Here is a 57671-nt window from a genome sequence, read left to right as displayed (position 1 = left end):
AAACACCCTTCCAGATTGCCGAACTGAATGCCCAGGCCCAACTGGCGAAAGCGCAATCTGATCTTGCCAGAGCCAATAATGAGGCCAACCGCCGCCGTCATCTCTCGCAAAATTTTATCTCTGCCGAAGAACTGGATACGGCAAACCTCAATGTTAAAGCGATGCAGGCCAGTGTCGATGCCGCACAAGCAACGCTGAAACAAGCACAATGGCAATTGGCACAAACGGAAATTCGCGCCCCGGTCAGCGGATGGGTCACCAACCTCACTACCCGCATCGGCGACTACGCTGACACAGGAAAACCGCTGTTTGCCCTCGTGGACAGTCACTCGTTTTACGTCATTGGTTATTTTGAAGAAACCAAATTGCGGCATATCCGCGACGGTGCGCCAGCACACATTACGCTCTATAGCGACAACAAAACGTTACAGGGTCACGTCTCCAGTATCGGTCGGGCAATTTATGATCAGAGTGTGGAAAACGATTCCAGCCTGATTCCAGACGTTAAACCTAACGTTCCCTGGGTTCGCCTCGCCCAGCGCGTCCCGGTTCGCTTTGCCCTTGATAATGTTCCCAGCGATGTCACGCTGGTATCCGGCACGACCTGTAGTATCGCAGTAGGTCAGTAATGAACGCCTGGTCATGGTCCCTGCGTAACCTGCCCTGGTTTAAGGCCACGCTGGCACAATGGCGCTATGCGTTGCGCAATACCCTTGCCATGTGTCTGGCTCTGACTGTTGCTTATTATTTAAATCTGGACGAGCCCTATTGGGCGATGACGTCAGCCGCGGTAGTGAGCTTTCCGACAGTTGGCGGTGTCATCAGCAAAAGCCTGGGGCGCATCGCTGGCAGTTTGCTGGGGGCTATCGCGGCGCTAATCCTTGCCGGGCATACTCTTAACGAACCGTGGTTCTTTCTGTTGAGCATGTCGGCATGGCTTGGTTTTTGTACCTGGGCCTGCGCGCATTTCACGAATAACGTGGCCTATGCGTTTCAACTGGCGGGTTACACAGCTGCGATTATCGCCTTCCCGATGGTCAATATCACTGAAGCAAGCCAGTTGTGGGACATCGCCCAGGCGCGCGTTTGCGAAGTGATCGTCGGTATTCTCTGCGGTGGGATGATGATGATGATTCTGCCGAGCACTTCCGATGCCACTGCCCTTTTAACCGCATTGAAAAACATGCACGCCCGTTTACTGGAACATGCCAGTTTACTCTGGCAGCCTGAAACAACCGATGCCATTCGTACCGCACATGAAGGGGTGATTGGGCAAATACTGACCATGAATTTGCTGCGTATCCAGGCTTTCTGGAGCCACTATCGCTTCCGCCAGCAAAACGCGCGCCTCAATGCGTTACTCCACCAGCAGTTACGCATGACCAGCGTCATTTCGAGCTTGCGGCGTATGTTGCTCAACTGGCCATCACCCCCTGGTGCTATACGGGAAATTCTTGAACAGTTGCTAACGGCCCTCGCCAGCGGGCAAACGGATTTTTACACCGTCGCACGCATTATTGCCCCGTTACGCCCGACGAACTCAGCTGACTACCGGCACGTCGCCTTCTGGCAGCGACTACGTTATTTTTGCCGCCTTTATCTGCAAAGTAGTCAGGAATTACATCGTCTGCAAAGCGGCGTAGATGATCAAACCAGACTCCCTCGCGCGTCCGGGCTGGCACGTCATACCGATAATGCAGAAGCCATGTGGAGCGGGCTGCGGACATTTTGTACGTTGATGTTGATTGGTGCGTGGAGTATTGCCTCGCAATGGGATGCCGGAGCCAATGCCTTAACCCTGGCTGCGATTAGCTGCGTCCTTTATTCCGCCGTTGCAACGCCGTTTAAGTCATTGACGCTACTGATGCGCACACTGGTATTGCTGTCGTTCTTTAGCTTTGTGGTTAAATTTGGCCTGATGGTCCAAATTAGCGAGCTGTGGCAATTTTTGCTGTTTCTTTTCCCCCTGCTGGCAACGATGCAGCTACTCAAAATACAATTGCCAAAACAAGCTGCATTATGGGGGCAACTGATTGTTTTTATGGGCTCGTTTATCGCCGTCACCAACCCGCCGGTGTATGATTTTGCCGATTTTCTCAATGATAATCTGGCGAAAATCGTTGGCGTGGCGTTGGCGTGGTTAGCGTTTGCCATTCTGCGACCTGGGTCGGATGCCCGCAAAAGCCGTCGCCATATTCGCGCCCTGCGCCGGGATTTTGTCGATCAACTCAGCCGTCGTCCGATACACAGCGAGAACGAATTTGAATCTCTCACTTATCATCACGTCAGTCAGTTGAGCAACAGCCAGGATGCGCTGGCGCGCCGCTGGTTATTACGTTGGGGGGTGGTGCTACTGAACTGTTCGCATGTTGTCTGGCAATTACGCGAGTGGGAGTCACGTTCTGATCCGTTATCACAAGTGCGGGATAACTGTATTTCGCTGTTGCGGGGAGTGATGAGTGAGCGTGGCGTTCAGCAAAAATCGCTGGCAGCCACACTTGAAGAATTACAGCGGATTTGTGACAGCCTTGCCCGGCATCATCAGCCTGCCGCCCGTGAGCTGGCAGCGATTGTCTGGCGACTATACTGCTCGCTTTCGCAACTTGAGCAAGCACCGCCGCAAGGTACGCTGGCCTCTTAACTACTTAATAACACCACAGGCATAGCGTTCACCGCCACCGCCCAGCGGTTTAGGTTGATCGGACATATTATCGCCGCCAACGTGGATCATCAGCGCCTTGTCTTTGATTTCATCGAGTGATTTCAGACGAGGCGCAATAACGGCATCGGTCGCCTTGCCGTCATTATTGACCACCAGCGCAGGCAGATCGCCTAAATGTCCCGCACCTTCCGGCCCTTCATGCTTGTTGGTTTTTTGTGGATCAAGATGCCCGCCTGCGGATTCTGCCGCAGCGGCTTTGCCATCTTTCGTTGCTGGTTGACAGCTTCCGTTGGCATGAATATGGAAGCCATGTTCACCGGGGGGTAATGCTTTCAGATCGGGTGAAAATTCCAGACCTTTATCGGTTTCAGTAATAGTTACGCTACCTATTGACTGCCCAACCCCTTGCGACGTAACGAGGTTCATCTCGACTTTTTCACTGGCGGCTTGTGCGCCGGTCGCAACAACCAGCGCCAGGATAGCCAGACTAAAACGCTTCATAGGACCTCCGTTCATTGTGCATACCCGTTAAGTGTAAACCAGTGACACATATTTGAACGGCGGCTAATCCTAAAAGTGCTTACGGTACGTCGTAACCTAATGCAGCTTTACGGATACGAAACCACTGCTGACGCGTCATTTTCAGGGCTTCTGCCTCTACAGCAGCCCGTACGCGCTCAATTTTACCAGAGCCAATGATCGGCAACGGTTGCGACGGCAGACGTAATATCCAGGCATAAACAACCTGCTCAATCGTGGCGGCGTTTAATTCCTGGGCTATCACAGCAAGTTCATCCCGCAGCGGCTGGAAATAATCATCATTGAACAGACGTCCACCACCAAGGCACGACCACGCCATTGGACGAATACGCAGTTGTTGTAGCTGATCGAGCGTACCATCCAGCAGCAACGGCTGATGCACCGGGGATATTTCCACCTGATTGGTCGCAAGAGTAAACGGCAGGCGTGATTGCAACAGGGCAAATTGCGCAGGCGTGAAGTTGGATACGCCAAAATGGCGCACTTTGCCGCTCTGATGCAGATGTTTAAACGCATCCGCCACTTCATCGGCATCCATCAACGGGTCGGGACGGTGGATTAACAGCAAATCCAGATGATCGGTCGCGAGATTAATCAGCGACTGTTCGGCGCTTTTAATAATATGGTCGCGGTCAGTGATGTAATGACCAATGACATTTTCTTCACGAGCAGTCGTCGCGATGCCACATTTACTGACGATTTCCATCCGTTCACGCAGATGCGGCGCCAGCTTCAGCGCCTCGCCAAACGCCGCTTCGCACTGATAGCCGCCATATATATCAGCATGGTCCACGGTGGTAATGCCGAGATCCAGATGCTCCTCAATAAAGCTAACCAACTGACGGGCAGACATATTCCAGTCCATTAGTCGCCAGTAGCCCATCACAAAACGGGAAAACTCCGGGCCTTGCGGCGCAATAGTAATACGCTGAACCATAATCGCTTCCTCTTATCAGATATGAGAGGAGTATACGCAAGATTATGCTCAAAAGAGTGATGGTTGCTCCGGTTCATCTGATGACGTTGGTTTATTCGCGCGTAATTTGCGCATCAGCCGCTGCCGACAAAGGCGCAGCACCTCTTGTTTTTCGCCATCGCTCATATTATTCCAGTTAAAACGTTCATCCCGGCTTCGAAAACAGCCGCGACAAAATCCGCGTTCGTCAGACTGGCAAATTCCCCGGCACGGGCTCTGGACGGGAAAGAACTCTAATTGCTCCGCCACGCTAGTCTCCTGTCATTTCACTTCTGTTCATTGAAGACGTTAATGATTCACATCGCAACCTTTGTCCCGAAACGGATCTCAGATAAAAAGCGATTGCATTAGACCGACTGGTCTATTAGATTAACTCGCCATGAGCAAACATACTGAACACAATACCCGCGAACATATTCTGGCAACCGGTGAGGCACTCTGCTTACAGCGCGGTTTTGTTGGGATGGGACTTAGCGAACTGTTAAAAACGGCGGAAGTTCCGAAAGGTTCCTTCTACCACTATTTTCGGTCCAAAGAAGCCTTTGGCGTTGCGATGCTTGAACGCTATTTTGCGAATCATCTTCAGCGTCTGGAACAACATTTTAGTGCTGCTGAGGGCAGTTGCCGCGACCATTTACTGGCTTATTACCAGCAAACTATTAACCAGTTTTCTTTGCAGGGTAAAATCAGTGATTGTTTGACTGTAAAGTTATCGGCTGAAGTGTGTGATTTATCGGAAGATATGCGTATCGCAATGGACAAAGGCACACGCCAGGTTGTCACACTGCTGGCGGACACACTGGAGAGCGGTCGCCGTCAGGGCTGTATGTCGTTTGAAGGTGACGCACAAACACTGGCGGAAGTTTTGCATTCTCTTTGGTTGGGTGCAAGGCTCCAGGCCAAGATTTCCCGAAGTTCATCACCGCTGGAAAGCGCGATGGCTCACGCAAAAATTATGATCACAACGCCCGGACAATAGGGCGTTATTTTTTACTCAAATGCTAGACGACCGGTCTACTCAGGAGTCACCATGTCGTATGACAAGCTGTATACCCCGCTTAAAGTGGGCGCAATCACGGTAGCAAACCGTATCTTTATGGCCCCACTGACGCGTTTGCGCAATATAGAACCGGGTGACATCCCTACTCCGTTGATGGCGGAATACTATCGCCAGCGCGCCAGTGCGGGTTTGATCATCAGTGAAGCAACGCAAATTTCCGCCCAGGCAAAAGGCTATGCGGGTGCGCCGGGGCTCTACAGTGCCGAACAAATTGCCGCATGGCAAAAAATCACCTCGGGTGTTCATGCACAAGGCGGTCATATGGCCGTGCAATTCTGGCATACCGGGCGTGTATCACACAGCAGTTTGCAGCCTGGTGGTCAGGCTCCGGTAGCTCCATCAGCCATTAGTGCAGGGACCCGGACATCACTGCGTGATGAAAATGGTCGAGCGATTCGTGTCGAAACCTCCATGCCTCGTGCGCTGACACTGGAAGAAATCCCTGGCATCGTTAACGATTTTCGTCAGGCCATCGCCAATGCCCGCGAAGCAGGTTTTGATCTGGTCGAACTGCATGGCGCACATGGTTATCTGCTACATCAGTTCCTCTCCCCCTCCTCTAACCATCGTACCGATCAGTATGGCGGCAGCGTGGAAAATCGCGCGCGATTGGTGCTGGAAGTGGTCGATGCCGGGATCAAAGAATGGGGAGCCGATCGCATTGGTATCCGTCTCTCACCGATCGGTACTTTTGCCAATCTCGACAATGGTCCAGATGAAGAAGCCGATGCGCTGTATCTGATTGAACAACTGGGTAAACGTGGTATTGCTTATCTGCATTTGTCCGAACCGGACTGGGCTGGCGGTGAACCGTATACCGATGCCTTCCGCGAAAAAGTGCGTTCCCGTTTCCACGGTCCGATTGTCGGTGCCGGGGCTTATTCAGCAGAAAAAGCAGAGATGCTCATCGAAAAAGGGTTAATTGACGCTGTGGCATTTGGTCGTAACTGGATTGCGAATCCAGACCTGGTCACTCGCTTGCAACGTAAAGCCGAACTTAATCCACCACGTCCTGAAAGTTTCTACGGTGGCGGCGCGGAAGGCTATACCGATTACCCTACGCTATAATCCAACATTGCGAGCGGCGTAAAGCCGCCGCTATACTAAAACAACATTTTGAATCTGTTAGCCATTTTGAGGATATAAAGATGCGTCTTCTTCATACCATGCTGCGCGTTGGCGATCTGCAACGCTCCATCGATTTTTATACCAAAGTGCTGGGCATGAAACTGCTGCGCACCAGCGAAAACCCGGAATACAAATACTCACTGGCGTTTGTTGGCTACGGCCCGGAAACCGAAGAAGCGGTAATTGAACTGACCTACAACTGGGGCGTGGATAAATACGAACTCGGCACTGCTTATGGTCATATCGCGCTTAGCGTTGATAACGCCGCTGAAGCGTGCGAAAAAATCCGTCAAAACGGGGGTAACGTGACCCGTGAAGCGGGTCCGGTAAAAGGCGGTACTACGGTTATCGCGTTTGTGGAAGATCCGGACGGTTACAAAATTGAATTAATCGAAGAGAAAGACGCCGGTCGCGGTCTGGGCAACTAATCTCCTGCCGGGCGCGAACTCATCGCGTCCGCATCTTTACTGCATCGACAAGTAATATTTGTCATAATGCGCGCTGCAATTTATCCGTATTAAGAGAATCAGATGTCCGATAACGCTCAACTTACCGGTCTGTGCGACCGTTTTCGTGGTTTTTATCCTGTTGTGATCGATGTTGAAACAGCCGGATTTAACGCCAAAACCGATGCGCTGCTTGAGATTGCCGCCATCACCCTGAAAATGGATGAACAAGGCTGGCTGATGCCGGACACCACATTACATTTCCACGTCGAACCATTTGTCGGCGCAAATTTGCAGCCAGAGGCCCTCGCCTTCAACGGCATTGACCCGAACGATCCCGATCGCGGCGCGGTCAGCGAATACGAGGCGCTGCACGAAATTTTTAAAGTTGTACGTAAAGGCATTAAAGCGAGCGGCTGTAACCGGGCCATTATGGTGGCGCACAACGCCAATTTTGATCACAGCTTTATGATGGCCGCCGCAGAACGCGCCTCACTGAAACGTAACCCATTCCACCCTTTCGCCACTTTTGACACCGCGGCACTGGCCGGGCTGGCACTCGGACAAACCGTATTATCAAAAGCCTGCCAGACCGCGGGTATGGACTTCGACAGCACCCAGGCGCACTCCGCGCTGTACGACACCGAACGCACTGCTGTGCTGTTTTGTGAAATCGTCAATCGCTGGAAACGTCTGGGAGGCTGGCCGCTGCCTGCCGCCGAAGAGGTGTAATCGAGTCGATGCCTGATGACATGCAATGATTCAGGCATCTATAGTGAGGCTATTCCACGCATCATGCATGATATTCACGGGGAATAGCGTTAATGGCAGATAATCCAAACTCTTCATCGCCCCTGCCGGACGTGTTTTCACCGGCGACCCGCGACTGGTTTCTTCGCGCCTTTAAACAGCCGACCGCTGTCCAGTCGCAAACCTGGCATGTGGCGGCACGAGGTGAACATGCGCTGGTGATTGCACCGACTGGCTCAGGGAAAACGCTGGCAGCATTTCTCTACGCACTGGATCAGCTCATCCGCGAAGGTGGCGAGCATGCCAGCGAGGCGCATAAACGCAAAACCTCACGCATCCTCTACATTTCACCAATTAAAGCCTTAGGCACCGACGTTCAGCGCAATTTGCAGATCCCGTTACAAGGCATTGCAGAGGAACGGCGGCGGCGCGGCGAAACGGAAGTCAATCTTCGCGTGGGGATCCGGACTGGCGATACGCCCGCGCAGGAACGCAGCAAACTGACCCGCAATCCGCCGGATATTCTGATAACCACGCCCGAATCACTCTATCTGATGCTGACCTCCCGCGCGCGCGAAACGCTACGCGGCGTCGAGACGGTAATTATTGATGAAGTCCACGCGGTAGCGGGCAGCAAACGCGGTGCGCATCTGGCGTTAAGCCTGGAACGGCTCGATGCGCTGCTACACACCTCAGCACAGAGAATTGGACTTTCCGCGACTGTACGCTCAGCCAGCGATGTGGCCGCATTTCTTGGTGGCGATCGTCCGGTTACTGTAGTCAACCCGCCCGCAATGCGCCATCCGCAGATACGGATTGTCGTACCGGTCGCCAATATGGATGATATCTCGTCGGTCGCCAGCAGCACCGGGGAAGACAGCCATGCGGGCAGAGAAGGCTCAATCTGGCCGTATATTGAAAGCGGCATTCTTGATGAAGTGTTGCGCCATCGCTCAACCATCGTCTTCACCAATTCTCGCGGCCTGGCGGAAAAACTGACGGCACGGCTGAATGAGCTTTACGCCGCACGATTACAGCGCTCCCCGGCCATCGCCATAGACGCCGCTCATTTCGAGTCTACCTCCGGCGCAACCTCTAACCGCGTACAAAGTAGCGACGTTTTCATTGCCCGCTCGCACCACGGTTCCGTCTCTAAAGAACAACGGGCGATAACCGAACAAGCACTGAAATCAGGCGAATTGCGCTGTGTGGTCGCGACTTCCAGTCTCGAACTGGGGATTGATATGGGCGCGGTGGATCTGGTGATTCAGGTGGCGACGCCGCTTTCTGTCGCCAGCGGACTACAGCGCATTGGTCGCGCCGGACATCAGGTTGGCGGTGTATCTAAAGGGCTGTTTTTCCCCCGTACCCGGCGTGATTTAGTCGATTCCGCCGTCATTGTCGAGTGTATGTTTGCAGGCAGGCTGGAAAACCTGACGCCACCGCATAATCCACTCGACGTCCTTGCGCAGCAAACCGTTGCCGCCGCGGCGATGGATGCATTACAGGTCGACGAATGGTACTCCCGCGTACGCCGTGCTGCACCGTGGAAAGATCTGCCAAGACGAGTTTTTGACGCCACGCTGGATATGCTTTCAGGGCGCTATCCTTCTGGTGATTTTTCCGCTTTCCGCCCAAAGCTGGTCTGGAATCGGGAAAGCGGAATATTAACTGCGCGCCCAGGTGCACAACTGTTAGCGGTCACCAGCGGCGGCACCATTCCGGATCGTGGCATGTACAGTGTGTTATTACCCGAAGGTGAAGAACAGTCCGGTTCGCGGCGGGTGGGCGAACTGGATGAAGAGATGGTGTATGAATCGCGAGTGAATGACATCATCACTCTCGGCGCTACCTCATGGCGGATCCAACAAATCACCCGCGATCAGGTCATTGTGACACCTGCACCAGGTCGCTCTGCCCGACTTCCCTTCTGGCGTGGTGAAGGTAATGGACGCCCCGCTGAATTGGGGGAAATGATCGGCGATTTTCTCCATTTGCTGGCGGATGGCGCGTTCTTTTCCGGAAATATCCCGCCGTGGCTGGCAGAAAAAAATACACTCGCCAATATTCAGGGGCTGATTGACGAACAGCGTAACGCTACGGGCGTTGTCCCTGGAAGCCGCCACCTGGTTCTCGAACGCTGCCGTGATGAAATTGGCGACTGGCGCATTATTTTACACTCTCCCTATGGAAGACGAGTGCATGAACCGTGGGCGCTGGCGATTGCCGGACGACTGCATGCGCTATGGGGCGCTGATGCCTCGGTAGTCGCCAGCGATGACGGTATTGTCGCCCGCATTCCAGATACCGACGGCAAATTGCCTGACGCCGCGATATTTTTGTTTGAACCGGAAAAGTTGCTGCAAATTGTCCGCGAGGCGGTGGGCAGCTCAGCGCTTTTCGCAGCCCGTTTTCGCGAATGCGCCGCGCGGGCATTATTAATGCCTGGCCGAACACCGGGCCATCGCACCCCGCTCTGGCAACAACGGCTGCGTGCCAGCCAGTTACTGGAAATCGCCCAGGGATATCCGGATTTTCCTGTCATTCTCGAAACTCTGCGTGAATGCCTGCAGGATGTGTATGACCTTCCCGCGCTGGAACGTTTGATGCGTCGCCTGAACGGTGGCGAAATTCAAATATCCGATGTAACGACCGCTACGCCCTCGCCTTTCGCCGCCAGTTTATTGTTCGGTTATGTGGCGGAATTTATGTATCAGAGCGACGCCCCGCTGGCAGAACGGCGAGCTTCAGTGCTGTCTCTGGACAGCGAATTGTTGCGCAATCTACTCGGTCAGGTTGATCCTGGTGAGTTACTCAACCCGCAGGTCATTCGTCAGGTGGAAGAAGAGTTACAGCGACTGGCCCCTGGCAGAAAAGCGAAAGGTGAAGAAGGTCTTTTCGACCTGTTGCGCGAACTGGGGCCAATGACCGTTGAGGATCTGGCGCAACGGCATACAGGCCGTCGAGAAGAGATTGAGACATATGTAGAAAATCTTCTGGCGGAAAAAAGAATCTTCCCGGTGATCATGGCAGCTCAGGAGCATCTGGCCTGTATGGACGATGCGGCCAAATTACGCGATGCTCTCGGAGTGCAACTGCCGGACTCGCTGCCTGATATTTACTTGCACCGTGTCAATTACCCGCTTCGCGATCTCTTTCTGCGCTATCTCCGGGCTCATGCTCTGGTCACGGCTGAACAACTGGCTCATGAGTTTAGCCTCGGTATTGCCATTGTCGAAGAGCAACTTCATCAATTGCGCGAACAGGGGCTGGTGATGAATTTGCAACAAGACATCTGGGTGAGCGATGAAGTTTTTCGTCGTTTGCGTTTACGTTCCCTGCAGGCTGCCAGAGAAGCTACGCGTCCGGTACCCGCCATTGCCTATGCACGATTGCTGCTGGAACATCAGGGCGTGCTCCCAGCCACCGATGGTAGCCCGGCGCTCTTTGCCTCAACATCGCCAGGCGTTTATGAAGGCGTGGATGGCGTCATGCGAGTTATCGAACAGCTTGCTGGTGTCGGTTTACCCGCCTCACTGTGGGAAAGCCAGATCCTGCCCGCCCGCGTACGCGATTACTCGCCAGAAATGCTCGATGAACTGCTGGCAACCGGTACGGTTATCTGGTCGGGGCAAAAAAAGCTCGGTGAGGATGACGGTCTGGTGGCACTGCATTTACGGGAATTTGCCGCCGAATCGTTCATTCCCGCAGAACAGGATCAGGCGAAACGTTCAGCGCTTCAGCTGGCAATTATCGCGGTTCTGACTGACGGGGGCGCATGGTTTGCGCAACAAATCAGCCAACGAACAGGCGAGATAATCGGCGAGCCCGTAGAGCCTTCAGCCCTGCAAGAGGCGCTTTGGGAACTGGCCTGGCAAGGCGTCATCACCTGTGATATTTGGGCACCGTTGCGCGCCCTCACCCGAAGCAGTCCAGTCACTCGCCGCAGTAGCCGGGATCGTCGTGGACGTCCGGTTTATGCACCGTCAGCTATGCCGTCGGTATCTTACAACACACCAAAGCTGGCTGGACGCTGGTCGTTATTGCAGGTGGAGCCACTAAACGATACCGAAAGGATGCTGGCGCTGGCGGAAAATATGCTCGACCGCTACGGAATCATCAGCCGTCAGGCGGTGATTGCTGAAAATATTCCTGGCGGATTTCCGTCGATGCAAACGCTTTGCCGCAGTATGGAAGATTCCGGGCGAATTATGCGGGGTCGATTTGTTGAAGGTTTGGGTGGTGCACAATTTGCTGATCGCCAGACCATTGACCGTCTGCGCGACCTGGCGCCCCATGCCACGCAGACGCGACAATATATGCCCGTGGCCCTTAGTGCCAACGATCCGGCCAATTTGTGGGGGAATCTACTACCCTGGCCTGCACATCCGGCGACGCTGGTTCCGACTCGTCGGGCAGGCGCGCTGGTGGTCATTTCTGGCGGCAAATTATTGATTTATCTGGCGCAAGGTGGCAAAAAAATGCTGGTCTGGCAGGAAAAAGATGAATTATTACCACCGGAGGTTTTCCTGGCGCTAACCACCGCGTTGCGGCGAGAACCACGGCTACGGTTTACGTTGACAGAAGTTAATGACCAACCGGTACGGCAAACGCCGATGTTTACGCTACTGCGTGAAGCGGGATTTTCAAGTTCGCCACAAGGGCTGGATTGGGGATAAAAAGCACTGACGGATGCCGGTTAGCATCCGTCAGTATTGCGAAACGGATTATTCAGCATCCGGCTCTTCAGACTTGAATTTAGCAGCAGTTTCTTTGATCAGCTGCTGCAGTTCGCCACGCTGATACATTTCAATCACGATATCACAACCGCCTACCAGCTCGCCGTCAACCCACAGTTGCGGGAAAGTCGGCCAGTTAGCATATTTCGGCAGTTCCGCACGAATGTCCGGATTTTGCAGGATATCAACGTAGGCAAAACGTTCGCCACAAGCGGCAAGCGCCTGGACTGCCTGAGCAGAAAAACCGCAGCTCGGCAGTTTCGGTGAACCTTTCATGTACAGCAGGATCGGGTTTTCAGCAATCTGGCGTTGGATTTTTTCGATAGTGGTGCTCATTGTCTTGCTTCCTCAAACTTCTTTACGGCAGTAATCTGACATTGTAGCGGGTCAGTGCGGCATCGGAAAATAACATTTTCATCATGCTTTTGCTATTTTACCCCTTTGCTCTATTTGTTGCATTTCAAATATTCGTTTCTACTCTGCCACGCTGCAAGCTGGCGTATTTGTGACCATTTTTAGCTTTCACTGCTGCTTTTTTTTGCGCTCGCCGACGAAACGTATTTTTTAACAATAAAAGCTATTAACTTTCCCTTCTTCTATGCATTAGAATCATCAAGTTTTGTAAATCAGACGCAGGCATGATAGACCTGCCTTAACAGAGGGACGCTCAGTGGCGCGGATAAACCGTATTTCGATCACGCTCTGTGCTTTACTTTTTACCACCCTGCCTTTAATGCCTATGGCCTATGCTTCCAAGCAAGCCAGGGAGAGTTCTGCTACCACTCATATCACCAAAAAAGCAGATAAAAAGAAAAGCACGGCAACCACCAAAAAGACCAATAATAAAGCCAGTCAGAAAACCGCCAAAAAAGTCGCCAGTAAAAGTACGACCAAAAGCAAAACCGCTTCTTCCGTTAAAAAATCCTCCATTACCGCTTCTAAAAGCGCTAAAACTCGAAGCAAAAATGTTGTCACTAAAACGGCGTCTGCCAGCTTTACGGAAAAGTGCACCAAACGTAAGGGCAATAAGTCACATTGCGTGAAAGTCAAAAATGCCGCCCCTGGCACTATTGCCGATGCGCACAAAGCCAAAGTTCAGAAAGCCACTAAAGTGGCGATGAATAAACTGATGCAGCAAATTGGCAAGCCATATCGTTGGGGCGGGAGTTCACCGCGTACCGGTTTTGATTGCAGTGGACTGGTTTATTACGCTTATAAAGACCTGGTTAAGATCCGTATTCCGCGCACGGCCAACGAAATGTATCACCTGCGCGATGCGGCACCTATCGATCGCAGTGAACTGAAAAACGGCGACCTGGTCTTCTTCCGCACGCAAGGGCGTGGGACTGCCGATCACGTAGGCGTGTACGTTGGCAATGGTAAATTTATTCAGTCACCACGCAGTGGTCAGGAAATTCAAATCACGTCGTTAAGTGAAGATTACTGGCAACGTCACTATGTTGGCGCTCGTCGGGTAATGACCCCAAAAACACTTCGCTAAAACTTTACCCTGTTGTTACGACAACAGGGTAAGTTCATCTTTTGTATCACCTTTTAATTTGCTACCCTATCCGTACTCACAATAAGGCTATTGTGCGTATACCAATGAATAATAAAGGAGAGTAGCAATGTCATTCGAATTACCTGCACTACCATATGCTAAAGACGCTCTGGTTCCGCACATTTCTGCGGAAACCATTGAGTATCACTACGGCAAACATCATCAGACTTATGTCACTAACCTGAACAACCTGATTAAAGGCACCGAGTTTGAAGGTAAATCACTGGAAGAGATTATTCGCAGCTCTGAAGGTGGCGTATTCAACAACGCAGCTCAGGTCTGGAACCACACTTTCTACTGGAACTGCCTGGCACCGAACGCCGGTGGCGAACCGACTGGCAAAGTCGCTGAAGCTATCGCCGCATCTTTCGGTAGCTTTGCCGATTTCAAAGCACAGTTTACTGACGCTGCGATCAAAAACTTTGGTTCTGGCTGGACCTGGCTGGTGAAAAACAGCGATGGCAAACTGGCTATCGTTTCTACCTCTAATGCTGGTACTCCGCTGACCACCGATGCGACCCCGCTGCTGACCGTTGATGTCTGGGAACACGCTTATTACATCGACTATCGCAATGCGCGTCCTGGCTATCTGGAGCACTTCTGGGCGCTGGTGAACTGGGAATTCGTAGCGAAAAATCTCGCTGCATAATAACTGATGGCAAATGCAACATTGCCTGATGCGCTACGCTTATCGGGTCTATCCGGATGAGGCGTTAACACCGCATCCGGCAAGATAAATCGCACTTTGCCTGCAAACTGTAACGCAGAAGGTATCCCCTTCTGCGTTTCGTTTATTAACTGTTGGCAACGCAAACTGCTTCAGGTTGTTTTCTGGCTGACATAAACACCAGCAACAATGCCAGTCCTGCGACAATTGCCCCCATCACCGGCACAAAACTGTACCCCAGACCACCCGAAATCACTGCGCCACCTGCCGCGGCACCCAGAGCATTGCCCAGGTTAAAGGCACCGATATTCACTGAGGAAGACAGCCCTGGCGCTTCGCTGGCAACTCGCATCACACGCATCTGTAACGGCGGTACCACCGCAAAGGTTGCTGCGCCCCACACCACCATGCTGATAGCCGCACCAAACTCATTACGCGCCAGGAACGGGATCGCCAGCATAATCACCATCAGCAGCAACAAAAAGCCTTTCAGCGTGCCGTTGACCGAACGATCTGCTAGTTTACCGCCTAAATAGTTACCGATAGAAAACCCAACGCCAATCAGCACCAGCATGGCTGTTACGAACACCGGCGTTGCGTGGGTGATACTTTGCAGTACTGGTGAAATATAGGTGTAGAGGGTAAACATTGCCCCTGCCCCCAGTACCGTCGTCAGCAAGGCTGATAACACCTGCGGACGCATCAATACCGCCAGCTCTTTTTTCACTTCCGGACGCGCACCTGCGCCGCCTTTCGGTAACGAGAAGAACAGGCTAACCATTGAAATCACGCCCAGCCCCGCCGTTGCCAGAAACGACATCCGCCAGCCAATAGTTTCGCCAAGCCAGGTCGCCGCAGGAACACCGCCAATATTTGCCAGAGTTAAGCCCATAAACATAGTGGCGACGGCGCTGGCCTGTTTGTGTTTAGGCACAACGCTTGCGGCCACGACTGAACCCAAACCAAAGAATGCCCCGTGATTCAGACTGGTCAAAATGCGTGAAAGCATCAGCGTCATATAATCCGGCGCGATGGCGGAAAGCACGTTGCCAAGAGTGAAAATGGCCATCAGGAAAATAAGCGCACTGCGCCTGGCGCGATGAGACAGCAGTAATGTCATCAGCGGCGCGCCAACCATCACGCCAACCGCATAGGCGCTGATTAACATGCCCGCAGCAGGAATCGAGACATCCACACCGCGCGCAATGACGGGTAACAGGCCCATTGGCGAGAACTCCGTTGTCCCGATACCAAACGCGCCAACTGCCAGCGCCAACAACGGATAGTTAATTTTCATGCCTAATCTCCACCTCTTCGCGTCATTACACGATATTCATCAAAGTGGCGAAAGCATGACAGCAATCACAAAAAATTGAAAATAACAAAAAGAGAAAACACTTTTGCCATTTTGCTAACAAAAGGGAAGAGAGTGCGAGGGAGGATGCGCTCCCTCGAAGGGAAATCAGTGCAGCGCGGCAGTCAAACCTACGGCCACGATCAAACCGAGGACAATAATGGTTGTTACCAGTGAAAATTTAAGGTCGGTACTCATCAAGTTTTCTCCTTTTTTATTACCCTACAAAAAGTGATATTACGCATTTTTACACACTGTGAAGAAAAAATCTCCCGCCATTTATAATGATAAGTGTTTTTACCACTTCCCCTTTTCATCAAGATCGGCCAAAATTCCACGCTTACACTATTTGCGTACTGGCCATTGACCCCTTCCTGACGCTCTGTGTCGTTTTTCCGGCGTACCGCAACACTTTTGTTGCGCGTAAGGTGTGTAAAGGCAAACGTTTACCTTGCGATTTTGCAGGAGCTGAAGTTAGGGTCTGGAGTGAAATGGAATGGCAACAATAAAAGATGTAGCGAAGCGAGCAAACGTTTCCACTACAACTGTGTCACACGTTATAAACAAAACTCGTTTCGTCGCTGAAGAAACGCGCAACGCCGTGTGGGCAGCGATTAAAGAATTACACTACTCCCCTAGCGCGGTAGCGCGTAGCCTGAAGGTTAACCATACCAAGTCTATCGGCTTGCTGGCGACCAGCAGCGAAGCAGCCTATTTCGCGGAGATCATCGAAGCGGTTGAAAAAAATTGCTTCCAGAAAGGTTACACGCTGATCCTCGGCAACGCGTGGAACAATCTGGAGAAACAGAGAGCCTATCTGTCGATGATGGCGCAAAAACGCGTCGATGGCCTGCTGGTCATGTGTTCTGAGTATCCGGAACCGTTGCTGGCGATGCTGGAAGAGTATCGCCATATCCCGATGGTGGTAATGGACTGGGGCGAAGCAAAAGCCGACTTTACCGATGCAGTCATCGATAACGCGTTTGAAGGCGGCTACATGGCCGGACGCTATCTGATTGAACGCGGTCACCGCGAAATCGGCGTTATCCCTGGTCCTCTGGAACGTAATACCGGCGCGGGTCGTCTGGCAGGGTTTATGAAGGCGATGGAAGAAGCGATGATCAAGGTGCCGGAAAACTGGATTGTGCAGGGTGACTTTGAACCTGAATCGGGTTATCGCGCCATGCAACAAATCCTGTCGCAGCCACACCGCCCTACTGCGGTCTTCTGTGGCGGCGATATCATGGCAATGGGTGCACTTTGCGCTGCTGATGAAATGGGTCTGCGCGTACCGCAGGATATTTCGCTGATCGGTTATGATAATGTGCGCAACGCCCGCTACTTTACCCCGGCGCTGACCACTATCCATCAGCCAAAAGATTCGCTGGGCGAAACGGCGTTCAACATGCTGTTGGACCGTATCGTCAACAAACGCGAAGAACCGCAGTCTATCGAAGTTCATCCGCGGCTTATTGAACGCCGCTCCGTGGCTGACGGTCCGTTCCGCGACTATCGTCGTTAATCATCCGTTGCGGGAGTCTCTTCCGGCTCCCGCAGCCACTCCTTATTCAGCGTCTCACTATCGCCGAGATACTCCAGCAACCAGGTTAACGCTGGCGACATATCATTCTGCTGCCAGGTCAGGCAACATGCCGAATCAGGGAATGGATTTTCCAGTTCTAACGCCACCCATTTTCCCTCATTAAGCCACGGTTTGGCGAAATGCGTAGGCACCATGCCAATGCATAAACCGGCCGAGATACAGGTTGCCGATGATTCCCAGTCAGGTACGACAAGCCTTTTTTGGTTATCCAGCAGCCAGGTAATTCGTTTGGGTAACGTCCGCGACGTGTCTTCGCGCACCAGCGACGGCCAGTTGCGCAACGTGTCATCGCTGAGCGGCCCATTCATCGACGCAAGCGGATGGTGGCGGGCAACAACACAACTCCAGCTCAACATCCCCATATCACGGAAGGCGTAACGGCCCCCAACCGGAATCGCTCGTGTCGCGCCAATCGCCAGTTCCACGCGCCCATCGGAAAGCGCATCCCAGACGCCGTTGAACACTTCCTGAAAAACCAGAAGTTCGACGTCATCAAAATGGCGATAGAAATCAACAATCATCTGCCGCGTGCGTTCTGGCCTGACAATATTATCTACCGCGATAGCTAATTGACCGCGCCAGCCGTTCGCTATCTGCTGACATTGTTGGCGAGTGATCTGCATTTTTTTGACAACAGAGCGCCCTTCTTTGAGAAACCACGCCCCGGCAGCGGTCAGTTCCACGTCACGATGACGCCGTTCAAAAAGCGGCACCGCCAGCCACTCTTCCAGCTGACGCACGGTATAGCTGACCGCAGAAGGAACGCGATGCAACTCCTGGGCTGCAGCGCTGAAGCTGCCATTTCGCGCCACTGCATCAACCACTTCGAGAGAATACTCAGACCACATAGTTTGCCTGCAAAATTTTTGAAACCAGTCATCAAATATTACCGTTTCACAACAGGAATTTCACTCCCTACACTTTGCGACGGTGTTTAATTGAGGAATTTAGAGAATATACATGCAACCTGGGAAAAGATTTTTAGTCTGGCTGGCGGGTTTGAGCGTACTCGGTTTTCTGGCAACCGATATGTATCTGCCCGCTTTCGCCGCCATTCAGGCCGACCTGCAAACGCCTGCGTCTGCTGTCAGTGCCAGCCTTAGTCTGTTCCTTGCCGGTTTTGCCGCTGCCCAGCTCCTGTGGGGGCCGCTCTCCGATCGTTATGGTCGTAAACCTGTGTTATTGATCGGCCTGACAATTTTTGCGCTGGGTAGTCTGGGAATGTTATGGGTGGAAAACGCTGCCACGCTGCTGGTATTGCGTTTTGTGCAAGCTGTTGGTGTCTGTGCCGCGGCCGTTATCTGGCAGGCATTGGTGACGGATTACTATCCTTCACAAAAAGTTAACCGTATTTTTGCGACCATTATGCCTTTAGTGGGGCTTTCTCCGGCGCTTGCTCCGCTGTTAGGTAGCTGGCTGCTGGTCCATTTTTCCTGGCAGGCGATTTTCGCCACTCTGTTTGCCATTGCCGTAGTGCTGATTCTGCCCATTTTCTGGCTTAAACCCACCACGAAAGCACGCAATAATAGTCAGGATGGACTGACCTTTACCGATCTGCTGCGTTCAAAAACCTATCGCGGGAATGTGCTGATTTATGCGGCCTGTTCAGCCAGTTTCTTTGCCTGGCTAACCGGTTCACCGTTTATCCTCAGCGAAATGGGCTACAGTCCGGCAGTAATCGGATTAAGTTATGTTCCGCAAACCATCGCGTTTCTTATTGGTGGCTACGGCTGTCGCGCCGCATTGCAGAAATGGCAGGGTAAGCAGTTGTTACCGTGGCTACTGGCGCTGTTTGCCGTCAGCGTGGTAGCAACCTGGGCTGCGGGCTTCATTAGCCATGTGTCGCTGGCCGAAATTCTGATCCCATTCTGTGTGATGGCCATTGCCAACGGAGCAATCTACCCGATTGTGGTCGCCCAGGCGCTACGCCCCTTCCCGCATGCGACTGGCCGCGCTGCTGCATTGCAGAATACCCTGCAATTGGGTCTGTGCTTCCTCGCAAGCCTGGGGGTTTCCTGGCTCATCAGCGTCAGCACGCCGCTGTTCACCACCACCAGCGTGATGTTATCGACCGTGGTGCTGGTTGCTATCGGCTATAAGATGCAACATCAACCTGAATCTCACTGCCAGAATCATGGCGAGACGGAAGTCGCACATAGTGAATCACATTGATCTATAGCGATATCGTTATACTTAGGCTGCTAACAAAATTTTGTTGTATGATTGAGATTAGCAGCCTATACTGAGTTCCAGTTGTTAATATTACGATAAATATTATGTTTTTACGGGGACAGGAGCGTTCCCGGGTCACTATGGATGGTCATTTCGGCAAGGGTTCCTCCTTTCCTCTGTTCTACGTCGGATTATAGACTCGCGGTTTTCCTGCGAGATTTCTCACAAAGCCCAAAAAGCGTCTACGCTGTTTTAAGGTTCTGATCACCGACCAGTGATGGAGAAACTATGAGTTCATCGTGTATAGAAGAAGTCAGCGTACCGGATGACAACTGGTACCGTATCGCCAACGAATTACTTAGCCGTGCAGGCATCGCCATTAATGGCTCTGCCCCGGCAGATATTCGAGTTAAAAACCCCGATTTTTTTAAACGCGTTCTACAGGAAGGATCGTTGGGGTTAGGCGAAAGTTATATGGATGGCTGGTGGGAATGTGACCGACTGGATATGTTTTTTAGCAAAGTCTTACGCGCTGGGCTTGAAAACCAACTCCCCCATCATTTCAAAGACACACTACGCATTGCTGGCGCACGGCTCTTCAATCTGCAAAGTAAAAAGCGTGCCTGGATAGTAGGTAAAGAGCATTACGACCTTGGTAATGACCTGTTCAGCCGTATGCTGGATCCCTTCATGCAGTATTCCTGCGCTTACTGGAAAGATGCCTATAATCTGGAATCTGCCCAACAAGCGAAGCTCAAAATGATTTGTGAAAAATTGCAGTTAAAACCGGGCATGCGGGTTCTGGATATCGGCTGCGGTTGGGGCGGGCTGGCGCATTACATGGCGTCTAATTATGACGTAAGTGTGGTTGGTGTCACGATTTCTGCCGAACAACAGAAAATGGCCCAGGAACGCTGCGCAGGTCTGGATGTCACCATTTTGCTACAGGATTACCGTGACCTGAACGACCAGTTTGACCGTATTGTTTCGGTTGGTATGTTCGAGCACGTCGGACCGAAAAATTACGATACCTATTTTGAGGTGGTGGATCGTAATCTGAAGCCAGAAGGGATTTTCCTGCTACATACTATCGGCTCGAAAAAAACCGATCTGAATGTTGACCCGTGGATTAACAAATATATTTTCCCGAATGGTTGCCTGCCTTCTGTACGCCAGATTGCGCAATCCAGTGAACCACACTTTGTGATGGAAGACTGGCATAACTTTGGCGCTGACTATGACACTACGTTGATGGCCTGGTATGAACGATTCCTCGCCGCCTGGCCGGAAATTGCCGATAACTACAGTGAACGCTTTAAACGGATGTTTACGTATTATCTGAATGCTTGCGCTGGTGCCTTCCGCGCCCGTGATATCCAGCTCTGGCAAGTGGTGTTCTCACGTGGGGTCGAAAGCGGCCTTCGCGTGGCGCGTTAAGTATTATTTCATCGCCCCCATTTTGGGGGCGATGTCATTTCAAACGCAGCTTTAATTCTTTTCCCGTGCCGCCAACACACGTTCAACAGTATCTACCACGGCCTGAGTTTGCGGATCGATTTCGATATTGACGCGTGCACCGAGTTTTTTCTTACCGAGAGTGGTACGTTCCAGCGTTTCCGGAATTAAATGCACACAAAAGCGGGTCGCTGTCACTTCACCAACCGTCAGACTGATGCCATCAATACCAATAAACCCTTTATACAGGATATATTTCATTAACTGCTCATCCTGTACTTTGAACCAGATCTGGTGGTTATTTTCTGATGTTATTATTTTCGATACTTCTGCGGTGGTCATAATATGACCTGACATTAAATGTCCGCCGATTTCATCGCTGAATTTCGCCGCGCGTTCTACGTTTACCCAATCCCCAACGTTTAAATCACCAAGGTTTGTTATTCGTAACGTTTCTTTCATCAGATCAAAACTGATACGGTTGCCGTTAATTTCCGTTACAGTCAGGCAGCAACCGTTATGCGCGACAGAAGCGCCTGTCTCCAGACCATCCAACATGTAATCAGGTAATTCCACTACATGGGTTCGAAAATTTGCTTTCTCGTCAATCGACACCAACTTCGCGGTGCCCTGCACTATCCCCGTAAACATACTTACAACTCCTGAAATCAGTTAGGACATTCTGTTCAGCACAATAGCAGGTGGGAAACGTCCTTACCAGTAAAGGGGGTTGAGTGGTTATTTTTTCACTGGAGAATTAATAAATCCTCGCTACAATAGACTGAATTTCCCCTGCTTCTTCTTTTTGCTGCCCATTCAGGCGGTTTTTTAGTCTCTCATATAACAACAATATAAAAGGTGTTCACGTGCAGAAATACATTAGTGAAGCGCGTCTGTTATTAGCATTAGCAATCCCGGTGATTCTCGCGCAAATCGCCCAAACAGCGATGGGTTTTGTCGATACCGTCATGGCGGGCGGCTATAGCGCCACCGACATGGCGGCAGTCGCCATTGGTACTTCTATCTGGCTCCCGGCGATTCTTTTCGGTCACGGACTGCTGCTGGCAATGACGCCAGTCATCGCGCAATTGAATGGTTCCGGTCGCCGTGAACGTATTGCGCATCAGGTGCGACAAGGTTTCTGGCTGGCCGGTTTCGTCTCCGTGCTTATTATGCTGGTGCTGTGGAATGCGGGGTATATCATCCGCTCCATGCAAAATATCGATCCGGCCCTCGCCGATAAAGCAGTGGGTTATCTGCGTGCACTATTGTGGGGGGCTCCGGGCTATCTGTTCTTCCAGGTCGCTCGTAACCAGTGTGAAGGTTTGGCAAAAACCAAGCCGGGCATGGTAATGGGCTTTATTGGCCTGCTGGTGAACATTCCTGTTAACTATATCTTCATTTACGGTCACTTCGGTATGCCTGAACTCGGTGGCGTCGGCTGTGGTGTGGCGACTGCGGCGGTGTACTGGGTAATGTTCCTTGCTATGGTTTCCTATATTAAGCATGCCCGTTCTATGCGCGATATCCGCAACGAAAAAGGCACCGCTAAACCAGATCCGGCGGTAATGAAAAGACTTGTGCAACTGGGTTTACCTATCGCGCTGGCCCTGTTCTTTGAAGTAACACTGTTTGCGGTGGTTGCGCTGTTGGTATCTCCGCTCGGTATTGTCGATGTGGCAGGCCACCAGATTGCCCTGAACTTTAGTTCGCTGATGTTCGTTCTTCCGATGTCGCTGGCAGCGGCTGTGACTATCCGTGTGGGTTATCGTCTGGGTCAGGGTTCCACGCAGGATGCGCAAACTGCTGCACGAACCGGGCTTATGGTTGGCGTCTGTATGGCAACGATGACGGCAATTTTTACAATCTCGCTGCGGGAGCAGATCGCTCTTCTGTATAACGATAATCCAGAAGTTGTGACACTGGCTGCACACCTGATGTTGCTGGCGGCGGTGTATCAGATTTCTGACTCGATACAGGTAATCGGTAGCGGGATTTTGCGTGGTTATAAAGATACGCGATCTATTTTTTACATTACCTTTATCGCGTATTGGGTGTTGGGCTTACCAAGTGGCTATATTCTGGCATTGACCAATCTGGTAGTTGAGCCGATGGGGCCGGCAGGTTTCTGGATAGGCTTTATTATCGGTCTGACTTCTGCTGCCATTATGATGATGCTACGTATGCGTTTCTTGCAACGTCTACCATCGGCTATCATTTTGCAACGTGCATCTCGATAAAAAAATGAGGCGCAATCCGCAAAGATTGCGCCTTAATTTTAGGCTGGCTGGAGCGTTGCGCCAATGCCATCTTCGTCCGGCTGCAATTTAAGTGCGCTGCAAATAGGCTGCCGACTGGCATCCGTTATCTCAACGTGAATATCACCGCTGACTTCCCCTTTCACACTGATGAATTCTGGAGAAATTTCTTTCGCACTGGTTTGCAGGCAAATCGTTCCTTCTCCTCGCAGACGTTTCACCTTCAACTGCACAGACGTTGCGGTTGACGTTATCAGCCACACTTTTCCACCATCGAGATTCAGGTTGCCAACATAGAAAGTGACATTGTCACCTTTAACCGTGCTGCCATCGAGGATCAACATGCCTTCCTGCTGGACCGTAATCGTTGATTGTTTCAGATCAGCGCCATAGCCAACAATCATAGAAGCGCCGTCCTGTAATGCAACGCTCCCCGTAAGTTCAACCGGAGCACAGTCTTCTTCTACGACGAATTTTTCATCCGCACTGGTGGGAGACATCACAATCACTGTCCCACTTTGTACCACTGCATTTTCCAGCGTACCGGCATGCACTTCAGCCCGCCCACCGGTTTTAACTGTCAGGTTTTTAGTCTTACCAGAACTGTAGAGTTGCAGACCGTCTGTCCCCAGGCGATAAACGGCGCCATTCTCAACGATGGTATGAATGTCTTCGCCGCCGAGATTATTCATGGTGCCACCCGCAATCAGCGTATCACTGGCTTTACCTGCCAGCATAAAAACGCCACCGTGGTTTATCTCACCATTGATGGCTTCTCCACCAGGGTAAACCAACAGTTCACCACCTTCATCGACAACAACTGCTGATGCTGTTCCGTTGACCAACAAACCACCATCCTGATCCAGAATGATTTTTTCCGCGCGATGGCCCTCCAGTACCCGCAGATTACCGCCATTCTCCAGCAATAAACCGCAGGCATAGCCCTGATCAACGCTAAATTCACCCTCGGGATGGCGGCCATTAACAGTCGCGAGCGTTGAGAGGCTAATCGCTCCACCATCTGACTGAACAATGTCAGTGGCTATTGCGCCGTCACCGACTGATAACGTGCCATTGTTGCTGTACTGTGTACATTTGGCGATTCCACCAGTTTCAACTTTCAGCCAGCCAGCGTCTGTGACCACGGTATTTTCTGCTCTTCCGCCTGCCTCAACAATCAACTCGCCATCAGTAAGTTGAGTCGCGCCGATAACGTCTCCAGCATGAACAATTTGCACTTTCCCGTCGCTAATCAAGTTTTTTGCATCAGATCCCATGACTTATTCCTATGCTGCATCTGTGTGCCTTTATCGCTACCTAAGTGTAAAGGCTACGAAGGATTTATCCACGATAGAATTGATATGGTGGCAAAGTCTCTGTTTTACATTGTGAGTCGAGGGATAATCGGCTGTATCAAATCTAAATATGATCTCTGGCCAAAAATCGCCCTTGCAAATCAACAAAATATCGCCAATTTGCTTAAAAGCTCTGCAAACGATAGAAATAGCGCAGAAAATTACGATTTGCCTCTTGCCACCTTCACGCTCTGCCGCTAATATTCGTCCCCGTTGTCACCTACAACGTTGCGTTCATAGCTCAGTTGGTTAGAGCACCACCTTGACATGGTGGGGGTCGTTGGTTCGAGTCCAATTGAACGCACCATCCTGCGTCCGTAGCTCAGTTGGTTAGAGCACCACCTTGACATGGTGGGGGTCGGTGGTTCGAGTCCACTCGGACGCACCAGATTCTCTTAATCTGGTCTTCTCTTCCCTTTTGTTTCTCCTGCTTCTTCTCTGTATCCAATACGTTAAAAGATTTACACTATCCTCGTATGCGTTATCAGAAGGAGAATAGCTATGGCAACTTTATTACAACTTCATTTTGCTTTTAATGGCCCCTTTGGCGACGAAATGGCTGAGCAACTTAAACCGCTTGCCGAGTCGATTAATCAGGAGCCCGGTTTTCTGTGGAAGGTGTGGACAGAAAGTGAAAAGAACCATGAAGCCGGTGGGATCTACCTTTTTACCGATGAAAAAAGCGCCCTGGCTTATCTGGACAAACATACTGCCCGCCTGAAAAATCTTGGTGTCGCAGAAGTTATTGCCAAAGTTTTCGATGTCAATGAGTCACTGAGTCAAATCAATCAGGCCAAACTGGCCTGACAGAAATTAATGAAGGGCGATACGCGCCCTTTTCGTCCCCGTCTGAAATTTCTCCTTTTCTAAATATTTCCACCACAATTATCTGGTAACACCAAATTCAAAAAATGCATACAGGTAAGTAACAATGAAAAAAATTGCCATTGTGGGTGCCGGACCAACAGGGATCTACACTTTCCTCTCGCTTTTGCAGCAACAAACGCCACTCTCCATTTCTCTCTTCGAGCAAGCCGACGAGGCGGGTGTCGGTATGCCGTACAATGATGAAGAAAACTCTAAAATGATGCTGGCAAATATTGCCAGCATTGAAATACCGCCGATTTATTGTACTTATCTGGAATGGTTGCAAGAGCAAGAGGCCAGCCATCTGCAACGTTATGGCGTTAAAAAGGAAAGCTTGCACGATCGCCAGTTTTTGCCGAGGATTTTGTTAGGAGAATATTTCCGTGATCGCTTTTTACGGTTGGTAGAACAAGCTCGGCAGCAGCAATTTGAAATCAACGTTTATGAATCTTGCCAGGTGACTGATCTGCAAGTCACAGACTCTGGCGTGCTTATCTTCACAGATCGGGATTTGCCAGTTGAGACGTTTGATTTAGCCGTAATAGCCACCGGTCACGTCTGGCCTGACGAAGAACTGGCAAGCCGAACATATTTCCCCAGCCCGTGGTCAGGGTTAATGGAAGCGAAAATTGAAGCCTGTCGCGTGGGCATTATGGGAACATCCTTGAGCGGACTGGATGCCGCAATGGCGGTTGCTATCCAGCATGGTTCCTTTATTGAAAAAGATAATCAACGCATTCTGTTTCAGCGCGATAGCGACAGTGAAAAACTCAGTATTACATTGATGTCACGCACAGGTATTTTGCCAGAAGCCGATTTCTATTGCCCAATTCCCTACGAACCTCTACGCATTGTCACTGAACATTCCCTGAACGCGGAAATTGAAAAAGGTACACAGGGTCTTCTGGACCGGGTATTTAAACTTATATTGAAAGAGATTACTGCGGCTGATCCTGACTGGAGCCAACATATTGCGATAGAGGACCTGAATGTCGATACCTTCGCGCTGGCCTGGTTTGCTGACCGTAAACAGCATGACCCATTTGCCTGGGCAGAAAAAAACTTAGCAGAAGTCGAGCGAAATAAACGTGAAAAACATACCGTTCCCTGGCGTTATGTCATTCTTCGCCTGCATGAAGCCGTACAGGAAATTGTTCCGCATCTGAATGAGCACGACCATAAACGGTTCAGTAAAGGCCTTGCCAGAGTATTTATCGACAATTATGCAGCTATTCCTTCTGAATCTATAAAGCGCTTACTGGCTTTGCGCGAGGCGGGAATTATCCATATTCTCGCTCTCGGTGAGGAATACGATATGGAAATCGACAAAACGCACACAATGCTGAAAACAGCGGACAACAGCTACTCGTTTGACGTTTTTATTGATGCTCGTGGGCAGCGCCCGCTCAAAGTGAAAGACATTCCTTTCCCTGGACTACGTGCACAGCTACAGAAAACAGGCGATGAAATCCCTGATATCGGTGAAGATTATACGCTACAGCAACCGGAAGAAGTTCGTGGTCGCGTGGCGTTCGGCGCGTTGCCCTGGCTAATGCACGATCGGCCTTTCGTTCAGGGGCTTACGGCTTGTGCTGAAATTGGCGAGGCTATGGCGCAGGCCGTCGTTAAGCCAGCATCCCGCGCACGCCGACGTCTGTCGTTTGATTAAGGTAAAAGAGTCAGCATTCCACAAATTGATGCTGCTCATTCAGACGATAGCGAACTCCAGCGCGAATATTACTTTCACCTTCAACGGCTACGGCAAAGCGCACTCTTTCGCCGTCATGATACGCCAGCGCGGCGCTGCCTCCTGGCCCGAGAATAATTGAATCCACCACTCCCGCACTCACTACCGTTGAATTTTCACCGCTGGCGATGATATGAACGTTATCGCCGCTGTTGGCAATCCTGGCGTTTGCGCCAAAGCTGGCGATTTGCACCAGATCGCCATTACTGGCGACATGACACCGTTCACCCAATGTACAAACGCGTACTCGCATTCCGGTATTCGCAATACGACTGCTGTCTCCGGCGCTGCTTATCCGCGAGGAATTACCGGTTACAGCAACACGAGCACGTTCACCTGAGCTACCGATATGGCTGTTAAAGCCGACACTGCCAATCCGCACGTTATAACCCATGCTGGCAATTTGCGCAGCATACCCCACGGTGGCGATTCTGGCGTTATCCTTACAACAGCCGACGCGTGCGTGATCGTCGGCCCGGGCGAACTGACTGCAAAAGGGTATCTCTACGGGGCCTTTGGCCAGTTTTTGCATTGAGGAAACTTCCTGACGGGCGAAATTTTCGTCTGCCAGCCATTTTTTCCAGGCGTACTCAACCAGACTTTCCGCCCAGTCGGTAAACCCTTCGCCAATCAGGGCGTGGTGTATATCGGCATAAATTCCACCTTGCGGAAAACGGCGCAGAAACCAGCGGTACATAACCGCGCCTACACGCCACTCTCGCAGATCAGCTCGTGTAATGATCATTCGTTAATGCCGGTGATAGCCATCGACCATACATTTAAAAGTTTCGTGCGGAGTACGCCCCGTGGTGCAAAGATAGAGATGGCCGAAGATAAAAAAGAGGCTTATAACTGCCAGAGCAAAATGCGCCTGCAATAACCAGTATCTTACGCCAGGGAACACGTCCCCCACGGTTTGCGGGTAAAGGCATAGCAGCCCCGTCAACAATAACAGCGGCAGCAATCCATACATCACACCAACATAGGCGGCCTGCTGCAATGGATTGAATTTAGACTGTGTTGTTGCAGGAAATGGATGATCTTCCCCTTGCATAATTCCAAGCAGATAAAACCGCGTTTGTTTAGCCGCTCGCCCCAGCCAGCCCTGACGACGGATAATGTAGTGATGACCATTACCCCCAACGGCATTAATGAGAACAAAGCCAAGCCAGCATGCCAGTAGCAGGAATCCACAAACCTCATGTACGGCAACCAGACTTTTGACTGCAGCAACGCCCACCAGCGCAAAGTGATTGATTAGCCCACTAGCCAGCAACAAAACAAAGAGTAACGCATTCGACCAGTGCCATAATCTCACCGCCTTGCTGTAGAGATAAACCTTCTCGCCATGACCAGTGGTGGATTTCTTTATACCACGAGCGCGAAGCAAGGCGTGAAGCCCCAACACTAACCACATCCCGACCAGCAACAGCCCGGCAATGACCAACCACACAGGCCAAAATTCGGGAGAAAACTGCGGTACATAGTTCGCCAACTGGTTATGAAATTGTTCAGCATTTTGCGACGGGTTCATACATTTTCCTTTTTAATCAAATGTTGACCGAACCGGCGATACAGATGCGGTTTCCCGGCACCAGGCAGCTGATATTGATAGTATTTATTTTCCTGTAACCATGCCTGAATTTCTGGGCTATCTTCGCGACCAAAGATCAACGCATGTTCCGGACAGGCGCTAACGCAGATGGGCGGAAAACCTTTTGCCAGCCGTGACTCAGCACAGAAATCACATTTATCCGCCACTTTGGTCAGTGGATTAAGGTAACGAACCTGATACGGGCATGCGCCGATGCAGTAGCTACAGCCAATGCATTGTGATTTTTCTACCCGCACGATCCCCTGTTCATCACGCCACGATGCCCCTGTGGGGCAAACGTCGATGCAAGGAGCATCTTCACAGTGCTGGCATGACTGGCGAAAAAAGTGATACAGCGTTTCGTTATTGTTATCGGTGACCGGGATATGCGCGATAGACAAACGACTTCCCTGTGCCGGTACATGGTTAGTTTTACGGCATGCTCTGGCGCAAATATTACAGCCATTGCACCGTGATTCATCGTGAATCATGGCATATCGAACTTCCTTTCCTTGTCTGGTGTTCGCTAACAAAGAAGGTGCTGAACCGGTAAAAAAGAGTACCGTTCCCATCCCCAGAACAAATTTGCGTCGAGTGAAGGACATCTTATTATCCTCTAATGCTGTGGCTGCGACTGTCCACCCTATCCATGATATCTCCCTGAAACTTCAGGGATTCTGAAACTGCTCAACCTCGAACCATTCACATAAGCCATAAGCTTTGCCATAGCTCATAAAACGCTCGCTAAACAGGTACAACACAGCCGTCGATGACGTCACCTGGCGTATATCGGCATACTCAGGAGCGATATCCATCGCGGCGAGCGCGGCTTCAATCTGCGCTTCCTGGTAGTAATATGGCGCTTGCGTCAGCATGGCGACCTTATAAGGCCGGGGATACGTCTGGCATTCGAAGCGAACGGCATGTGCAATGGCCCGACAGATGTCCTGCTCAACAACCTGCAAAGACATAGCGGCATAGTTTTCGCTCATGGTTTGCGTTGAGTAGTAATAATCATCTTTACTGCCCGTCATACAGGCGATATCTGCGAAGTCTGAACTCTGCCGTATGCTTTCCAGCAATGCAGAAAGATCCTCTTCAGCAACCGTATATGGCGGCGACAGGAACACGGCGCGTGCAACCAGTTGACCCGCCGTCGAATGCTGGCGGATAAACTCCGCCAGAATTTCAGCCGGTTCAGGCCCTGTAACCGCATCGTTCGCAGTGTCATCGGGCTGACGCATACTGTGCAACCAGTGACGCTTAGTCACGTCAATATCAGGCGCTTCCAGTTGTGTCATTTCCTCCTGCTGGCTCATTACGCCGGTTCCTTATGCTGGTAGCAGGTTATGTGTCGCCAGATCGGCGGCAATATCTTCCAGCCCGAGTCGATGAAGCGTTTCTCGCGTTGGACAACCAAGCTGTGGGTCCCAGCCCATTTCCTTGTAGAAAAGCGTGAGTGACTGGTGCATATCATCGCGATCCATTTTGTCAGTACCTTCACTGAAGACCGGAATCTGCGGATCTTTATCAAATACCCAAGAGCAGATCAGGTCATGCTCATTGCGCATATCTTTGGTTTGCATCAGTTTTACCGTGTAGGCACGATGTAACGTAAAGATACGCTCAGCAGCTAAATCTAATTTTTCCTGCGTCATATCTTCGCCAGTGATTGCTTTAAAGAATTTGGCTTCTAGCGCAAGGTCGCCACGATAATTGCGGCTTTTCAGTGGCGAAACGGTCATTGGCCAGACCCAGTTGCACAGGGTGACGGCGTTATGCAAACAAACCCGCAACAGCGACCATTTGGCATATTTAATTTTTGCGTCATTGATCGGCGTGTAGTTTTTGGTTTCATCGTAAGCATCTTCAGAGCCAAAAAGCTCTTTTGCCACTTCACGCTGCAGTTTCAACGGCAAACCGGAGCCGATAAAGTTGATGTGCGTATGCGTCATACAGTCACGGTTGAACATGCAGTTAACGATAGAGCCGACCTGTGCCGATGCTTCATTGGCATGGTGAACCGGATAACCAAACGGCGACCAGAGTTTATTTTTTGCGTAGCCCCAGTACTCTTCACCCAAATTCCAGCGTTCAGCAATGGCATACGAGCCATCAGCCAGGTGACTCAACTCACCCACGCGGTGCGCCAGACGATAGTAAAAATCTTTAATGAAATTAACGTCACCAGCTTCCAGTTGATCCCAGCGAATTTCCGCATACTCTTCAGCAGGCAGAACGCGCTTAAACACGCCTTTGCTGTAACAATAGGTAAAGTCGCGATGCAACTGCCCGTAGTTACACCACAGCCCGTAGTCATCGAACAGATTCAGACCGACCAGATTACCAATTACCCGGCCATCATCTTTATCTTCAAAATCTTTCGGCCCGTTCGGGAAGATAGTGGTATGGACAAAGTTAGCGACACAGGTGTTACCACCTGTACTGGGTACACCAAACTCTTTAACCCGAGGAATGTTCATCTGGGTCATACAACGAATTGGACATGAGTGGCAGCCACTCATTTTGACGGTGTATTTCTCTGCTGCCGGACCTAAATCAAAGACAGATTTATAGGTGCGGAAACCGACCGTGTTTTGATTGCCAGGCGGGATTTCTCCTGTTTCAATCGGGCCGCCTTCCGCTGCGCCCCAAAACAGCCCTTTACGAGCTGTCCAGCGCGACTTGGGATCAGAGTACTCTGCCCACGATTGCGGCGTACTTGGCACGACATGATTGTTATTAGCGCCAATAAGTTCGGTCATCATATAGTCATTGAGTCGTTTCATCTCCTGGCGATCGGCAATGTTGACTCCTTTTGTCCCTTCAACCGCAATCGCTTTCAGGTTTTTGGAGCCCATTATTGCGCCAGTTCCCGCGCCGCCACTGTGGTTACGACTATTCAGCATGCCAGAGAGAGGCACAAGATTTTCACCCGCCTGACCAATAGCCGCTACACAGGTTTCAGGGCTGGTTAAACGGCAAATTTCTTCCGTGGTTGCACGCGTCCCTTTTCCCCACAAGAAATCGGCTTTCTCCAGGCTAACTTTGTCATCTTTTATATTTAGCCAGACCGGTGATTTCGCTTTACCCTCGATAATAATGACGTCGTATCCGGCGAATTTCATTTGTGCAGCAAAAAAACCGCCCATATGGGCGTCGACGACTAAATTTCCTTTGGTAAATGTGGAAAGTGATGTGATATTTACGCGAGAACTACAGGGTGCACCAGACCCTGTCAACGGCCCCGTAGCAAAAACTAATTTATTTGCTTCATCGAAAGGTTTGGTGCCTGGAGGTACTTCGTCATACATAATTTTGTAGCCAAAGCCCATACCGCCGACAAAATCTTTAAACTTACTGGAATCTTCGAGGGTAATATTTCCTGTCGTAAGATTGACTCTTAATATATTACCAGTCCAACCGTTAGCCATGATTTTTTCCTTTGCAAGATTCACACAGTAATATCTTTCCACTCGATAATTTTTAACGCCCCTGTCGGGCAGGCGTTTGCGCATTCACCACACAACACACATTTCGAGGATTTTTTAGTTTCAGTATTTACGGTGGCCATCATCCACGGACACGCAGTGGTACAGGCGCTACAACCAATGCAACGTTTATGATCGACGGTTATACATCCCTCTTCCTGCTGCCAGGTAATCGCGCCAATCGGGCAGACCTTCAGGCATTGAGGATCTTTACACTGGCGGCAGGTGTCGGCGGTATAATTCAGATCGCCGTATAAGCCGCCACCGGAACCTACGCCCTTGTCGCCAAAGAAATAATTACGATGGATTTTGATGCGGGAAAAAAAAGTACCAACGGCGCCATCGTTATAGTTGGTACAGGAGATTTCACAGCGGTGGCAGCCGGTGCAACGCGCACGCTGGGTAACTAACACTCCTTTGGGCGTGTTTATTAGCCCCACCGTGCCGCTATCGACATCTTCCTGTTTACAGCCCAAAAGTGACAATAACGCAGGGGCTATTGTTAAACCAGCAAGACCTTTTCCTGATATACGCAAGAACTCTAATCGCGTTAAGCCAATATCTAATAGTGGACGTTCAACCGGGTTCATTTATTTCGCATCCTCTTCGCAAACACAGTGCTGACAATTCAGTAGCCTTCTATTAAGCATTCAACTAATACGCTGCTGACTATGCCTCCAACACCAGATATTTTTGTCCTAACCCGATAGCGTATGAGACATGATTTAACGCAAGCAAACTAATCCTTTATGGTTAGGAGAAAAAATAATGTGATTATTCCTAGCCCTTAACATTGATCGTTATCAATTAAAAATGGAAAGCAGAAGATTAAAAGCGGAGTGATATTTGTTATCATTTGAAATGAATTTCATTTACTCTACAATAATTTGTGATATACATTCCAGAATATAGAAATAGTTAATTCGCTATAAAATTAAATACATATCGCAATTAAGATGATTGCCTTACATCAATTTATAAAAATAAACTTACATGTGACAATATAATAAAACAGAGGGGATAAGGCGTTACGCGCTATCCCCGAACAATTATTTCACCAGTGCATTAATGACTGTTTCCATCGCCTGCTTTTCTAATTCGCTGCGTTGGATACGTTTATTTGCTAATGCTGTACGCAGCACACCAGCGATGACGATGTGTTTTGGCTCCTGGCCCAGGTCACGCATCTCCAACACCACTTTCCCTACCACTCTGCACATTTCGCGGTACAGCTCATCATCTTTTGTCCGGTTGCCCATTATTCACACCCATTTATCATGCCAGTTATCAGCATATATCAATCTCATTACTTAAACAAAAAACAAACAAAATCAAACAAATAACTCGATAAATTATTATAATTGCATCTGTTGTGTAACGAAGGTATGCACTCTGTCTTTACTCCAGTCATCCTCCGCCTTCCAGCCATCGCCTTCCCGTTGCGCAAGCAGCGATGATTTTGCGTAATCTGCTATCGAGGACGTTAAATCTTTGATAACAGTTTATTGTGTATATGCATGAATGTTTTTGAAACGCTGTTTTTGTTTTCCTTTTTGATTAAATTCAGCGTATAATCCGCGCCAATTGACTCTTGAATGGTTTCAGCACTTTGGACTGTAGAACTCAACGACTCAAAAACAGGCACTCACGTTGGGCTGAGACACAAGCACACATTCCTCTGCACGCTTTTTCGATGTCACCTATCCTTAGAGCGAGGCACCATCACTTTCGTAATACCGGATTCGCTTTCCGGCAGTGCGCCCAGAAAGCAAGTTTCTCCTATCCTTCTCAACTTAAAGACTAAGACTGTCATGAAAAAGACCAAAATTGTTTGCACCATCGGCCCAAAAACCGAATCTGAAGAGATGTTAGCTAAAATGCTGGACGCGGGCATGAACGTCATGCGTCTGAACTTCTCTCATGGTGACTATGCAGAACACGGTCAGCGCATTCAGAACCTGCGCAACGTGATGAGCAAAACCGGTAAAACTGCCGCTATCCTGCTCGATACCAAAGGTCCGGAAATCCGCACCATGAAACTGGAAGGCGGTAACGACGTTTCTCTGAAAGCAGGCCAGACCTTTACTTTCACCACTGACAAATCTGTTATCGGCAACAGCGAAATGGTTGCGGTAACTTATGAAGGTTTCACTACCGACCTGTCCGTCGGCAACACCGTACTGGTTGACGATGGTCTGATCGGTATGGAAGTTACCGCTATCGAAGGTAACAAAGTTATCTGTAAAGTACTGAACAACGGTGACCTGGGCGAGAACAAAGGTGTGAACCTGCCAGGCGTTTCCATCGCCCTGCCGGCACTGGCAGAAAAAGACAAACAGGACCTGATCTTCGGTTGCGAACAAGGTGTAGACTTTGTTGCTGCTTCCTTTATCCGTAAACGTTCTGACGTTGTCGAAATCCGTGAGCACCTGAAAGCGCACGGCGGCGAAAACATCCAAATCATCTCCAAAATCGAAAACCAGGAAGGCCTCAATAACTTCGACGAAATCCTCGAAGCATCTGACGGCATCATGGTTGCACGTGGCGACCTGGGTGTAGAAATTCCGGTTGAAGAAGTTATCTTCGCCCAGAAGATGATGATCGAAAAATGTATCCGTGCACGTAAAGTCGTTATCACTGCGACCCAGATGCTGGATTCTATGATCAAAAACCCACGTCCGACTCGCGCAGAAGCTGGTGACGTAGCCAACGCCATCCTCGACGGCACCGACGCAGTAATGCTGTCTGGTGAATCCGCAAAAGGTAAATATCCGCTGGAAGCTGTTTCTATCATGGCGACCATCTGTGAACGTACCGACCGCGTGATGAACAGCCGTCTCGAGTTCAACAACGACAACCGTAAACTGCGTATCACCGAAGCGGTTTGCCGTGGCGCAGTTGAAACTGCTGAAAAACTGGATGCTCCGCTGATCGTCGTAGCGACCCAGGGCGGTAAATCTGCTCGTGCAGTACGTAAATACTTCCCGGATGCAACCATTCTGGCGCTGACCACCAACGAAAAAACAGCTCATCAGCTGGTACTGAGCAAAGGCGTTGTACCGCAGCTGGTTAAAGAAATTACCTCTACTGATGATTTCTATCGTCTGGGTAAAGAACTGGCGCTGCAGAGCGGTCTGGCGCACAAAGGCGACGTCGTAGTCATGGTTTCTGGCGCGCTGGTACCGAGCGGCACGACTAACACCGCATCTGTTCACGTCCTGTAATATTGCTTTTGTGAATTAATTCGTATATCGAAGCGCCCTGATGGGCGCTTTTTTTATTTAATCGATAACCAGAAGCAATAAAAAATCAAATCGGATTTCACTATATAATCTCACTTTATCTAAGATGAATCCGATGGAACCATCCTGTTTTCTCTCATTTTTTTTATCTAAAACCAAGCGTTCGATGTTTCTTTGAGCGAACGATCAAAAATAAGTGCCTTCCCATCAAAAAAATATTCTCAACATAAAAAACTTTGTGTAATACTTGTAACGCTACATGGAGATTAACTCAATCTAGAGGGTATTAATAATGAAAGCTACTAAACTGGTACTGGGCGCGGTAATCCTGGGTTCTACTCTGCTGGCAGGTTGCTCCAGCAACGCTAAAATCGATCAGCTGTCTTCTGACGTTCAGACTCTGAACGCTAAAGTTGACCAGCTGAGCAACGACGTGAACGCAATGCGTTCCGACGTTCAGGCTGCTAAAGATGACGCAGCTCGTGCTAACCAGCGTCTGGACAACATGGCTACTAAATACCGCAAGTAATAGTACCTGTGAAGTGAAAAATGGCGCACATTGTGCGCCATTTTTTTTGCCTGCTCATTACGCCTATTGCGTCGCGCGTAACATATTTCCTTGCTCTGGTTCACCATTCTGCGCTGACTCTACTGCAGACGCATTGCTGGCTACTGGAGTTGCTCCACTGCTTACCGCAACCGGATACCCTGCCCGACGATACAATGCTTTATCGACTAACTTCTGATCTACAGCCTTATTGTCTTTAAATTGCGTGAAGCCTGCAGGCAGTGCGTACGGCATTGTCTGAACGTTCTGCTGTTCTTCTGCCGATAGCGGTCGATGCACTTCAACATAACGCATCCCGTTCGGTTCTACAGAGTATTTTACCGGTTCGTTGATCACTCTTACCGGCGTTCCCGTTCTCACACTGGAGAACAGTGCTTTAATGTCCGCCGCGTTCATACGCATACAGCCTGAACTGACGCGCAAACCGACGCTGTCCGGCGCACTGGTGCCATGAATGAGGTATTCGCCGTTGCCGTGCGCCAGGCGCAGTGCGTAGCGTCCCAGAGGGTTATTCGGCCCGGCTGGAACAACTGGCGGTAATTTGATGCCTCGCTCCAGTGAACGCTGACGAATACCCGCCGTGGGCGTCCAGGTAGGATTGGGGATTTTCTGCCCTACCCGTGTTTCCATCACTGGCGTTTCCAGCCCCTGCAAGCCAATACCTATCGGGTAGACCTGCACGATATTTTCTCCCGGCGGATAATAATAAAGACGCAGTTCCGCAAGGTTCACAATTATCCCCTGGCGCGGTGCATCAGGTAATAACAGTTGCGAAGGAATGGTTATTGTCGTGCCTGGTTTTGGCACCGGAGCAATTGTGTTATTGGCTTCAAGGATCAACATTGCCGCAGTATCAAAACGACGGGCAATAGCCTGAAGGTTTTTATCCCCCTCTTGCACCGTATAGGTTTGATTTTGCCCAACCAGTCGGCTTCCGGTTGGTGGGAGCGGGTAATCTACCGCCCAGGCTGCCTGAATGGCGCTGAAAGCGCCGATAAGAGTCAGTGTTAGTAAAGACGCGCGTTTCATTGTAAACCTCCTGTATTTGCCGGTGGCTCACGCTGAAACGACGGATGGCGCTTATGTTTACCTGAAGCCGAAACACTCCTGTGCAGGCCAGTGTAAACATCGACCACCCGGCAAAGTGAGCCTACCGGATGAAAGCTGTTCCTTTAGTTTAGCTAAGTGCAGCGGCTTTGGCGCGAATTGCGCGAATCATCGCTTCCAGACCTTGTGAACGAGATGGGGTGAGATGTTGGGTGAGCGCCATTTTTTCAAACCACGGACGTACATCGAAATTGACAATATCCTGCGGCGTCATTTGATCGTAGAGAATAAAAACGACCGCAATAAGCCCTTTCACAATGGCCGCATCGCTGTCGCCCTGCAATTCAATAATTCCCTGCGCATTCTGACGCATCACAATCCACACCTGACTCTGACAGCCCTGAATGCTATTTTGCGGACTTCTTTCTTCATCGCCTAATTCCGGCAGACGCTGTCCCAGTTCAATAATGTAGAGATATTTCTCTTCCCAGTTGGTACAGCGTAAAAAGTTACGCAGCAATTTTTCTTTATCCGGCAATACAGCCATAGAGCCTCCCTTTTACCCCAATAGACGATGAATACGTTGCAATCCAGTTACCAGACGATCCACTTCTTCATGGGTGTTGTACATTGCCAGCGACGCCCGACACATCGCGGGGACGTTGTAATAGGCCATTAATGGCATTGCGCAGTGATGTCCGGTACGCACAGCAATACCGTAGTTATCAAGAAAACTGCCGACGTCATAGGCATGGTGTTTACCGAGATTAAAGGCAATAACGCCAAGTCTGTCCGGCGGACCATAGAGCGTAAGATCCGGCACCGCTGCCAACTGCGACAATGCGTAATGCATCAGATTTTGTTCATACTCGGCAATGTTGTTAAGCCCAAGCGCCGAAACATACTCCAGCGCCGCGCCAAGGCCAATAATACCGCCCGTATTGGGCGTACCGGCTTCAAACCGCCACGGCGCTTTGGTCCAGGTAGTGCCTTCACTCAGGCTGACGGTGGCGATCATTGAACCGCCGCCTTCCCACGGCGGCATCTCCTGCAACAAGGCTTCTTTGACATAAAGCACGCCAATGCCGGTGGGACCATACAGTTTATGCCCGGAGAAAACGTAGAAATCGCAATCCAGTGCCTGAACATCCACCGGATGATGCATCACCGCCTGAGCGCCATCCACCAGCACTTTTGCGCCATGCTGGTGCGCAAGCGTGATCATCTCCGCCAGCGGATTTTCCGTCCCCAGCACGTTGGAGACATGGGTAATTGCCAGCAGGCGAGTTTTCTCGTCGAACAGATTGGGCAGTGTATCCAGTTGCAGTGTGCCGTCCGGGTTAAGCGGGATCACACGCAACTCTGCGCCAACACGCGCGCAAAGCATTTGCCAGGGAACAATATTGGCATGATGTTCCATTTGACTAATGATGATATTGTCGCCTGATCTCACGTTGCTGTTGCCCCAGCTATTGGCGACCAGATTGATCCCTTCCGTCGTGCCGCGGACGAACACCAGCTCTTCCGCCGAACGGGCATTAATAAACAGCGACGCCCGCTTGCGCACGTTCTCCATTTTCTCGGTCGCCTGGGCGCTTAAGGTATGAATACCGCGATGCACCGCGGCGTAGCCGTGACGATAAAACTCAGCCTCGGCGTCAATCACCTGGCTCGGTTTCTGCGCACTGGCGGCGCTGTCGAGATAAGCCAGTGGCAGACCGTTCACTTCACGCGAAAGCACCGGAAAATCGGCCCGCACTTTGTCGACGGAAAAAGTCATCTTGCACCTCCCGGCAGTCGTTGACCGATTCGGGCCAGCACCTGCTGTTTAAGCCCTTCATCACGCAGTGCTTCCGTCAGTTCGGCGGCAAAGGCGTAAATGATCATCTGCTGGGCATCCTGTTGATTGATCCCGCGCGAGCGCAGATAGAACATCTGTTCGTTATCAATACGCCCCACTGTCGCGCCGTGGCTGCATTTCACATCATCAGCATAGATTTCCAGCTGTGGTTTGGTATCCACTTCCGCCAGTTTACCCATCAGCAGATTATTATTGGTCATCTGGCCGTCAGTCTTGATGGCGTGCTGCGCGACGTTGATCAAACCGTTAAACACCGCGCGACCTTTGTCGCTGACGATAGTTTTGTGCAACTGGCGGCTATTACAAAAACCTTTATTGTGTTCCAGCCAGGTGCGGGTATCACACACTTCGTTTTTCACCGGCATCGCCAGGCTATTGATGCGCAGCGTGCTGTTTTCGCCATTGAGTTGCGTACTGGTGTTGTGCCGTAACACAGCGCCACCCAGCAGGAAACTGTGGCTAAATGCGGTGGCATCGTCAGCCAGCAACAAATCGTTATGGGCAAAGTGGTGACTGACCGGGTTTTCAAACGCCAGCTTGATATGCTGCAAGTGGGCGTTCGCTGCGACGTTGATGGTGAACCGCGCGCCGGTGAAATGACGAGCATCATTAAGACTGACAAAATGTTCAATCACCGTTGCTTCGGCACCTTCCGCCAGATCCAGATGATGCCGGTAATGGACGGTGTTCACCTCTTCACCTGCCACGCCCTGGGTAATATGCATTAGCAGCAATGGCTTTGCAGGCCGTTGACCGCGCTTGACGGCAATATGCGTAACGCTTTGCGCCAGACTTTCCGTCAAATGCAAAAAGACTTCTGCCTGAATGGCATCGGGCAATCCCTGACGGTCGTCGTTAATGCTCACTTCATACCCGCTGCCTTCAGTTGCATCGCTAAGCGCTGGCATGTAACGTCCATCGACAAACACCAACCGCACGGCGTCTAACGTTAACGCTAAGGCATCGCGTTGTTGCGGGGATATCTCACCCGCAATGCTGACAAACTGGCTATTGGTCAGCCCTTCCAGCGGCGTATATTTCCAGTGCTCATGTTTACGTGTCGGCAGGCCGGTACGCAGCAATTGTTGTAAATGCTGCTGTGCTTCTGGAGAACGTTTCGCCCCTTCAGCTTCAAACAAGTGATGCCACTGTTGCAGCGCGTTACTGCTGTTCGGTAAGCCAGCCATAACCCTGCTCCTCCAGTTGTTTGACCAACGTGAAATCACCGGATTTCACAATTCGCCCCTGATACAGAACATGGACGTAATCAGGCTTGATGTAGTCAAGAATGCGTTGGTAGTGCGTAACAATGATGAATGAACGCTTGCCGTCACGCAGCGAGTTCACGCCATCGGCAACCACTTTTAATGCGTCAATATCCAGCCCGGAGTCCGACTCATCAAGAATACATAACTCCGGTTCCAGCACCGCCATTTGCAAAATATCGTTGCGCTTTTTCTCGCCGCCGGAAAAGCCAACGTTTACCGAACGGGTTAATAAATCTTCCGGCATCTTCAGGAGAGCGATTTTCTCTTCCATCAAATCCTGAAAATCAAAGCGGTCGAGCGTTTCCTGGCCGCGATAGCTGCGCACCGCATTAAGTGCCGTTTGCAGGAAAAACTGGTTACTGACGCCGGGAATTTCCACCGGATACTGGAAGGCCATAAAGATACCTTCACCTGCACGATCCTCCGGCGACAGCGCAAGCAAATCTTTGCCTTTGAACTCAACCGTGCCGCCCGTCACTTCATAATCTTCTCGCCCGGCAAGCGTTGCCGATAAGGTACTTTTGCCCGAACCGTTTGGCCCCATAATGGCGTGAACTTCGCCGGGACGAACGTCGAGGCTTAATCCACGCAGGATAGCTTTATCTTCCACGCTGACGTGTAAATCTTTAATACTTAACATGTTTATTCCTTATCCGACGCTGTGTTCAAGACTGATGGCGAGGAGTTTTTGTGCTTCAACGGCAAATTCCAGCGGCAGTTCTGAGAACACGTCTTTGCAGAAACCGTTAACAATCATCGAGATGGCATCTTCTTCGCTGATCCCGCGTTGCAGGCAGTAAAACAGTTGATCTTCACCAATACGTGATGTCGTTGCCTCGTGCTCCAGTTGTGCACTGTTATTGCGACATTCGACATACGGGAAGGTATGCGCCCCACAATTAGCGCCAATCAGCATTGAGTCGCACTGAGTGAAATTGCGCGCATTGGTTGCCGTCGGCATGATTTTCACTAAGCCGCGATAACTGTTCTGACTATGTCCGGCAGAGATCCCTTTCGAGATAATGGTTGATTTGGTGTTTTTACCGATGTGGATCATCTTCGTGCCGGTATCCGCTTGCTGATGACCGCTGGTCAGTGCCACTGAGTAAAACTCACCAATGGAGTTATCGCCGCGCAGAATGCAGCTGGGATATTTCCACGTAATGGCTGAACCGGTTTCTGATTGCGTCCATGACATTTTGCTGTTTTCGCCTTCGCACAAAGCACGCTTGGTGACGAAATTGAGAATACCGCCGGTGTTGTTATCGCCAGGGAACCAGTTTTGTACCGTGGAATATTTCACCTCGGCGTTCTTATGGATGATGACTTCCACCACCGCAGCGTGTAGCTGATAGCTGTCACGCACCGGAGCGGAACAGCCTTCAATGTAGCTGACGTAGCTGTCTTCATCAGCCACCAGAATGGTGCGCTCAAACTGCCCGGTTTTTTCCGCGTTAATGCGGAAATAGGTGGAGAGTTCCATCGGGCAACGCACGCCTTTAGGCACATAAATAAATGTACCGTCAGAGGCCACTGCCGCATTAAGCGCGGCAAAGAAGTTGTCATTCCCCGGCACCACGGTGCCGAGATATTTACGCACCAGTTCCGGGTGATCGTGAATCGCCTCGCCAAAGGAACAGAAGATAATTCCCTGCTCCGCCAGCTTTTCGCGATAAGTGGTGGCAACCGAAACAGAGTCGAAAATGGCATCCACCGCCACCTCTTTGCCTTCCCGCACGGGAACGCCCAACTGCTCAAACGCCGCCTCCACCTCTTTACTTAAAAAGGCGTTCGCGCCAGTTTGCTGCACCGCGCCGGGTTCAGACGCACAGGTATCGTCACAATTACCGCACGACGGTGCCGAATAATAGCTGTAATCCTGATAATTCAGCTTGTCGTAGTGCGCTTTCAGCCAGTGTGGTTCTTCCATCTCCAGCCATGCGCGATAGGCGTTAAGACGAAACTCCAGCATCCACTCCGGCTCATTACGCTTCGCCGAAATTGCGCGCACCACCTCTTCGTTTATCCCCTTTGCCAGCTCATCGGTGGCTAACTGGGTGAAGAATCCTTCTTTATAATTCAGCGGGCCGCCGGTCCATGTTTTGACATCGTCAGTTGCTTCAGTATTACGAGACATAGTACCGCCTATACCCCAAAGCTTTCGCCACAGCCACATTCATTCTGGGCTTTCGGGTTGTGAAATTTGAATATCTGATTGAGTCCTTCGCGAACGAAATCGACTTCCGTGCCATCAATAAACGGCATCGCTTGCAGCGGGACGAACAGCTTCGCGCCGTCGAGTTCAAACTGCAGATCATCTCTCTCTGGCTCGCTGACGCTGTCGAGCACATAGCCAAAGCCCGCGCAGCCTGTTTGTTTGACGCCTAAACGCACGCCAACCATGCCCGACTGCTTCGCGACTAACTCACGTATATGCGCCGCGGCTGCGGGTGTTAACGTTAAGCCTTGCCAGGCGAAATCCTGTGGATTAAACGTTCCTGAATGCATGTCCATCGATTTACCTCACTTCATCGCTTTCAGCGGATAACAGCATGTTAGTGATAATGATTATCAGTTCAACCCAGCAAACGCAGGGGCTTTAGCGTAAAACATGCTTTTTGCCTGTATTTAATAAGCATAGACCCTGATGAGAGGGTTAACAGGCATGCTAAGAATTAGGTATCTCATTGTTAGATAATGATTATTATCGAGTGGGTGTTAAGGCTGTGATGGAAAAGAAAAAGTTGTATCGAAAATGACTATTTAAGAGATAGGTAAAAAAGTGGCGAGTTCTGAAATAAGAAAACCCTTAAGTCTGTGCATCACAGGCTTAAGGGTTTCTACCCCATCCGGCGCTTATCTCCGGCACTCAAAGTGGCTTAGCTCTTGAAGGGGCGATAAGAATAATCTCATAAGACTGCATCGCCGTTTTAACACAAACTGCGATTTGTATTATTTTTGAGCAAAATCAGGCAGGTAACAACAGGAGGACGGTCAGAAAATAATCGCCAGACCTGGACAGATGTTAATCCAGGTCGATGGGCGTTCAGACTATGTTCAGTAGAGATTAATGCACGCCCAGACGCCAGGCGAAGTAGATTTCTTCTTTCAGCTCCGTAGAAGAGAGGGTAAGCAGGTCAGCAAATTCAAGTTCGAGTTGTTTCAGACGCTTGAGATATTGAGCGGGTGAAAGATTGCTTTGGTCACGGCGTAAAAATTCGATGGCCAGCTGGGTGGGATTAAGTTGAGTAGACATAGCATCCTCGCTTTAGACAAGACCTGCACAGTATACCACCGTTTACTGTGCAGATAATAACCAAAAGCAATATGCATCACACTTTTCTGGTGACAACGTCACAAAATGGCGGTCGTCAATCGTGATGAACAACACAAACGCCCTTTCTCATCGAAGATTTCGATCTGCCAGACCTGATGCCGTGAACCGAGATGCAGCGGTTTACAAACGCCGCGTACCCGCCCTTCTCGTGCTGAGCGAACATGGTTAGCATTGACTTCCAGGCCAACCACTTTTTGCTCGCCTTCGGTACATAAATAACCGGCAACGGAGCCGATACTCTCGGCCAATACTACGGACGCCCCGCCATGTAGCAGCCCAAAAGGCTGCTTTGTCCGCGAGTCTACCGGCATTGTTGCTTCCAGCGTTTCATCACCAATATGTTCAAAACGAATATCCAGCAGCCCCACCATGTTTCCTTCACCCATGGCATTCAGTGCTTCAAGGGTGATTTTACGTTTCCATATCATTTAATAATCTCCAGTAATGCCTGCACGGGATGGCGTACCCCCGTCCCTTCAACCCGTTTAACCTGGCTGCGGCAAGAATACCCGGTCGCCAGACAGCGATTACGCGGCAGACGCTGCATTGCCTGATGCCAGGATAACTCATAGATCCCGAGCGAGTGTTTATGGTTTTTCGCCTCATGTCCGTAAGTTCCTGCCATGCCGCAGCAACCCACGCTGACATTTTCCAGTTTCGCGCCAAAACGGGCAAATATCGCGGCCCATTGTGCTGGCGCGCCCGGCAGAGCAGTGACCTCAGTACAGTGACCAAAGAAATACCATGATTCACCGCTGACTGCTGTCACTGGCTGTGACTGAAGCGCGCTTGCCAGCCATTCATTCGCCAGTAAGACGTTAAACTCGCCACGCGCCTCGCCCAGAACCAGTTTATATTCATCGCGATAACAAAGTACCAGCGCCGGATCGACACCCACCATTGGCATCCCCAGTTTCGCCATGCGGTTAAGGAAATCCGCCGTTTTTTTCGCCGTCTTCGCAAACCGATTAAGAAAGCCTTTGATATGCTGCGCTTTACCATTCGGTGAGAATGGCAACAGCACCGGCTGGAAACCTAATTTTTCGACCAGACGAACAAAATCCGCCACCACGTGCGCATCGTAATAACTGGTGAAAGGATCCTGCACTACCAGAACCGTGCGTGCTTTCTGCTCTGAACTGAGCGCTTCAAGCTGTTCCAGCGTCATGTTTGCCGAGCGATGCCCCACCATTTGTTGTTGCAGCGACGGCACTGAAAGCAGCGGCAAATCGACCATACCGATGTGTTTTTCCGAGAGTTTTCGCACCAGCGGCTGGTTAATGAAGAAGTTAAAAGTCTTTGGCGCACGCGCCATCAGCGGTGCGTAACTTTCGACCGTTGCCACCAGATGATCGCGCAATGGGCGTAGATAACGCGTGTGATAGAGTTGCAAGAAACGAGAGCGAAACTCCGGTACGTCAATTTTGATCGGACACTGAGTCGAACACGCTTTACAGGCCAGGCAGCCCGACATTGCCTCTTTGACTTCGTGCGAGAAGTCATATTCGCCTTTATTTGCATGCCAGCTATTGCGCATACGGGCAATTAACGTGCGCAAGCTGACGCCAGACTCTGGCAGCTCTTGCTCCAGTTTTAGAGGATCAACGCCGCGATCCGCCAGCAAACGTAACCATTCACGCACCAGCGTTGCACGCCCTTTCGGTGAATGAATCCGGTTCTGAGTAATCTTCATTGACGGACACATCGGGCTGCGGGCATCAAAGTTGAAGCACAAACCGTTGCCATTACATTCCACAGCGCCGCGCCACTGCTGGCGTACCGCGATGGGGATTTGTCGGTCATACGTGCCACGCTTTACCGCGTCCACTTTCATCATTGGCGCGTCAATACCTTCTGGCGGGCAGATTTTCCCAGGGTTTAGTCGGTTATGCGGATCAAACGCCGCTTTAACCTTGCGTAGCTCTGCGAAAAGCTCTTCACCGAAAAACGCCGGACTGTATTCGGCACGAAAACCTTTACCGTGCTCGCCCCACAACAAGCCACCGTATTTTGCAGTCAGCGCCACCACGTCATCAGAGATTTGCTTCATCAAGATCTCTTGTTGCGGATCGCACATATCCAGTGCCGGACGGACGTGCAAAACACCAGCGTCGACGTGGCCAAACATGCCATAACTTAAACCGTGGCTGTCGAGCAGTGCGCGAAATTCAGCAATATAATCTGCCAGATGTTCCGGCGGCACGCAGGTATCTTCGGCAAATGGAATCGGTTTAGCTGCACCTTTGGCATTGCCGAGCAGGCCGACGGCTTTTTTGCGCATTGCATAAATACGTTCAACACCTGCCAGCTCACTGCACACCTGCCAGCCGATCACCCCTGCCTGCTGGCTGGCAATCAGTTCATCTAGCCGCGCACAGAGTGAATTTACCCGCTCGTCAATCAGCGCCTCATCATCTCCGGCAAATTCAACAATGTTCAGCCCAAGCATCTCTTTGTCAGGCACATTGGTAATCAGTTCGCTGACGGAATGCCAGACAATATCTTCCCGCGCCAGATTCAGCACTTTTGAGTCTACCGTCTCTACCGAAAGCGCACGCGCCTCAACCATAAACGGCGCATTACGCAGCGCGGAGTCAAAAGAGTCATATTTGACATTCACCAGACGGCGCACTTTAGGCAAGCACGTAATATCCAGCCGCGCTTCGGTAATAAAGGCCAGCGTCCCTTCTGATCCGGTCAGAATGCGCGTCAGGTCGAACTCGGTCATTTCATCGTTAAAGACATGGCGCAGATCGTAACCGGTAAGAAAACGGTTAAGTTTGGGGAATTTGTCGATGATTAATTGGCGTTGCTGGCGGCAACGTTGATAGACAGTGTTGTAGATCCGCCCGATAGCGGTATTGGTTTTACCCAACGTTTCAGCAAGTTCGACGGGTAAAGGTTGGGTATCGAGAATATCGCCCCCCAACAACACCGCCCGCACGCCCAACACGTGATCTGACGTTTTCCCATAGACCAGCGATCCCTGGCCGGAAGCATCAGTATTAATCATCCCGCCGAGCGTTGCCCGGTTACTGGTCGAAAGTTCTGGCGCAAAAAAGTAGCCAAATGGTTTCAGGTACTGATTCAGTTGATCTTTAATCACCCCAGCTTCAACGCGCACCCAGCCCTCTTCAGGGTTAATTTCGATGATGCGGTTCATATGGCGGGACATATCAACAATAATCCCCTGATTGAGCGCCTGACCGTTAGTGCCAGTACCGCCGCCGCGGGGGGTAAAGATCAGCGATGAATAGCGTTCCTGCGCGGCCAGACGGGCAATTAACGCCACATCTGCGGTTGAACGCGGAAATACCACCGCATCGGGGAGAAGTTGGTAAATACTGTTGTCGGTCGACATTGTCAGACGATCGGCATAACTTGTCGCCGTATCGCCAGTAAAACCCTGTTGCTCCAGCTCTTGCAAAAAATTAAGCACCAGTTGAACGACGCCGGGTGCCTGGGAAATCTGTGGAATCATTATATTGACCCTTTCCTGCGGTCTGTGATGTAGGTCGATACACTGTTCTTTCAGGCTGCTGCAATAGCGCACTGAAAGGTGATGTTTGTTTACTCTATGGATTTCGAGTTGCAGGAAGGCGGCAAGCGAGTGAACTCCAGGAGCTTACAAAAGTAAGTGACTGGGGTGAACGAACGTAGCCGCAGCACATGCAACTTGAAATACGACGAGTAAATCGTTTGCGTGTTGCCTGAGTTGTTGTACCACATTTTTTTCTAACACGCCCATTAGAATTAAGGGCAGAATCGGCCTGTTAAAAACCGCTGAAATTGCTCATCATTATGCAGGTGAGTTTCGCGTGTTCACGTCGCGTCGACGATTTGACGCACAAAAAAGGTGAAAAGTAGTTATGGTAAATGTTCGTCAGCCCAGGGATGTCGCACAAATTCTGCTTTCGGTGCTGTTTTTAGCCATCATGATTGTGGCATGTCTGTGGATCGTTCAACCCTTTATTCTCGGCTTCGCATGGGCCGGTACGGTGGTTATCGCCACCTGGCCGGTATTGTTACGTTTGCAAAAGATCATGTTTGGCCGCCGCTCTCTCGCCGTTCTGGTAATGACGTTGCTCCTGGTGATGGTGTTTATCATCCCTATTGCTTTGCTGGTTAACAGTATCGTCGACGGCAGTGGCCCGTTAATTAAGGCCATCTCCAGTGGCGATATGACATTACCGGATTTAGCGTGGCTTAATACCATTCCAGTGATTGGCGCGAAGCTGTACGCAGGCTGGCACAATTTGCTGGATATGGGCGGCACGGCAATTATGGCGAAAGTCCGTCCTTATATTGGCACCACTACCACCTGGTTCGTCGGGCAAGCCGCGCATATCGGGCGCTTTATGGTGCATTGTGCCTTGATGCTGCTCTTCAGTGCCCTGTTGTACTGGCGCGGTGAACAGGTGGCGCAAGGCATCCGCCATTTTGCGACCCGTCTGGCGGGCGTTCGCGGTGATGCTGCTGTACTGCTGGCGGCACAAGCTATCCGCGCAGTGGCGCTGGGCGTTGTGGTGACTGCGTTAGTGCAGGCAGTGCTTGGCGGTATCGGTCTGGCCGTTTCTGGTGTGCCTTACGCAACGCTGCTAACGGTATTAATGATCCTCTCCTGCCTTGTTCAGCTAGGCCCGCTGCCAGTGTTGATTCCGGCGATTATCTGGCTCTACTGGACCGGCGATACCACCTGGGGAACGGTATTGTTAGTGTGGAGTGGTGTGGTTGGCACTCTGGATAACGTCATCCGCCCAATGCTAATTCGCATGGGCGCAGATTTACCGCTGATTCTGATCCTCTCCGGGGTTATTGGTGGTTTGATTGCTTTCGGTATGATCGGTCTGTTTATTGGTCCGGTACTACTGGCTGTTTCCTGGCGTCTGTTTGCCGCGTGGGTTGAAGAAGTCCCGCCGCCGACTGACCAGCCGGAGGAAATTCTCGAAGAGCTTGGCGAAATCGAGAAACCGAATAAGTAAATCACTTATCAGGCGGCTTTGCCGCCTGATTGTTAATCACAGCTAATTGATATTTCATTCCTCCAGTCCGTATTTTCCTGCTTACCGCCATTCAGCTGGTAGTTCCTGTCGCAAATCCTTTACAGTTTTTAAACTAATGAGACGAATCTGATCGACGCAAAAAGTCCGTATGCCTACTATTAGCACACGGTTATAAATCAACATATTGATTTATAAGCATGGAAATCCCCTGAGTGAAACAACGAATTGCTGTGTGTAGTCTTTGCCCATCTCCCACGATGGGCTTTTTTTTAACATTTTTTGCTTCATTACCCCGCCTCTCGTTCTTTCCAATAATGTTGCACAAGATACTGTGACTCTCTTCAAGCCGTAAGCAGGCTGATAATGTTATTTATATTTTATTCTTTTTTTCATGCAGCCATTACACGATGAACGCTTATGAACTCCAGGCACTACGCCATATTTTTGCTATGACCATTGATGAATGCGCGACCTGGATTGCCCTGACGGGCGACAGTGAAAGCTGGCAACAATGGGAGAAAGGCAAAACGGATATTCCTGACGAGATAGTTGAAAAACTTCTGGCAATGCGCCAGCAAAGAAAAAGGCATCTTCACGCCATCATAGAAAAAATAAACAACCGCATCGGCAACAACACCATGCGTTTTTTCCCCAATTTAATCGCATTTCAACATATCTACCCTGAAGGTAATTTTATTGACTGGAAGATTTACCAGTCTGTCGCAGCTGAATTATATGCGCACGATCTGGAACGCCTGTGTTGATATTTTAACGGGATACAACGGACGTCATGACAAAAATAATAAACGGATGCTGACATAACAAAAGCAACTTTTTAAGCAATATTGCTAAGTAGATCTTATGAAAAATCCCTACCTCCCTACCGCGCTTGGGTTGTATCTCAATTACTTGGTGCATGGTATGGGTGTCATTTTGATGACTTTAAATATGGCCTCGCTGGAGACGCTCTGGCAGACCAATGCTGCGGGCGTCTCAATTGTCATCTCATCATTAGGCATTGGTCGATTAAGTGTCTTATTTTTTGCAGGATTACTATCCGATCGTTTTGGCCGACGTCCTTTTATCATCATGGGGATATGCTGCTATCTGATGTTCTTTTTCGGCATTCTGCATGCAAATAACATTATCATCGCGTATGTATTTGGTTTTCTCGCCGGTATGGCAAATAGTTTTCTTGATGCAGGCACCTACCCCAGCCTGATGGAAGCTTTTCCTCGCTCGCCTGGCACAGCCAATATTTTAATTAAAGCCTTTGTCTCCAGCGGACAATTTTTATTGCCGCTAATTATCAGCCTGTTAGTGTGGGCTGAACTGTGGTTCGGTTGGTCTTTTATGATTGCCGCAGCAATTATGATCGTTAACGGTCTGTTTTTATATCGCTGTACCTTTCCACCACATCCGGGACGTCGCTTACCTGAAGTAAAGAAACCCACCACCGCCGCGAAGCATCGTTGCTCAATTATCGATTTAGCCAGCTATACCTTATATGGCTATATCTCAATGGCAACCTTTTATCTGGTAAGTCAGTGGCTGGCACAATACGGACAATTTGTCGCCGGTATGTCTTACACCATGTCGATCAAATTACTCAGTATCTATACCGTAGGGTCGCTACTTTGTGTATTTATTACCGCGCCACTCATTAGCAAAGCGGTTCGTTCAACAACATTGTTGATGCTGTACACTTTTATCTCATTTATCGCCCTGCTCACCATCTGCCTGCATCCCACATTTTATGTGGTGATAATATTTGCTTTTGTCATCGGTTTTACCTCCGCAGGTGGTGTTGTACAAATTGGCCTGACGTTAATGGCGGAACGTTTTCCCCATGCCAAAGGAAAAGCAACGGGGATCTATTACAGTGCGGGCAGCATTGCAACATTTACCATTCCGTTGATTACGGCTCATCTTTCGCAAAGAAGTATTGCCGATATTATGTGGTTCGATACCGCCATCGCTGCTATCGGCTTTTTACTGGCGCTGTTTATTGGCGTACGCAGTCGAAAAGAAGCACAACATCCATCATTAACGGAAAATGTCGCTACTGGTGCGTAATGCAATATTCTTATAAGGTCATGCAAGATATTACGGATAAATTATTCTTCCTGCGCTAATTAAGGAAAATCGCGATCAAAAACAAACTATCACATGCAACATTCCTGGAAACATAAACTTTATGCCATGTACCCAGAGAAAATCATCTTCAGTATAGTGATTATGAAAACCGTCGAAATACAACACGGACGGTAACAAAATTATCTTTCAGCAAGGAGCTGTGAAAATGTCTCAAAATAAGGCTTTCAGCACGCCATTTATCCTGGCTGTCCTTTGTGTATACTTCAGCTATTTCCTACATGGCATTAGTGTTATTACGCTTGCACAAAACATGTCATCTCTGGCAGAAAAGTTTTCTACCGATAACGCCGGTATCGCCTATTTAATTTCTGGTATCGGTCTGGGCCGTCTGATAAGTATTTTATTCTTCGGTGTAATCTCCGATAAATTTGGTCGACGAGCAGTAATATTCATGGCCGTTGCCATGTATATGCTGTTTTTCTTTGGTATTCCGGCCTGCCCAAGTTTAGCTCTCGCTTACGGTCTGGCAGTGTGCGTTGGTATCGCCAACTCAGCCCTGGATACCGGTGGATATCCGGCGTTGATGGAATGCTTCCCGAAAGCCTCGGGGTCAGCCGTAATATTGGTTAAGGCGATGATATCGTTCGGGCAAATGCTCTATCCGATGCTGGTGAGTTATATGCTGTTGAATAACATCTGGTACGGTTATGGGCTGATTATTCCAGGCATCGTATTTGTGCTGATCACGCTGATGCTATTGAAAAGTAAATTCCCAGGCCAGTTGGTGGATGCCAGCGTAGCTGGTGAACTACCGCAAATGAACAGTAAGCCGTTAGTCTGGCTGGAAGGTGTTTCATCGGTGTTGTTCGGTGTTGCCGCATTCTCGACCTTTTATGTAATTGTCGTGTGGATGCCAAAATATGCGATGGCGTTTGCCGGTATGTCGGAAGCTGAGGCATTAAAAACCATCTCTTATTACAGTATGGGTTCGCTGGTCTGTGTCTTTATTTTTGCCGCACTATTGAAAAAAATGGTACGTCCCATCTGGGCTAACGTTTTTAACTCTGCTCTGGCAACGGTAACCGCCGCTATCATTTACCTATACCCTTCTCCACTGGTCTGTAATGCCGGGGCTTTTGTCATCGGTTTCTCTGCTGCTGGCGGTATTTTACAGCTTGGCGTTTCAGTCATGTCTGAGTTTTTCCCCAAAAGCAAAGCCAAAGTCACCAGTATTTATATGATGATGGGTGGTCTGGCCAACTTTGTTATTCCGTTGATTACCGGTTATCTGTCGAATATCGGCCTGCAATACATCATCGTTCTCGATTTTACTTTCGCGCTTCTGGCCCTGATTACCGCAATTATTGTTTTCATCCGCTATTACCGCGTTTTCATTATTCCTGAAAATGATGTCCGGTTTGGCGAACGCAATCTTAGCACCCCGGTTAAACACAATTAAGCAAAGAAATTAGAGGAGTTAATTATGGATGTTACCGCTAAATACGAATTGATTGGCCTGATGGCCTATCCTATCCGCCACAGTTTATCGCCTGAAATGCAAAACAAAGCCTTAGAAAAAGCGGGATTGCCATTTACCTATATGGCCTTTGAAGTGGATAACGATAGCTTTGCCGGAGCAATTGAAGGCTTAAAAGCCTTAAAAATGCGCGGAACCGGTGTGTCGATGCCTAACAAACAACTGGCGTGTGAATATGTTGATGAATTAACACCAGCGGCCAAACTGGTTGGCGCTATCAATACCATCGTCAATGATGACGGCTACCTGCGCGGCTATAACACCGACGGCACGGGCCATATTCGCGCCATTAAAGAGAGCGGTTTTGATATCAAAGGCAAAACGATGGTGCTGCTAGGTGCCGGTGGTGCCTCAACGGCGATTGGCGCGCAAGGCGCGATTGAAGGTTTAAAAGAGATTAAAATCTTCAACCGTCGGGATGAATTCTTCGACAAAGCCCTCGCCTTCGCACAACGGGTCAACGAAAACACCGATTGTGTCGTCACCGTGACCGATCTCGCCGATCAGCAAGCCTTTGCTGAAGCCCTGGCTTCCGCCGACATTTTAACCAACGGCACAAAAGTGGGTATGAAGCCTCTTGAAAATGAATCATTAGTTAACGATATCAGTTTGTTACATCCAGGACTGCTGGTCACTGAATGCGTGTATAACCCGCATATGACGAAGTTATTGCAGCAGGCGCAACAAGCAGGTTGCAAAACGATTGATGGATACGGCATGTTGTTGTGGCAAGGGGCTGAACAGTTCACGTTATGGACTGGCAAAGATTTCCCTCTGGAATACGTTAAACAGGTCATGGGGTTCGGCGCCTGACAGGCTGACCGCGTGCAGAAAGGGTAAAAAATGAAAACCGTAACTGTAAAAGATCTCGTCATTGGTACGGGCGCACCAAAAATCATCGTCTCGCTGATGGCGAAAGATATCGCCAGCGTGAAATCCGAAGCTCTCGCCTATCGTGAAGCGGACTTTGATATTCTGGAATGGCGTGTGGACCACTTTGCCGACCTCTCCAGCGTGGAGTCTGTCATGGCCGCGGCAAAAATCCTCCGTGAGGTAATGCCAGAAAAACCGCTGCTGTTTACCCTCCGTAGCGCTAAAGAAGGCGGCGAGCAGGCGATTTCTACTGAGGCTTATATTGCACTCAATCGCGCAGCCATCGACAGCGGTCTGGTCGATATGATCGATCTGGAGTTATTTACCGGCGACGATCAGGTTAAAGAAACCGTCGCCTATGCACATGCGCATGATGTGAAGGTTGTCATGTCCAACCATGACTTCCACAAAACGCCGGAAGCCGAAGAGATTATTGCCCGTTTGCGTAAAATGCAGTCCTTCGACGCTGATATTCCTAAAATTGCGTTGATGCCGCAAAGCACAAGTGATGTCCTGACGTTGCTTGCCGCTACCCTGGAGATGCAGGAGCAGTATGCCGATCGTCCAATCATCACGATGTCGATGGCAAAAACTGGCGTAATTTCCCGTTTGGCTGGTGAAGTATTTGGTTCAGCCGCAACGTTTGGTGCAGTAAAAAAAGCCTCTGCGCCTGGGCAAATATCGGTGAATGATTTGCGCACAGTATTAACTATTTTGCACCAGGCGTAATAAATAACGTACCGGCGGGAGCAACCTTCCCCGCCGTATAAAAAATATTTTTAAAGAGTATTTGATAAAAATATTCTGTGGGTATCTGTGCGCTATTTTTAATGCTTGCGCAGAGAAATCCACACCTGAATCAGGAAAAAATAATGAAACCTGTAAAACCACCTCGTATTAATGGACGAGTGCCGGTCCTGTCGGCACAGGAAGCGGTAAGTTATATTCCCGACGAAGCAACACTTTGTGTATTAGGTGCAGGTGGCGGTATTCTGGAAGCCACCACATTAATTACCGCTCTTGCTGACAAATATAAACAAACCCAGACACCGCGTAATTTAGCGATTATTAGTCCAACAGGGCTTGGCGATCGCGCCGACCGCGGTATTAGTCCGCTGGCGCAAGAAGGCCTGGTGAAATGGGCCTTATGCGGCCATTGGGGACAATCACCGCGTATTTCTGAACTCGCAGAACAAAATAAAATTGTTGCCTATAACTATCCACAAGGTGTGCTCACTCAAACATTGCGCGCTGCTGCTGCCCACCAGCCAGGAATTATTAGCGATATTGGTATCGGAACGTTTGTCGACCCTCGCCAACAAGGCGGCAAACTGAATGAAGTGACTAAAGAAGACCTGATTAAACTGGTCGAGTTTGATAATAAAGAATATCTCTATTACAAAGCGATCGCGCCAGATATTGCTTTTATTCGCGCTACAACCTGCGACAGCGAAGGCTACGCAACCTTTGAAGATGAAGTGATGTATCTCGACGCATTGGTTATTGCCCAGGCGGTGCACAATAACGGCGGTATCGTGATGATGCAGGTGCAGAAGATGGTTAAGAAAGCCACGCTGCATCCTAAAGCTGTCCGTATTCCAGGTTATCTTATCGATATTGTGGTGGTCGATCCGGACCAAACCCAACTGTATGGCGGTGCGCCAGTTAATCGTTTTATTTCTGGTGACTTCACACTGGATGACAGTACCCAACTTAGCTTGCCTCTTAATCAGCGTAAATTAGTCGCGCGGCGCGCATTGTTTGAAATGCGCAAAGGTGCAGTGGGTAATGTCGGTGTCGGTATTGCCGACGGTATTGGTCTGGTCGCCCGGGAAGAAGGTTGTGCTGATGACTTTATTCTGACGGTGGAAACAGGCCCAATTGGCGGTATTACTTCGCAAGGTATCGCCTTTGGCGCGAACGTGAATACCCGCGCCATTCTGGATATGACTTCCCAGTTCGATTTTTACCACGGCGGTGGTCTGGATGTCTGTTATTTGAGTTTTGCCGAAGTCGACCAGCACGGTAACGTCGGGGTGCATAAATTCAATGGCAAAATCATGGGTACAGGTGGATTTATTGATATCAGTGCCACCTCGAAGAAAATCATTTTCTGCGGCACGTTAACTGCGGGCAGTTTAAAAACAGAAATTACCGATGGTAAATTAAATATCGTCCAGGAAGGACGGGTAAATAAATTTATCCGTGAACTTCCGGAAATTACTTTTAGCGGAAAAATCGCGCTCGAACGGGGACTGGATGTTCGTTACATCACCGAACGCGCTGTATTCACCCTGAAAGAAGACGGCCTGCATTTAATCGAAATTGCCCCTGGCGTCGATTTGCAAAAAGATATTCTCGACAAAATGGATTTCACCCCAGTTATTTCGCCAGAACTGAAACTGATGGACGAAAGATTATTTATCGATGCGGCGATGGGTTTTGTCCTGCCTGAAGCGGCTCATTAACAGGAGTATCACGATGGATTTTTCTTTAACTGAAGAACAAGAACTGCTGCTGGCCAGTATTCGCGAACTGATTACGACTAACTTTCCGGAAGAGTATTTCCGCACCTGCGATCAAAACGGTACATATCCGCGTGAGTTTATGCGGGCGCTGGCAGATAACGGCATTTCTATGCTTGGCGTGCCGGAAGAGTTCGGCGGCATCCCTGCGGATTACGTCACCCAGATGCTGGCGCTGATGGAAGTGTCAAAATGCGGTGCTCCGGCGTTTTTGATTACCAACGGTCAGTGTATTCACAGCATGCGCCGTTTTGGTTCTGAGGAGCAGCTACGTAAAACGGCAGAAAGTACCCTGGAAACCGGCGACCCTGCCTATGCCCTGGCGTTGACGGAACCTGGCGCTGGCTCAGATAACAACAGCGCCACCACCACTTACACGCGTAAAAATGGCAAGGTTTACATCAACGGACAGAAAACCTTCATCACCGGTGCGAAAGAGTACCCGTATATGCTGGTGTTGGCGCGCGATCCAGAACCGAAAGATCCGAAAAAAGCCTTCACCCTGTGGTGGGTTGAGTCCAGTAAGCCCGGCATTAAGATCAATCCGCTGCATAAAATCGGCTGGCATATGCTTAGCACCTGCGAAGTTTATCTCGACAACGTGGAAGTTGAAGAGAGCGACATGGTAGGCGAAGAAGGAATGGGTTTCCTCAATGTGATGTACAACTTTGAGATGGAGCGCCTGATCAACGCCGCGCGCAGCACTGGCTTTGCCGAATGCGCATTCGAAGATGCCGCCCGCTATGCCAACCAGCGTATCGCTTTTGGTAAGCCAATTGGTCATAACCAGATGATCCAGGAAAAACTGGCGCTGATGGCGATTAAGATCGACAACATGCGCAACATGGTGTTGAAAGTGGCATGGCAAGCCGATCAGCATCAGTCACTGCGCACCAGCGCGGCGCTGGCAAAACTGTACTGCGCACGCACTGCAATGGAAGTCATTGATGATGCAATTCAAATCATGGGCGGGTTGGGCTACACCGATGAGGCACGCGTCTCCCGCTTCTGGCGTGATGTCCGCTGTGAACGGATTGGCGGTGGTACTGACGAGATTATGATTTACGTTGCAGGTCGGCAGATCCTGAAAGATTACCAGAATAAATAATCTTCAGGCGGCGCAGCTTCTGACAAAAACTGCGCCGTCAGATTTATCCGGCAAGACTTACAGGTTCAGAAAATTCAGATAAGATTTCTTGTTCAGCAAAACAATTTTTAAATTGTTTGCGGTAATCACTGGGAGAACAGCCAACATGGCGCAAAAACAGTTTGGCAAAATGATCGACATTTTCATAACCCACGCGCCAGGAGATTTCTGCCTGCGACAAATCGGTATTGGTCAGCAACCATTTCGCTTCCGTCATACGCCGTTGAATGACGTAGTTAATGGGAGAAATTCGATACTCTTTAGTAAATTCATGACAAATATAACTGACGCTGGCACGAAATTTTTTCGATAACTGTTCTAAAGTGATTTTTTCGCGGTAATTATTATTAAGATAAAAGAGAATATCTTTTATCAGGACATCTTTTTTAATATATCCCTGCTCCGAACGATAGGCATTTTTAAAGTTTTCGTAATAGAGAATCGCTAACGTATAGGAAAATGCATCCCACACTGAAGATGTGTTGCCATTTTTACTTTGCGGTAAAATCACACTTAATTCATTAAAAAGTGTTTTGATGACCTCTTTTCCCTGCCCTGCGGCAATTACCGGACAAGAATGCGGTTGCAGTAACTGATTTTCTTCTGCGCCCTGAAACTGAAAACCGTAAAGCGCACAGGTACAAGTCGTTGCCGGGTCGTTAGCATCTGAGGCCACCGCGTGCAGTCTGCCACGCTCTATCACCACAATGTCATCGGCATGTGCCACATAGAGCGAAGAAT

The 57671-nt window shown here is 50.0% G+C and carries 52 protein-coding genes, 2 tRNA genes, 1 other RNA gene and 1 pseudogene (2 of these 56 cut by a window edge); 29 read left to right on the top strand and 27 right to left on the bottom strand.

Translation table 11 applies throughout. From position 1 onward, the window contains the following. Both FEK50_RS11850 and FEK50_RS11845 read left to right on the top strand, forming a co-directional pair. A protein-coding gene (locus FEK50_RS11850; RefSeq protein WP_131161933.1) for an HlyD family secretion protein crosses the window boundary here: on the top strand, positions 1-629 show its 3' portion. The gene continues 229 nt to the left of window position 1, outside the view; the window shows 629 of its 858 coding nt (coding positions 230-858); its start codon lies off the left edge, out of view; the stop codon is at positions 627-629. Continuing rightward, on the top strand, positions 629-2641 hold the full coding sequence (locus FEK50_RS11845) for an FUSC family protein (protein WP_135524357.1): 2013 nt from the start codon (positions 629-631) through the stop codon (positions 2639-2641). The genes FEK50_RS11850 and FEK50_RS11845 overlap by 1 nt, the downstream gene beginning before the upstream one ends. On the opposite strand, the gene sodC is transcribed toward FEK50_RS11845, so the two are convergent. From sodC to FEK50_RS11830, 3 genes are all read right to left on the bottom strand, one after another. Further along, positions 2642-3163, bottom strand: coding sequence for a superoxide dismutase [Cu-Zn] SodC (gene sodC / locus FEK50_RS11840; protein ID WP_130260584.1), 522 nt, complete (start codon positions 3161-3163; stop codon positions 2642-2644). A 79-nt stretch (positions 3164-3242) separates the two neighbouring features. After that, positions 3243-4139, bottom strand: coding sequence for an aldo/keto reductase family oxidoreductase (locus FEK50_RS11835; RefSeq protein ID WP_130208186.1), 897 nt, complete (start codon positions 4137-4139; stop codon positions 3243-3245). Positions 4140-4187: 48 nt separating this feature from the next. After that, on the bottom strand, positions 4188-4427 hold the full coding sequence (locus FEK50_RS11830) for a DUF1289 domain-containing protein (protein ID WP_024258169.1): 240 nt from the start codon (positions 4425-4427) through the stop codon (positions 4188-4190). Between the two features lie 130 nt (positions 4428-4557). On the opposite strand from FEK50_RS11830, the gene FEK50_RS11825 reads away from it, so the two are divergent. The 5 genes from FEK50_RS11825 to FEK50_RS11805 all read left to right on the top strand — a co-directional run bounded on the left by FEK50_RS11825 (position 4558) and on the right by FEK50_RS11805 (position 12241). Further along, positions 4558-5157: a TetR/AcrR family transcriptional regulator gene (locus FEK50_RS11825; protein ID WP_130208188.1), complete on the top strand. Its 600-nt coding sequence runs from the start codon at positions 4558-4560 to the stop codon at positions 5155-5157. A gap of 51 nt (positions 5158-5208) precedes the next feature. Continuing rightward, positions 5209-6306, top strand: coding sequence for an alkene reductase (locus FEK50_RS11820; protein ID WP_131161200.1), 1098 nt, complete (start codon positions 5209-5211; stop codon positions 6304-6306). Positions 6307-6386: 80 nt separating this feature from the next. Then, the gene (gene gloA / locus FEK50_RS11815; protein WP_001237796.1) at positions 6387-6794 is read left to right on the top strand and encodes a lactoylglutathione lyase; all 408 of its coding nucleotides are present in this window, start codon (positions 6387-6389) and stop codon (positions 6792-6794) included. Positions 6795-6896: 102 nt separating this feature from the next. Then, a complete protein-coding gene (gene rnt, locus FEK50_RS11810) occupies positions 6897-7544 on the top strand; it encodes a ribonuclease T (protein WP_001282281.1) in 648 nt (215 codons plus the stop codon). A gap of 92 nt (positions 7545-7636) precedes the next feature. Next, entirely contained in the window at positions 7637-12241 is a 4605-nt protein-coding gene (locus FEK50_RS11805; RefSeq protein ID WP_131161199.1) for an ATP-dependent helicase, read from the top strand. A 48-nt stretch (positions 12242-12289) separates the two neighbouring features. Here FEK50_RS11805 and grxD read toward each other — a convergent pair whose 3' ends face one another. Further along, a complete protein-coding gene (gene grxD, locus FEK50_RS11800) occupies positions 12290-12637 on the bottom strand; it encodes a monothiol glutaredoxin 4 (RefSeq protein ID WP_044806795.1) in 348 nt (115 codons plus the stop codon). Between the two features lie 334 nt (positions 12638-12971). Between grxD and FEK50_RS11795 the strand changes: the two genes are divergently transcribed. Together FEK50_RS11795 and sodB are read left to right on the top strand one after the other, a co-directional pair. Continuing rightward, the gene (locus FEK50_RS11795) at positions 12972-13802 is read left to right on the top strand and encodes a C40 family peptidase (protein WP_131161198.1); all 831 of its coding nucleotides are present in this window, start codon (positions 12972-12974) and stop codon (positions 13800-13802) included. A gap of 127 nt (positions 13803-13929) precedes the next feature. Then, positions 13930-14511, top strand: coding sequence for a superoxide dismutase [Fe] (gene sodB / locus FEK50_RS11790; RefSeq protein ID WP_130208196.1), 582 nt, complete (start codon positions 13930-13932; stop codon positions 14509-14511). A 145-nt stretch (positions 14512-14656) separates the two neighbouring features. Here sodB and FEK50_RS11785 read toward each other — a convergent pair whose 3' ends face one another. Continuing rightward, positions 14657-15826, bottom strand: a complete 1170-nt coding sequence (locus tag FEK50_RS11785) for an MFS transporter (protein ID WP_130208198.1) — start codon at positions 15824-15826, stop codon at positions 14657-14659. A 165-nt stretch (positions 15827-15991) separates the two neighbouring features. Beyond that, positions 15992-16081, bottom strand: coding sequence for a cytochrome bd-I accessory subunit CydH (cydH, locus tag FEK50_RS11780; RefSeq protein ID WP_000102278.1), 90 nt, complete (start codon positions 16079-16081; stop codon positions 15992-15994). A gap of 298 nt (positions 16082-16379) precedes the next feature. Between cydH and purR the strand changes: the two genes are divergently transcribed. Further along, positions 16380-17405, top strand: coding sequence for an HTH-type transcriptional repressor PurR (purR, locus tag FEK50_RS11775; protein ID WP_000190977.1), 1026 nt, complete (start codon positions 16380-16382; stop codon positions 17403-17405). On the opposite strand, the gene punR is transcribed toward purR, so the two are convergent. Continuing rightward, positions 17402-18334, bottom strand: a complete 933-nt coding sequence (gene punR / locus FEK50_RS11770) for a DNA-binding transcriptional activator PunR (protein ID WP_130218967.1) — start codon at positions 18332-18334, stop codon at positions 17402-17404. The two genes, purR and punR, sit on opposite strands and share 4 nt — an antisense overlap. Before the next feature lie 112 nt (positions 18335-18446). Between punR and punC the strand changes: the two genes are divergently transcribed. Both punC and cfa read left to right on the top strand, forming a co-directional pair. Next, a complete protein-coding gene (gene punC / locus FEK50_RS11765; protein WP_130224719.1) occupies positions 18447-19658 on the top strand; it encodes a purine nucleoside transporter PunC in 1212 nt (403 codons plus the stop codon). A 288-nt stretch (positions 19659-19946) separates the two neighbouring features. Then, on the top strand, positions 19947-21095 hold the full coding sequence (cfa, locus tag FEK50_RS11760) for a cyclopropane fatty acyl phospholipid synthase (protein WP_130208204.1): 1149 nt from the start codon (positions 19947-19949) through the stop codon (positions 21093-21095). A gap of 51 nt (positions 21096-21146) precedes the next feature. Here cfa and FEK50_RS11755 read toward each other — a convergent pair whose 3' ends face one another. Next, positions 21147-21764 carry a riboflavin synthase subunit alpha gene (locus FEK50_RS11755; RefSeq protein WP_131161197.1) on the bottom strand — a complete coding sequence of 206 codons (618 nt, stop codon included), beginning with the start codon at positions 21762-21764 and terminating at the stop codon, positions 21147-21149. A 215-nt stretch (positions 21765-21979) separates the two neighbouring features. On the opposite strand from FEK50_RS11755, the gene mdtK reads away from it, so the two are divergent. Beyond that, complete coding sequence (gene mdtK / locus FEK50_RS11750; RefSeq protein WP_131161196.1) at positions 21980-23353, top strand: multidrug efflux MATE transporter MdtK; 1374 nt, start codon at positions 21980-21982, stop codon at positions 23351-23353. A 38-nt stretch (positions 23354-23391) separates the two neighbouring features. Here mdtK and FEK50_RS11745 read toward each other — a convergent pair whose 3' ends face one another. Beyond that, positions 23392-24648 (bottom strand): AIDA repeat-containing protein, encoded by a 1257-nt coding sequence (locus tag FEK50_RS11745; protein ID WP_131161195.1) that lies wholly within the window; start codon positions 24646-24648, stop codon positions 23392-23394. Between the two features lie 308 nt (positions 24649-24956). Here FEK50_RS11745 and FEK50_RS11740 point away from each other — a divergent pair. From FEK50_RS11740 to FEK50_RS11725, 4 genes are all read left to right on the top strand, one after another. Then, a tRNA-Val gene (locus FEK50_RS11740) sits at positions 24957-25033 on the top strand. A gap of 4 nt (positions 25034-25037) precedes the next feature. After that, positions 25038-25114 (top strand) — tRNA-Val (locus FEK50_RS11735). Between the two features lie 113 nt (positions 25115-25227). Next, positions 25228-25533: a monooxygenase gene (locus FEK50_RS11730; RefSeq protein ID WP_130208210.1), complete on the top strand. Its 306-nt coding sequence runs from the start codon at positions 25228-25230 to the stop codon at positions 25531-25533. Positions 25534-25657: 124 nt separating this feature from the next. Further along, positions 25658-27262 (top strand): FAD-NAD(P)-binding protein, encoded by a 1605-nt coding sequence (locus tag FEK50_RS11725; RefSeq protein ID WP_131161194.1) that lies wholly within the window; start codon positions 25658-25660, stop codon positions 27260-27262. Positions 27263-27272: 10 nt separating this feature from the next. On the opposite strand, the gene ydhT is transcribed toward FEK50_RS11725, so the two are convergent. The 7 genes from ydhT to fumD form a co-directional block, all read right to left on the bottom strand. After that, entirely contained in the window at positions 27273-28085 is an 813-nt protein-coding gene (ydhT, locus tag FEK50_RS11720; RefSeq protein ID WP_131161193.1) for a protein YdhT, read from the bottom strand. Positions 28086-28088: 3 nt separating this feature from the next. Beyond that, a complete protein-coding gene (gene phsC / locus FEK50_RS11715; RefSeq protein ID WP_131161192.1) occupies positions 28089-28874 on the bottom strand; it encodes a thiosulfate reductase cytochrome B subunit in 786 nt (261 codons plus the stop codon). Next, positions 28871-29539, bottom strand: coding sequence for a 4Fe-4S dicluster domain-containing protein (locus FEK50_RS11710; RefSeq protein ID WP_131161191.1), 669 nt, complete (start codon positions 29537-29539; stop codon positions 28871-28873). Before FEK50_RS11710 ends, phsC begins: the two co-directional genes overlap by 4 nt. A gap of 63 nt (positions 29540-29602) precedes the next feature. Beyond that, entirely contained in the window at positions 29603-30253 is a 651-nt protein-coding gene (locus FEK50_RS11705; protein ID WP_131161190.1) for a YdhW family putative oxidoreductase system protein, read from the bottom strand. Positions 30254-30265: 12 nt separating this feature from the next. Continuing rightward, positions 30266-32368, bottom strand: coding sequence for an aldehyde ferredoxin oxidoreductase (locus FEK50_RS11700; RefSeq protein ID WP_130224705.1), 2103 nt, complete (start codon positions 32366-32368; stop codon positions 30266-30268). A gap of 20 nt (positions 32369-32388) precedes the next feature. Then, positions 32389-33015 (bottom strand): ferredoxin-like protein, encoded by a 627-nt coding sequence (locus FEK50_RS11695; RefSeq protein WP_130208224.1) that lies wholly within the window; start codon positions 33013-33015, stop codon positions 32389-32391. A 459-nt stretch (positions 33016-33474) separates the two neighbouring features. Further along, positions 33475-33684, bottom strand: coding sequence for a fumarate hydratase FumD (fumD, locus tag FEK50_RS11690; protein ID WP_000528337.1), 210 nt, complete (start codon positions 33682-33684; stop codon positions 33475-33477). A 350-nt stretch (positions 33685-34034) separates the two neighbouring features. On the opposite strand from fumD, the gene FEK50_RS24735 reads away from it, so the two are divergent. The 3 genes from FEK50_RS24735 to lpp all read left to right on the top strand — a co-directional run bounded on the left by FEK50_RS24735 (position 34035) and on the right by lpp (position 36196). Next, positions 34035-34229, top strand: coding sequence for a hypothetical protein (locus FEK50_RS24735; protein ID WP_242664678.1), 195 nt, complete (start codon positions 34035-34037; stop codon positions 34227-34229). A gap of 7 nt (positions 34230-34236) precedes the next feature. Then, positions 34237-35649 carry a pyruvate kinase PykF gene (pykF, locus tag FEK50_RS11685; RefSeq protein WP_064530058.1) on the top strand — a complete coding sequence of 471 codons (1413 nt, stop codon included), beginning with the start codon at positions 34237-34239 and terminating at the stop codon, positions 35647-35649. A gap of 310 nt (positions 35650-35959) precedes the next feature. Further along, entirely contained in the window at positions 35960-36196 is a 237-nt protein-coding gene (lpp, locus tag FEK50_RS11680) for a murein lipoprotein Lpp (RefSeq protein WP_000648420.1), read from the top strand. 63 nt (positions 36197-36259) lie between these two features. On the opposite strand, the gene ldtE is transcribed toward lpp, so the two are convergent. From ldtE to FEK50_RS11630, 10 genes are all read right to left on the bottom strand, one after another. Continuing rightward, complete coding sequence (ldtE, locus tag FEK50_RS11675; RefSeq protein WP_131161189.1) at positions 36260-37264, bottom strand: L,D-transpeptidase LdtE; 1005 nt, start codon at positions 37262-37264, stop codon at positions 36260-36262. Between the two features lie 148 nt (positions 37265-37412). After that, the gene (gene sufE, locus FEK50_RS11670; RefSeq protein WP_130208228.1) at positions 37413-37829 is read right to left on the bottom strand and encodes a cysteine desulfuration protein SufE; all 417 of its coding nucleotides are present in this window, start codon (positions 37827-37829) and stop codon (positions 37413-37415) included. 12 nt (positions 37830-37841) lie between these two features. Then, positions 37842-39062, bottom strand: a complete 1221-nt coding sequence (gene sufS / locus FEK50_RS11665; protein ID WP_131161188.1) for a cysteine desulfurase SufS — start codon at positions 39060-39062, stop codon at positions 37842-37844. Beyond that, positions 39059-40330 carry a Fe-S cluster assembly protein SufD gene (gene sufD, locus FEK50_RS11660; RefSeq protein ID WP_131161187.1) on the bottom strand — a complete coding sequence of 424 codons (1272 nt, stop codon included), beginning with the start codon at positions 40328-40330 and terminating at the stop codon, positions 39059-39061. The genes sufS and sufD overlap by 4 nt, the downstream gene beginning before the upstream one ends. Continuing rightward, positions 40305-41051 (bottom strand): Fe-S cluster assembly ATPase SufC, encoded by a 747-nt coding sequence (gene sufC / locus FEK50_RS11655; RefSeq protein ID WP_000948872.1) that lies wholly within the window; start codon positions 41049-41051, stop codon positions 40305-40307. Before sufC ends, sufD begins: the two co-directional genes overlap by 26 nt. A 9-nt stretch (positions 41052-41060) precedes the next feature. Then, complete coding sequence (gene sufB / locus FEK50_RS11650; RefSeq protein ID WP_000089364.1) at positions 41061-42548, bottom strand: Fe-S cluster assembly protein SufB; 1488 nt, start codon at positions 42546-42548, stop codon at positions 41061-41063. An 8-nt stretch (positions 42549-42556) separates the two neighbouring features. Further along, positions 42557-42925, bottom strand: coding sequence for a Fe-S cluster assembly scaffold SufA (sufA, locus tag FEK50_RS11645; RefSeq protein WP_131161186.1), 369 nt, complete (start codon positions 42923-42925; stop codon positions 42557-42559). Between the two features lie 553 nt (positions 42926-43478). Continuing rightward, a complete protein-coding gene (locus FEK50_RS11640) occupies positions 43479-43667 on the bottom strand; it encodes a YdiH family protein (RefSeq protein WP_088376204.1) in 189 nt (62 codons plus the stop codon). A gap of 98 nt (positions 43668-43765) precedes the next feature. Next, a complete protein-coding gene (gene menI / locus FEK50_RS11635) occupies positions 43766-44176 on the bottom strand; it encodes a 1,4-dihydroxy-2-naphthoyl-CoA hydrolase (RefSeq protein ID WP_130208236.1) in 411 nt (136 codons plus the stop codon). Next, positions 44173-47229: an FAD-binding and (Fe-S)-binding domain-containing protein gene (locus FEK50_RS11630; protein WP_131161185.1), complete on the bottom strand. Its 3057-nt coding sequence runs from the start codon at positions 47227-47229 to the stop codon at positions 44173-44175. Before FEK50_RS11630 ends, menI begins: the two co-directional genes overlap by 4 nt. 388 nt (positions 47230-47617) lie before the next feature. Here FEK50_RS11630 and ydiK point away from each other — a divergent pair, with 388 nt between their 5' ends. The 9 genes and pseudogenes from ydiK to FEK50_RS11585 all read left to right on the top strand — a co-directional run bounded on the left by ydiK (position 47618) and on the right by FEK50_RS11585 (position 56891). Then, a complete protein-coding gene (ydiK, locus tag FEK50_RS11625) occupies positions 47618-48730 on the top strand; it encodes an AI-2E family transporter YdiK (protein ID WP_000248636.1) in 1113 nt (370 codons plus the stop codon). Positions 48731-48916: 186 nt separating this feature from the next. After that, positions 48917-49024, top strand: an RNA gene (rprA, locus tag FEK50_RS11620) — antisense sRNA RprA. 134 nt (positions 49025-49158) lie between these two features. Then, on the top strand, positions 49159-49515 hold the full coding sequence (locus tag FEK50_RS11615; RefSeq protein ID WP_130208240.1) for a YdiL family protein: 357 nt from the start codon (positions 49159-49161) through the stop codon (positions 49513-49515). Positions 49516-49612: 97 nt separating this feature from the next. After that, positions 49613-50827 carry an MFS transporter gene (locus tag FEK50_RS11610; RefSeq protein ID WP_131161184.1) on the top strand — a complete coding sequence of 405 codons (1215 nt, stop codon included), beginning with the start codon at positions 49613-49615 and terminating at the stop codon, positions 50825-50827. A 226-nt stretch (positions 50828-51053) separates the two neighbouring features. Then, positions 51054-52320, top strand: a pseudogene (locus FEK50_RS11605) (MFS transporter). A gap of 11 nt (positions 52321-52331) precedes the next feature. Then, positions 52332-53198, top strand: coding sequence for a quinate/shikimate dehydrogenase (ydiB, locus tag FEK50_RS11600; RefSeq protein WP_130208246.1), 867 nt, complete (start codon positions 52332-52334; stop codon positions 53196-53198). A gap of 30 nt (positions 53199-53228) precedes the next feature. Further along, a complete protein-coding gene (aroD, locus tag FEK50_RS11595) occupies positions 53229-53987 on the top strand; it encodes a type I 3-dehydroquinate dehydratase (RefSeq protein ID WP_131161183.1) in 759 nt (252 codons plus the stop codon). 143 nt (positions 53988-54130) lie between these two features. Continuing rightward, complete coding sequence (locus tag FEK50_RS11590) at positions 54131-55726, top strand: acyl CoA:acetate/3-ketoacid CoA transferase (protein WP_131161182.1); 1596 nt, start codon at positions 54131-54133, stop codon at positions 55724-55726. A 13-nt stretch (positions 55727-55739) separates the two neighbouring features. Further along, a complete protein-coding gene (locus FEK50_RS11585; protein WP_000347861.1) occupies positions 55740-56891 on the top strand; it encodes an acyl-CoA dehydrogenase in 1152 nt (383 codons plus the stop codon). 43 nt (positions 56892-56934) lie between these two features. Here FEK50_RS11585 and FEK50_RS11580 read toward each other — a convergent pair whose 3' ends face one another. Further along, a protein-coding gene (locus FEK50_RS11580; protein WP_130208252.1) for an AraC family transcriptional regulator crosses the window boundary here: on the bottom strand, positions 56935-57671 show its 3' portion. Its footprint extends 175 nt past the window's final position; the window shows 737 of its 912 coding nt (coding positions 176-912); its start codon lies off the right edge, out of view — the gene reads right to left on this strand; its stop codon occupies positions 56935-56937.

The sequence above is a fragment of the Escherichia sp. E2586 genome (assembly GCF_005781105.1).
Lineage (GTDB): Bacteria > Pseudomonadota > Gammaproteobacteria > Enterobacterales > Enterobacteriaceae > Escherichia.
This window is presented reverse-complemented; position numbering and strand designations above follow the sequence as displayed.

What these genes read in the sequence shown, in the direction of transcription:
- cydH (WP_000102278.1), bottom strand. Translation starts at nt 16,081, where the DNA reads ATGAGTACCGACCTTAAATTTTCACTGGTAACAACCATTATTGTCCTC.
- ldtE (WP_131161189.1), bottom strand. Translation starts at nt 37,264, where the DNA reads ATGAAACGCGCGTCTTTACTAACACTGACTCTTATCGGCGCTTTCAGC.
- FEK50_RS11705 (WP_131161190.1), bottom strand. Translation starts at nt 30,253, where the DNA reads ATGAGCCAGCAGGAGGAAATGACACAACTGGAAGCGCCTGATATTGAC.
- FEK50_RS11845 (WP_135524357.1), top strand. Translation starts at nt 629, where the DNA reads ATGAACGCCTGGTCATGGTCCCTGCGTAACCTGCCCTGGTTTAAGGCC.
- rnt (WP_001282281.1), top strand. Translation starts at nt 6,897, where the DNA reads ATGTCCGATAACGCTCAACTTACCGGTCTGTGCGACCGTTTTCGTGGT.
- aroD (WP_131161183.1), top strand. Translation starts at nt 53,229, where the DNA reads ATGAAAACCGTAACTGTAAAAGATCTCGTCATTGGTACGGGCGCACCA.
- FEK50_RS11700 (WP_130224705.1), bottom strand. Translation starts at nt 32,368, where the DNA reads ATGGCTAACGGTTGGACTGGTAATATATTAAGAGTCAATCTTACGACA.
- ydiB (WP_130208246.1), top strand. Translation starts at nt 52,332, where the DNA reads ATGGATGTTACCGCTAAATACGAATTGATTGGCCTGATGGCCTATCCT.
- menI (WP_130208236.1), bottom strand. Translation starts at nt 44,176, where the DNA reads ATGATATGGAAACGTAAAATCACCCTTGAAGCACTGAATGCCATGGGT.
- FEK50_RS11785 (WP_130208198.1), bottom strand. Translation starts at nt 15,826, where the DNA reads ATGAAAATTAACTATCCGTTGTTGGCGCTGGCAGTTGGCGCGTTTGGT.
- pykF (WP_064530058.1), top strand. Translation starts at nt 34,237, where the DNA reads ATGAAAAAGACCAAAATTGTTTGCACCATCGGCCCAAAAACCGAATCT.
- sufE (WP_130208228.1), bottom strand. Translation starts at nt 37,829, where the DNA reads ATGGCTGTATTGCCGGATAAAGAAAAATTGCTGCGTAACTTTTTACGC.
- FEK50_RS11820 (WP_131161200.1), top strand. Translation starts at nt 5,209, where the DNA reads ATGTCGTATGACAAGCTGTATACCCCGCTTAAAGTGGGCGCAATCACG.
- FEK50_RS11615 (WP_130208240.1), top strand. Translation starts at nt 49,159, where the DNA reads ATGAACGCTTATGAACTCCAGGCACTACGCCATATTTTTGCTATGACC.
- FEK50_RS11695 (WP_130208224.1), bottom strand. Translation starts at nt 33,015, where the DNA reads ATGAACCCGGTTGAACGTCCACTATTAGATATTGGCTTAACGCGATTA.
- FEK50_RS11755 (WP_131161197.1), bottom strand. Translation starts at nt 21,764, where the DNA reads ATGTTTACGGGGATAGTGCAGGGCACCGCGAAGTTGGTGTCGATTGAC.
- fumD (WP_000528337.1), bottom strand. Translation starts at nt 33,684, where the DNA reads ATGGGCAACCGGACAAAAGATGATGAGCTGTACCGCGAAATGTGCAGA.
- punC (WP_130224719.1), top strand. Translation starts at nt 18,447, where the DNA reads ATGCAACCTGGGAAAAGATTTTTAGTCTGGCTGGCGGGTTTGAGCGTA.
- sufC (WP_000948872.1), bottom strand. Translation starts at nt 41,051, where the DNA reads ATGTTAAGTATTAAAGATTTACACGTCAGCGTGGAAGATAAAGCTATC.
- grxD (WP_044806795.1), bottom strand. Translation starts at nt 12,637, where the DNA reads ATGAGCACCACTATCGAAAAAATCCAACGCCAGATTGCTGAAAACCCG.
- punR (WP_130218967.1), bottom strand. Translation starts at nt 18,334, where the DNA reads ATGTGGTCTGAGTATTCTCTCGAAGTGGTTGATGCAGTGGCGCGAAAT.
- sufD (WP_131161187.1), bottom strand. Translation starts at nt 40,330, where the DNA reads ATGGCTGGCTTACCGAACAGCAGTAACGCGCTGCAACAGTGGCATCAC.
- FEK50_RS11745 (WP_131161195.1), bottom strand. Translation starts at nt 24,648, where the DNA reads ATGGGATCTGATGCAAAAAACTTGATTAGCGACGGGAAAGTGCAAATT.
- FEK50_RS11640 (WP_088376204.1), bottom strand. Translation starts at nt 43,667, where the DNA reads ATGTCTACTCAACTTAATCCCACCCAGCTGGCCATCGAATTTTTACGC.
- ydiK (WP_000248636.1), top strand. Translation starts at nt 47,618, where the DNA reads ATGGTAAATGTTCGTCAGCCCAGGGATGTCGCACAAATTCTGCTTTCG.
- FEK50_RS11725 (WP_131161194.1), top strand. Translation starts at nt 25,658, where the DNA reads ATGAAAAAAATTGCCATTGTGGGTGCCGGACCAACAGGGATCTACACT.
- sufB (WP_000089364.1), bottom strand. Translation starts at nt 42,548, where the DNA reads ATGTCTCGTAATACTGAAGCAACTGACGATGTCAAAACATGGACCGGC.
- FEK50_RS11805 (WP_131161199.1), top strand. Translation starts at nt 7,637, where the DNA reads ATGGCAGATAATCCAAACTCTTCATCGCCCCTGCCGGACGTGTTTTCA.
- sodB (WP_130208196.1), top strand. Translation starts at nt 13,930, where the DNA reads ATGTCATTCGAATTACCTGCACTACCATATGCTAAAGACGCTCTGGTT.
- FEK50_RS11835 (WP_130208186.1), bottom strand. Translation starts at nt 4,139, where the DNA reads ATGGTTCAGCGTATTACTATTGCGCCGCAAGGCCCGGAGTTTTCCCGT.
- FEK50_RS11630 (WP_131161185.1), bottom strand. Translation starts at nt 47,229, where the DNA reads ATGATTCCACAGATTTCCCAGGCACCCGGCGTCGTTCAACTGGTGCTT.
- FEK50_RS11585 (WP_000347861.1), top strand. Translation starts at nt 55,740, where the DNA reads ATGGATTTTTCTTTAACTGAAGAACAAGAACTGCTGCTGGCCAGTATT.
- sufS (WP_131161188.1), bottom strand. Translation starts at nt 39,062, where the DNA reads ATGACTTTTTCCGTCGACAAAGTGCGGGCCGATTTTCCGGTGCTTTCG.
- sodC (WP_130260584.1), bottom strand. Translation starts at nt 3,163, where the DNA reads ATGAAGCGTTTTAGTCTGGCTATCCTGGCGCTGGTTGTTGCGACCGGC.
- gloA (WP_001237796.1), top strand. Translation starts at nt 6,387, where the DNA reads ATGCGTCTTCTTCATACCATGCTGCGCGTTGGCGATCTGCAACGCTCC.
- purR (WP_000190977.1), top strand. Translation starts at nt 16,380, where the DNA reads ATGGCAACAATAAAAGATGTAGCGAAGCGAGCAAACGTTTCCACTACA.
- phsC (WP_131161192.1), bottom strand. Translation starts at nt 28,874, where the DNA reads ATGAACCCGTCGCAAAATGCTGAACAATTTCATAACCAGTTGGCGAAC.
- FEK50_RS11825 (WP_130208188.1), top strand. Translation starts at nt 4,558, where the DNA reads ATGAGCAAACATACTGAACACAATACCCGCGAACATATTCTGGCAACC.
- FEK50_RS11590 (WP_131161182.1), top strand. Translation starts at nt 54,131, where the DNA reads ATGAAACCTGTAAAACCACCTCGTATTAATGGACGAGTGCCGGTCCTG.
- sufA (WP_131161186.1), bottom strand. Translation starts at nt 42,925, where the DNA reads ATGGACATGCATTCAGGAACGTTTAATCCACAGGATTTCGCCTGGCAA.
- ydhT (WP_131161193.1), bottom strand. Translation starts at nt 28,085, where the DNA reads ATGATCATTACACGAGCTGATCTGCGAGAGTGGCGTGTAGGCGCGGTT.
- FEK50_RS11610 (WP_131161184.1), top strand. Translation starts at nt 49,613, where the DNA reads ATGAAAAATCCCTACCTCCCTACCGCGCTTGGGTTGTATCTCAATTAC.
- FEK50_RS11710 (WP_131161191.1), bottom strand. Translation starts at nt 29,539, where the DNA reads ATGTCCTTCACTCGACGCAAATTTGTTCTGGGGATGGGAACGGTACTC.
- cfa (WP_130208204.1), top strand. Translation starts at nt 19,947, where the DNA reads ATGAGTTCATCGTGTATAGAAGAAGTCAGCGTACCGGATGACAACTGG.
- lpp (WP_000648420.1), top strand. Translation starts at nt 35,960, where the DNA reads ATGAAAGCTACTAAACTGGTACTGGGCGCGGTAATCCTGGGTTCTACT.
- FEK50_RS11730 (WP_130208210.1), top strand. Translation starts at nt 25,228, where the DNA reads ATGGCAACTTTATTACAACTTCATTTTGCTTTTAATGGCCCCTTTGGC.